The 56328-nt window shown below is 67.7% G+C and carries 54 protein-coding genes and 1 riboswitch (2 of these 55 cut by a window edge); of the genes, 24 read left to right on the top strand and 30 right to left on the bottom strand.

What is annotated here, in order from left to right:
- The 10 genes from ROZ00_15345 to ROZ00_15300 form a co-directional block, all read right to left on the bottom strand.
- On the bottom strand, positions 1-519 hold the 5' end (the start) of the coding sequence (locus ROZ00_15345) for a TolC family outer membrane protein (GenBank protein ID MDT3737603.1). The gene continues 813 nt to the left of window position 1, outside the view; 519 of the gene's 1332 nt are visible here — the first part of the coding sequence; the start codon lies at positions 517-519; its stop codon lies beyond the left edge, outside the window.
- 20 nt (positions 520-539) lie between these two features.
- Complete coding sequence (locus ROZ00_15340; GenBank protein MDT3737602.1) at positions 540-857, bottom strand: rhodanese-like domain-containing protein; 318 nt, start codon at positions 855-857, stop codon at positions 540-542.
- 10 nt (positions 858-867) lie between these two features.
- Complete coding sequence (locus tag ROZ00_15335; protein MDT3737601.1) at positions 868-1521, bottom strand: protein-L-isoaspartate O-methyltransferase; 654 nt, start codon at positions 1519-1521, stop codon at positions 868-870.
- Between the two features lie 72 nt (positions 1522-1593).
- Entirely contained in the window at positions 1594-4656 is a 3063-nt protein-coding gene (locus ROZ00_15330; GenBank protein ID MDT3737600.1) for an efflux RND transporter permease subunit, read from the bottom strand.
- Positions 4653-5675, bottom strand: coding sequence for an efflux RND transporter periplasmic adaptor subunit (locus ROZ00_15325; protein ID MDT3737599.1), 1023 nt, complete (start codon positions 5673-5675; stop codon positions 4653-4655). The genes ROZ00_15330 and ROZ00_15325 overlap by 4 nt, the downstream gene beginning before the upstream one ends.
- Positions 5672-8800 (bottom strand): efflux RND transporter permease subunit, encoded by a 3129-nt coding sequence (locus ROZ00_15320; protein ID MDT3737598.1) that lies wholly within the window; start codon positions 8798-8800, stop codon positions 5672-5674. The genes ROZ00_15325 and ROZ00_15320 overlap by 4 nt, the downstream gene beginning before the upstream one ends.
- Positions 8797-9804: an efflux RND transporter periplasmic adaptor subunit gene (locus ROZ00_15315; protein MDT3737597.1), complete on the bottom strand. Its 1008-nt coding sequence runs from the start codon at positions 9802-9804 to the stop codon at positions 8797-8799. The genes ROZ00_15320 and ROZ00_15315 overlap by 4 nt, the downstream gene beginning before the upstream one ends.
- An 18-nt stretch (positions 9805-9822) precedes the next feature.
- Positions 9823-10455 carry a TetR/AcrR family transcriptional regulator gene (locus tag ROZ00_15310; GenBank protein MDT3737596.1) on the bottom strand — a complete coding sequence of 211 codons (633 nt, stop codon included), beginning with the start codon at positions 10453-10455 and terminating at the stop codon, positions 9823-9825.
- Between the two features lie 67 nt (positions 10456-10522).
- Positions 10523-12445 (bottom strand): DUF2207 domain-containing protein, encoded by a 1923-nt coding sequence (locus tag ROZ00_15305; protein ID MDT3737595.1) that lies wholly within the window; start codon positions 12443-12445, stop codon positions 10523-10525.
- On the bottom strand, positions 12442-12987 hold the full coding sequence (locus ROZ00_15300; protein MDT3737594.1) for a LemA family protein: 546 nt from the start codon (positions 12985-12987) through the stop codon (positions 12442-12444). The genes ROZ00_15305 and ROZ00_15300 overlap by 4 nt, the downstream gene beginning before the upstream one ends.
- A gap of 80 nt (positions 12988-13067) precedes the next feature.
- Positions 13068-13165, top strand: a riboswitch (TPP riboswitch).
- A 27-nt stretch (positions 13166-13192) separates the two neighbouring features.
- On the opposite strand from ROZ00_15300, the gene thiC reads away from it, so the two are divergent.
- Positions 13193-15064 carry a phosphomethylpyrimidine synthase ThiC gene (thiC, locus tag ROZ00_15295; protein MDT3737593.1) on the top strand — a complete coding sequence of 624 codons (1872 nt, stop codon included), beginning with the start codon at positions 13193-13195 and terminating at the stop codon, positions 15062-15064.
- Here thiC and ROZ00_15290 read toward each other — a convergent pair.
- Positions 15061-16188, bottom strand: a complete 1128-nt coding sequence (locus tag ROZ00_15290; protein MDT3737592.1) for a zinc-dependent alcohol dehydrogenase family protein — start codon at positions 16186-16188, stop codon at positions 15061-15063. The genes thiC and ROZ00_15290 overlap by 4 nt on opposite strands.
- Positions 16185-17648, bottom strand: coding sequence for an NADP-dependent succinate-semialdehyde dehydrogenase (gene gabD, locus ROZ00_15285; GenBank protein ID MDT3737591.1), 1464 nt, complete (start codon positions 17646-17648; stop codon positions 16185-16187). The genes ROZ00_15290 and gabD overlap by 4 nt, the downstream gene beginning before the upstream one ends.
- A 139-nt stretch (positions 17649-17787) precedes the next feature.
- Here gabD and ROZ00_15280 point away from each other — a divergent pair, with 139 nt between their 5' ends.
- Genes ROZ00_15280 through ROZ00_15270 form a run of 3 tightly spaced genes read left to right on the top strand, consistent with a single transcriptional unit; the run spans position 17788 to position 20103 of the window.
- Positions 17788-19011, top strand: a complete 1224-nt coding sequence (locus tag ROZ00_15280; protein MDT3737590.1) for an MFS transporter — start codon at positions 17788-17790, stop codon at positions 19009-19011.
- The gene (locus ROZ00_15275) at positions 19008-19142 is read left to right on the top strand and encodes a hypothetical protein (GenBank protein MDT3737589.1); all 135 of its coding nucleotides are present in this window, start codon (positions 19008-19010) and stop codon (positions 19140-19142) included. Before ROZ00_15280 ends, ROZ00_15275 begins: the two co-directional genes overlap by 4 nt.
- A 31-nt stretch (positions 19143-19173) precedes the next feature.
- Complete coding sequence (locus ROZ00_15270) at positions 19174-20103, top strand: nitronate monooxygenase (protein MDT3737588.1); 930 nt, start codon at positions 19174-19176, stop codon at positions 20101-20103.
- Here the strand turns inward: ROZ00_15270 and ROZ00_15265 are convergent.
- From ROZ00_15265 to ROZ00_15240, 6 genes are read right to left on the bottom strand one after another with little or no spacing between them, the layout of a single operon-like run.
- On the bottom strand, positions 20100-20444 hold the full coding sequence (locus ROZ00_15265; protein ID MDT3737587.1) for a hypothetical protein: 345 nt from the start codon (positions 20442-20444) through the stop codon (positions 20100-20102). The genes ROZ00_15270 and ROZ00_15265 overlap by 4 nt on opposite strands.
- A complete protein-coding gene (locus ROZ00_15260) occupies positions 20444-21064 on the bottom strand; it encodes a TetR/AcrR family transcriptional regulator (protein MDT3737586.1) in 621 nt (206 codons plus the stop codon). Before ROZ00_15260 ends, ROZ00_15265 begins: the two co-directional genes overlap by 1 nt.
- Complete coding sequence (locus ROZ00_15255; GenBank protein MDT3737585.1) at positions 21051-21815, bottom strand: crotonase/enoyl-CoA hydratase family protein; 765 nt, start codon at positions 21813-21815, stop codon at positions 21051-21053. Before ROZ00_15255 ends, ROZ00_15260 begins: the two co-directional genes overlap by 14 nt.
- On the bottom strand, positions 21812-22123 hold the full coding sequence (locus tag ROZ00_15250) for a hypothetical protein (GenBank protein MDT3737584.1): 312 nt from the start codon (positions 22121-22123) through the stop codon (positions 21812-21814). The genes ROZ00_15255 and ROZ00_15250 overlap by 4 nt, the downstream gene beginning before the upstream one ends.
- Complete coding sequence (locus tag ROZ00_15245; protein ID MDT3737583.1) at positions 22120-23502, bottom strand: acyclic terpene utilization AtuA family protein; 1383 nt, start codon at positions 23500-23502, stop codon at positions 22120-22122. Before ROZ00_15245 ends, ROZ00_15250 begins: the two co-directional genes overlap by 4 nt.
- Positions 23503-23507: 5 nt before the next feature.
- Positions 23508-25157: an isovaleryl-CoA dehydrogenase gene (locus tag ROZ00_15240; protein ID MDT3737582.1), complete on the bottom strand. Its 1650-nt coding sequence runs from the start codon at positions 25155-25157 to the stop codon at positions 23508-23510.
- Between the two features lie 94 nt (positions 25158-25251).
- Between ROZ00_15240 and ROZ00_15235 the strand changes: the two genes are divergently transcribed.
- The 9 genes from ROZ00_15235 to ROZ00_15195 all read left to right on the top strand — a co-directional run bounded on the left by ROZ00_15235 (position 25252) and on the right by ROZ00_15195 (position 36491).
- Positions 25252-26388, top strand: a complete 1137-nt coding sequence (locus tag ROZ00_15235) for an acyl-CoA dehydrogenase family protein (GenBank protein MDT3737581.1) — start codon at positions 25252-25254, stop codon at positions 26386-26388.
- 2 nt (positions 26389-26390) lie between these two features.
- Positions 26391-27599, top strand: coding sequence for an acetyl-CoA C-acetyltransferase (locus ROZ00_15230; protein ID MDT3737580.1), 1209 nt, complete (start codon positions 26391-26393; stop codon positions 27597-27599).
- 5 nt (positions 27600-27604) lie between these two features.
- Positions 27605-29767 carry a 3-hydroxyacyl-CoA dehydrogenase NAD-binding domain-containing protein gene (locus tag ROZ00_15225; protein ID MDT3737579.1) on the top strand — a complete coding sequence of 721 codons (2163 nt, stop codon included), beginning with the start codon at positions 27605-27607 and terminating at the stop codon, positions 29765-29767.
- An 89-nt stretch (positions 29768-29856) separates the two neighbouring features.
- Complete coding sequence (locus tag ROZ00_15220; protein ID MDT3737578.1) at positions 29857-30753, top strand: branched-chain amino acid ABC transporter permease; 897 nt, start codon at positions 29857-29859, stop codon at positions 30751-30753.
- A complete protein-coding gene (locus ROZ00_15215; protein MDT3737577.1) occupies positions 30753-31829 on the top strand; it encodes a branched-chain amino acid ABC transporter permease in 1077 nt (358 codons plus the stop codon). The genes ROZ00_15220 and ROZ00_15215 overlap by 1 nt, the downstream gene beginning before the upstream one ends.
- The gene (locus tag ROZ00_15210; GenBank protein ID MDT3737576.1) at positions 31826-32629 is read left to right on the top strand and encodes an ABC transporter ATP-binding protein; all 804 of its coding nucleotides are present in this window, start codon (positions 31826-31828) and stop codon (positions 32627-32629) included. Before ROZ00_15215 ends, ROZ00_15210 begins: the two co-directional genes overlap by 4 nt.
- A gap of 1 nt (position 32630) precedes the next feature.
- Positions 32631-33410 carry an ABC transporter ATP-binding protein gene (locus ROZ00_15205; protein ID MDT3737575.1) on the top strand — a complete coding sequence of 260 codons (780 nt, stop codon included), beginning with the start codon at positions 32631-32633 and terminating at the stop codon, positions 33408-33410.
- Positions 33411-33423: 13 nt separating this feature from the next.
- Positions 33424-35292, top strand: a complete 1869-nt coding sequence (locus ROZ00_15200; protein ID MDT3737574.1) for a long-chain fatty acid--CoA ligase — start codon at positions 33424-33426, stop codon at positions 35290-35292.
- A 29-nt stretch (positions 35293-35321) separates the two neighbouring features.
- Complete coding sequence (locus ROZ00_15195; protein MDT3737573.1) at positions 35322-36491, top strand: ABC transporter substrate-binding protein; 1170 nt, start codon at positions 35322-35324, stop codon at positions 36489-36491.
- A 51-nt stretch (positions 36492-36542) separates the two neighbouring features.
- Here the strand turns inward: ROZ00_15195 and ROZ00_15190 are convergent, their stop codons facing one another.
- The gene (locus ROZ00_15190) at positions 36543-36857 is read right to left on the bottom strand and encodes a monooxygenase (protein ID MDT3737572.1); all 315 of its coding nucleotides are present in this window, start codon (positions 36855-36857) and stop codon (positions 36543-36545) included.
- Positions 36858-36976: 119 nt separating this feature from the next.
- Here ROZ00_15190 and ROZ00_15185 point away from each other — a divergent pair, with 119 nt between their 5' ends.
- The 6 genes from ROZ00_15185 (at position 36977) to ROZ00_15160 (ending at position 41456) form a co-directional block, all read left to right on the top strand.
- Positions 36977-37891: a LysR family transcriptional regulator gene (locus ROZ00_15185; GenBank protein MDT3737571.1), complete on the top strand. Its 915-nt coding sequence runs from the start codon at positions 36977-36979 to the stop codon at positions 37889-37891.
- A gap of 40 nt (positions 37892-37931) precedes the next feature.
- The gene (locus tag ROZ00_15180; GenBank protein MDT3737570.1) at positions 37932-38534 is read left to right on the top strand and encodes a TetR/AcrR family transcriptional regulator; all 603 of its coding nucleotides are present in this window, start codon (positions 37932-37934) and stop codon (positions 38532-38534) included.
- Between the two features lie 98 nt (positions 38535-38632).
- A complete protein-coding gene (locus tag ROZ00_15175; GenBank protein MDT3737569.1) occupies positions 38633-39433 on the top strand; it encodes an alpha/beta fold hydrolase in 801 nt (266 codons plus the stop codon).
- Between the two features lie 140 nt (positions 39434-39573).
- Entirely contained in the window at positions 39574-39783 is a 210-nt protein-coding gene (locus ROZ00_15170; GenBank protein ID MDT3737568.1) for a DUF3460 family protein, read from the top strand.
- Between the two features lie 18 nt (positions 39784-39801).
- Complete coding sequence (gene fumC / locus ROZ00_15165; GenBank protein ID MDT3737567.1) at positions 39802-41184, top strand: class II fumarate hydratase; 1383 nt, start codon at positions 39802-39804, stop codon at positions 41182-41184.
- 29 nt (positions 41185-41213) lie between these two features.
- Complete coding sequence (locus ROZ00_15160) at positions 41214-41456, top strand: DUF2789 domain-containing protein (protein MDT3737566.1); 243 nt, start codon at positions 41214-41216, stop codon at positions 41454-41456.
- Between the two features lie 73 nt (positions 41457-41529).
- On the opposite strand, the gene ROZ00_15155 is transcribed toward ROZ00_15160, so the two are convergent.
- From ROZ00_15155 to ROZ00_15145, 3 genes are all read right to left on the bottom strand, one after another.
- A complete protein-coding gene (locus tag ROZ00_15155) occupies positions 41530-43065 on the bottom strand; it encodes a PAS domain S-box protein (protein MDT3737565.1) in 1536 nt (511 codons plus the stop codon).
- Between the two features lie 86 nt (positions 43066-43151).
- Complete coding sequence (locus tag ROZ00_15150; protein MDT3737564.1) at positions 43152-44525, bottom strand: ATP-binding protein; 1374 nt, start codon at positions 44523-44525, stop codon at positions 43152-43154.
- Positions 44522-45241, bottom strand: a complete 720-nt coding sequence (locus tag ROZ00_15145) for a response regulator (GenBank protein MDT3737563.1) — start codon at positions 45239-45241, stop codon at positions 44522-44524. The genes ROZ00_15150 and ROZ00_15145 overlap by 4 nt, the downstream gene beginning before the upstream one ends.
- A gap of 157 nt (positions 45242-45398) precedes the next feature.
- On the opposite strand from ROZ00_15145, the gene ROZ00_15140 reads away from it, so the two are divergent.
- Entirely contained in the window at positions 45399-45938 is a 540-nt protein-coding gene (locus ROZ00_15140; GenBank protein ID MDT3737562.1) for a Spy/CpxP family protein refolding chaperone, read from the top strand.
- A gap of 81 nt (positions 45939-46019) precedes the next feature.
- The gene (locus tag ROZ00_15135; protein MDT3737561.1) at positions 46020-46388 is read left to right on the top strand and encodes a hypothetical protein; all 369 of its coding nucleotides are present in this window, start codon (positions 46020-46022) and stop codon (positions 46386-46388) included.
- 51 nt (positions 46389-46439) lie between these two features.
- Here ROZ00_15135 and ROZ00_15130 read toward each other — a convergent pair whose 3' ends face one another.
- The 3 genes from ROZ00_15130 to ROZ00_15120 all read right to left on the bottom strand — a co-directional run bounded on the left by ROZ00_15130 (position 46440) and on the right by ROZ00_15120 (position 47983).
- Positions 46440-46772 (bottom strand): putative addiction module antidote protein, encoded by a 333-nt coding sequence (locus ROZ00_15130; protein ID MDT3737560.1) that lies wholly within the window; start codon positions 46770-46772, stop codon positions 46440-46442.
- Positions 46769-46966, bottom strand: coding sequence for a type II toxin-antitoxin system RelE/ParE family toxin (locus ROZ00_15125; protein MDT3737559.1), 198 nt, complete (start codon positions 46964-46966; stop codon positions 46769-46771). Before ROZ00_15125 ends, ROZ00_15130 begins: the two co-directional genes overlap by 4 nt.
- A gap of 168 nt (positions 46967-47134) precedes the next feature.
- A complete protein-coding gene (locus tag ROZ00_15120; protein ID MDT3737558.1) occupies positions 47135-47983 on the bottom strand; it encodes a DMT family transporter in 849 nt (282 codons plus the stop codon).
- 182 nt (positions 47984-48165) lie between these two features.
- On the opposite strand from ROZ00_15120, the gene ROZ00_15115 reads away from it, so the two are divergent.
- From ROZ00_15115 to ROZ00_15105, 3 genes are all read left to right on the top strand, one after another.
- Entirely contained in the window at positions 48166-48777 is a 612-nt protein-coding gene (locus tag ROZ00_15115) for a hypothetical protein (protein ID MDT3737557.1), read from the top strand.
- A protein-coding gene (locus ROZ00_15110) for an IS3 family transposase (GenBank protein ID MDT3737556.1) occupies positions 48680-49800 on the top strand; the annotation gives its coding sequence in 2 pieces (ribosomal slippage) (positions 48680-48938 and positions 48938-49800; 1122 coding nt in all). Before ROZ00_15115 ends, ROZ00_15110 begins: the two co-directional genes overlap by 98 nt.
- Positions 49801-49861: 61 nt before the next feature.
- Positions 49862-51250: a hypothetical protein gene (locus ROZ00_15105; GenBank protein MDT3737555.1), complete on the top strand. Its 1389-nt coding sequence runs from the start codon at positions 49862-49864 to the stop codon at positions 51248-51250.
- 407 nt (positions 51251-51657) lie between these two features.
- Here the strand turns inward: ROZ00_15105 and ROZ00_15100 are convergent, their stop codons facing one another.
- From ROZ00_15100 to ROZ00_15080, 5 genes are all read right to left on the bottom strand, one after another.
- On the bottom strand, positions 51658-51963 hold the full coding sequence (locus tag ROZ00_15100; protein MDT3737554.1) for a type II toxin-antitoxin system RelE/ParE family toxin: 306 nt from the start codon (positions 51961-51963) through the stop codon (positions 51658-51660).
- Positions 51951-52235 (bottom strand): hypothetical protein, encoded by a 285-nt coding sequence (locus ROZ00_15095; GenBank protein MDT3737553.1) that lies wholly within the window; start codon positions 52233-52235, stop codon positions 51951-51953. The genes ROZ00_15100 and ROZ00_15095 overlap by 13 nt, the downstream gene beginning before the upstream one ends.
- A 105-nt stretch (positions 52236-52340) precedes the next feature.
- On the bottom strand, positions 52341-53591 hold the full coding sequence (locus tag ROZ00_15090; GenBank protein ID MDT3737552.1) for an acyl-CoA dehydrogenase family protein: 1251 nt from the start codon (positions 53589-53591) through the stop codon (positions 52341-52343).
- Positions 53592-53609: 18 nt separating this feature from the next.
- The gene (locus tag ROZ00_15085) at positions 53610-55637 is read right to left on the bottom strand and encodes an NADPH-dependent 2,4-dienoyl-CoA reductase (GenBank protein ID MDT3737551.1); all 2028 of its coding nucleotides are present in this window, start codon (positions 55635-55637) and stop codon (positions 53610-53612) included.
- Between the two features lie 11 nt (positions 55638-55648).
- Positions 55649-56328, bottom strand: the 3' portion of a protein-coding gene (locus ROZ00_15080; GenBank protein ID MDT3737550.1) for an acyl-CoA dehydrogenase family protein. 472 nt of this gene lie beyond the right edge of the window; only the last 680 of its 1152 coding nucleotides appear in the window; its start codon lies beyond the right edge, outside the window; it ends in the stop codon at positions 55649-55651.

Genomic DNA, 56328 nt, shown 5'->3' with positions numbered 1-56328 from the left:
GCCGACCTCGAAGTTGCGTTTGGCTGCCTCGAGCTGCTCGGAGATGGCCTTTTTCTGCGCCTGCGCCAGGTCCAGGCTGTCCTGGGCCAGCAGCACGTCGAAGTAGGCCTGGGAAACGCGCAGGATGAGGTCCTGCCGGGCCTGGACGAACTGTGCGTCGGCCACGGCCACGGCCAGCTTGCCCTGGCGGTACTGCTCGATGTTCTGCCAGCGGAAGATCGGCTGGGTCAGGGTAAGCTGGTAGCCGTTGCTGTTGTAGCGGGTGTCGACCGTGCCGGCGCCCGGCATGCGGCGCTGGAAGTCGATGTCGTTCCAGGTCGTGCTGGCCGAGGCCGAGATTACCGGCAGCAGGCCGGCGCGGCCTTGCGGCAGCTTTTCCTGTCCGGCGTCGCGCGCCGCCTTCGCCGAGGCGAACTGCGCGTCGTAATCGAGGGCGTCGCGATAGACCTGCAGCAGGTCGGCGCCGAAGGCGGGCGCGCCGGCGAGCGCAAGGGAAAACAGGAAAAGTGTCTTTTTCATGGGGCGGGCCTCCAGGGCCATCAGGCGGCGGCAGGTTCGACGTCGCGCGACCAGGCGATGACGCCGCCGGCCAGGTTGTAGACGCGCTCGAAGCCGTTCTGCTTGAGGAACATCCCGGCATGGTAGCTGCGCGCGCCGGAACGGCAGATCATCACGACGTCGGCGCGGCGGTCGAGTTCGTGCAGGCGCGCCGGGATGGTGCGCATCGGAATCAAGGTCGAGCCCTCGATGCGGTAGGCGGCGAACTCGTCGGGCTCGCGCACGTCGAGCAGCAGCGGATCGGGACGTCCCGCGTCCTTCAGCCACTCGCTCAGTTCGACTGCTGTGATTTGCACCATTTCCAGTTCCTCAGAAAACGAATTTTCCCCGCTCCGGCACGTTGCGCAGGCGCGGAATGCTGGTCTCGAACAGGTTCACGCCCTGGAATTTCCCCTCGGCCACGCAGGTGACCAGCCGCGCCTGCATCAGCGGCGCCTCGCCCACCACGGCCAGCAGGCGGCCGCCGACCTTGAGCTGCGCCAGCAGCGCGTCCGAAATCTCCGCCACCGAGCCGGACAGGACGATGGCGTCGTAGGGCGCCTGCGAAGGCCAGCCCTGCGCGCCGTCGCCCTCGATCACCGTGACGTTGTCGGCGCAGTGGCGCCCCAGGTTCGCGCGCGCCGCGGCCGCCAGTTCCGGCTCGATCTCGACCGTGTAGACGTGGTCGCTGCGCGCGCCCAGCAGGGCCGCCATGTAGCCGGAGCCGGTGCCGATCTCCAGCACCTTGTCCGACTTGCGCAGCTGCAGCGCCTGCAGCAGCTTCGCCTCGAGGGCGGGCGACAGCATGGCCGCGCCGTGGCCCAGCGGAATCGCCGTTTCCGCGTAGGCCAGCTTGAGGCAGGCCGGCGGCACGAAGTCTTCGCGCTTGATGGTCATCAGCAGGTCAAGCACTTCCTGGTCCAGCACCTCCCAGGTGCGGATCTGCTGCTCGACCATGTTGAAGCGGGCTTGTTCCAGATTCATGATCTTGCTCCGGATGTATATTAGCAAATTCTAATAAAGCCGTCTACGCCGGCAAACTGCCTGAATTTTAACCTATTCCACCTGTTTCACCCTGAACCACGCCGCATACAGTGCCGGCACGAACAGCACGGTCAGCACGGTGGCCACCAGCAGGCCGCCCATGATGGCAAAGGCCATCGGCCCCCACAGCACGTTGCGCGTGAGCGGGATCATCGCCAGCATGGCCGCCGCCGCCGTCAGCATGATCGGCCGGAAGCGGCGCACGGTGGCCTCGCGGATCGCCACCCAGGGCGGCTCGCCGGCCTTGATGTCCTGCTCGATCTGGTCGACCAGGATCACCGTGTTGCGCATGATCATGCCGCCCAGCGCGATGGTGCCGAGCATGGCGACGAAGCCGAAGGGCTGGCGGAACACCAGCAGCGCCAGCGCCACGCCGATCAGGCCGAGCGGCGCCGTCAGCAGCACCATGAACGTCCGCGCGAAGCTCTGCAGCTGGATCATCAGCAGCGCCAGCACCACCGCCAGCATCATCGGCATGCCGGCATTGATGGATTCCTGCGCGCGGCCGGATTCCTCGAGCGAGCCGCCGATCTCGATGCGGTAGCCGACGGGAAGCTGCGCCCGCAGGTCGGCCAGCTGCCGGTCGATGGTCATCGCCACGTCGGGCGCCTGCACGCCGTCGACGATGTCGGCACGCACCGTCAGGGTCAGCTCGCGGCTGCGCCGCCAGAGGATCGGCTCCTCGAAGGCCTCGCGCACCGTCGCCACCTGGGTCACCGGCACATAGCGCCCCGAGGCGGTCGGCACCTGCACGGCCAGCACCCGCTCCATGGCGTCGCGCTCGGCCTCCGGCGCGCGCAGCACGATGTCGATGAGGCGGTCGTTCTCGCGGAACTGCGCCAGCGTGGCGCCGCTGATGGCGCCCTGCAGGGCGCGCGAGACGCTCGCGGTCGACACGCCGAGGGCGCGCGCCTTGTCCTGGTCGACGTCGACGCGCAGCATCGGCGCGCGCTGGCCCCATTCGTGGTTGACGTCCATCGTGTGGGGCGAGGCGCGCATCGCCGCGGCCACCCGGTCGGCGATCTCCTTGATCTTCGGGATGTCGGTGCCGCTGACGCGGAACTGCACGGGATAGGACACCGGCGGGCCCAGTGCGACGCGGTTGGCGCGGGCGCGGATGCCGGGAAAGTCCTCGGCGAGGACTTTCCGCAGGCGCTCGACGATGCGCTCGCGCCCCTCCAGGTCCTTGCTCAGGATCACCGTCTGGGCGAAGTTGCTGCGGAACAATTGCTGGTCGAGCGAGAGGAAGTAGCGCGGCGAGCCGTTGCCGACATAGGTCACCCAGGAGGCGACGTCGCCGTCCTCGGCGATGACCGCCTCCAGCCGCTTGGCCTCCTTCTCGGTGGCGGCGAAGCTCGAGCCTTCCGGCAGCCACAGCTCGACCAGCACCTCGGGGCGGTTCGAGTTGGGGAAAAACTGCTTCTCGGTGAGGCCCATGCCGGCGACGCCGAGCACGAACAGGCCGAGCGTGGCGAGCATGGTCAGCTTGCGGTTCGCCAGGCACCAGTCGAGCACGCCGCGCAGCCGCGCGTAGAAGGGGGTGTCGAAGACGTCGTGGCCGGCGATGGCGTGCTCGTGCTGCGGGCCTTTGAGGATCCAGTTGCCGAGGAAGGGCGTGACGGTGACGGCGGCCACCCAGGAGACCAGCAGCGCCAGCGTCACCACGGCGAAGATGGCGAAGGTGTACTCGCCGGTGGCGGACTTCGCCGTGCCGATCGGCAGGAAGCCGGCCGCCGTGATCAGCGTGCCGGTGAGCATCGGGAAGGCGGTGCTGCGCCAGGCGAAGGCGGCGGCGGCGAGCTTGCCGAGGCCCTGCTCGATCTTTCTCGACATCATCTCCACCGCGATCATGGCGTCGTCGACCAGCAGGCCGAGCGCGATGATCAGCGCGCCGGTCGAGATGCGGTGCAGGTCGATGCCGAAGTAGCGCATGCCGAGGAAGGTCGCCGCCACCACCCAGGGGATGGTGATCGCCACCACCAGGCCGGTGCGCAGGCCGAGGCTGAGAAAGGACACCAGCAGCACGATGCCGAGCGCCTCGAGGAAGACACGCATGAAATCGCCCACCGCGGTCTTGACGATGCGCGGCTGGTCCGACACCTGGGCGAACTCGACGCCGATCGGCAGGTCGGCGCGGATGCGTTCCATCTCGGCGGACAGGTCCTCGCCCAGCTTGAGCACGTCGCCGTCCTTGGTCATCGACACGGCCAGGCCGATGGCCTGCTGGCCGCGGTAGTACATCTTCGAGATCGGCGGATCGACGTAGTCGCGATAAACCCGCGCGATGTCGCCGATGCGGATGCTGCGCCCGGCCGCCGCCACACGGGTATCGGCGACGGCGGCCACCGAGTTCAGTTCGCCGGTGACGCGCAGCGGGATGGTGTGCGTCGCCGAGTTCACCGCGCCGGCCGGCACCACGGCGTTCTGCGCGGCGATGGCCTGGGCGATCTGCTGCGCATCCAGCCCGAGCGCCGCCAGCTTCTGCGTCGACAGCTCGATGAAGATGCGGTCGTCCTGGACGCCGACGAGGTCGATCTTGGCGACGTTCTTCAGCTTCAGCAGGCGCTGGCGCGCCGCCTCGACGTAATCGCGCAGCTCGGAATGGCTGAAACCGTCGGCGGTGAAGGCATAGATCGAGCCGAAGACGTCGCCGAACTCGTCGTTGTAGAACGGGCCGGCGACGCCCTCCGGCAGGGTGTGGCGGATGTCTCCGATCTTCTTGCGCACCTGGTACCAGGCGTCGGCCACCGCCGGCCCGCGCGCCGTGTCGTGCAGCTCGAGGATGATGAGCGACTCGCCCGGCTTGGAGTAGCTGCGCGTGTGGCGGAAGAAGGGGATCTCCTGCAGCTTCTTCTCGATGCGGTCGGTGACCTGCTTGTCCACCTGCTCGGCCGTGGCGCCCGGCCACATGGTGCGGATCACCATGGCGCGGAAGGTGAAATCCGGGTCCTCGCGCTGGCCCAGCTTGAAATAGGAAGCGAAGCCGGAGATGGCGATGACCAGGATGAAGAACAACGTCAGCTCGCGGTGGCGCAACGCCGCCGCGGTGAGGTTGAAGCGGCCTTCGGGATTCACGGCAGGCGCACCTTCTGGCCCGGCTCGAGCAGGCTGGCGCCGGCGGTGACCACCAGCTGGCCCGGCTGCAGGCCTGCCTTGACGCGCATCTCGTTGCCGGCGACGCCGTCGGTCTCCACCCTGGTCAGCGCCACCGTCTGCGTGGCGGGATCGACGACCCAGACGTTGGCCTGGTCGTTGCGCGTGAAGAAGGCGGATAGCGGCAGCCTGAGCGCCGTGTCGCCGCGACTGACTTTTGCCTCGACGCGGGCGCTCATGCCGAGGCGCACCGACTCGTCGGCCGCCGCCACGGCGATGCGCGCCGTGAAGGTGCGCGTGGCGGGATCGGCGGAGGGCGAGAGCTCTCGCAGCCGCCCCTGCCAGCTGCGGCCGGGCAGGCTGTTGAGGACGACGGCGAAGCCCTCGGCGCCACGCACCTTCTCGACGTCGCCCTCCGGCACGGCGATGACGACTTCCTTCTCGTTCCCTTCGGCGACGCGCAGCACCGTCTGGCCGGCAGCCACCACCTGGCCGGCCTCGGCCTCGACCGTCGTGACGACGCCGTCGCGGTCGGCCGCCAGCGTGGTGTAGCCGGCCTGGTTGCGGGCGACGCCGGCCTGCGCCGCGGCCGTCTTCAGCGCCGTCTCCTTGGCGTCGAGCACGGCCTGGCTGACGAAATTCTTCGCGCGCAGGTCGCGGTAGCGCTTCGCCTCGGCTTCCGCCAGTGCGCGCGCCGCCTCGGCCTGCGCCGCATTGAGCGAGGCGTCCTGCGCATCAAGTCGCGCCAGGACCTGGCCGCGCCTGACCGCGGCGCCGACGTCGACGCGCCGCTCGACGAGCTTGCCGCCGAGGCGGAAGCCGAGCCGGCTCTCGTAGCGGGCGCGCACCTCGCCGGGAAAAGTCAGGCTGCCCGATGCGGCGGCGCCGTCCACCTTCATCACGCGCACCGTGCGCAGGGGCTGTTCCGGCGCCTCCTTCTTCGCGCAGCCGGCGGCGAACAGGGCGGCGAGGAGGGCCGCGCCCAGAAACACATTTCTCATGATTGCCTTCCGAGGGAGAAGCGCCGCAGCAGGCCGCCCTGCCGCGGGGCGCGCGGACGCATGGACAGCCAGTAGAGCAGCGGAATGACGAACAGCGTCAGCACGGTGGCGAAGCCGAGGCCCCAGACGATGGCGCTGGCCACCGGCCCCCACAGCAGGGACTTGCCGCCGAGGCCGAAGGCCAGCGAGAAGAGGCCGCCGACGGTGGTGACGCTGGTGATGATGATCGGCACGACGCGGCGGCGCGCGGCGTAGACGGCGGCGTGCAGCACGCCCATGCCGTCGCGCAGGCGGTCGTTGGCGGCGGCGATCAGCACGATGGCCGAATTCACGGCGATGCCGGTCAGGGCGATGACGCCGTACATGGTGTACAGCGACAGGGGATCGCGCGAAATGATCAGCCCGAGCGCCACGCCGGTGAAGGCCAGCGGCACGGTGACGAGGATCAGCAGCGGCTGCCAGTAGCTGCGGAACTGGGCGGCCAGGATCATGTAGATGAGGCCGACGCCGACGAGGAACAGCACCGCCATGGCATCGAGGCTCTCCTGGATGTCGTCCAGCTCGCCGGAGAAGTCGAGGGACACGCCCGGATGGTTCGCCCGCACCTTTTCCCACTCCTGGTTGATGATGCGGTTGGCCTTGACCGTGTCGGTCTGCGTCTTGTCGAGATCGGCCTCGACGGTGATGGCGCGCTTCAGGTTGTAGTGCTTGACGATGCCGGGGCCGGTGCGCGTCTCCTCGCGCACCAGGGCGCCGAGCGTGGTGCTGCCGCCGCCGGGCAGGGCCACCGGATCGGACAGGATGGCGGCGATGTCGGTCGTCCCCTCGCGCTTGGCCCGCACCCGCACCTCGACCTTCTCGCCCTTGTCGCGCGCCAGCGCGACGATCTCGCCGTCGACGTGCAGGCGCACGATGCGCGCCACCTGCGCCGGGTTGAGGCCGGCGTTGCGCACCGCCTCGCGATCGAGCGCCAGCACCATCTCGGGCCGGCCCGGCACCTCGTCGTCGGCGACGTCCTTGGCGCCGGGGATGGCGCGCACGATGGCGAGCAGCGCGTCGGCCGCCGCGCGCAGCGCCTGCTGGTCGTCGCCGCGCGCGCGCACGCGCACCGGCTTGGTCAGCGGCGGGCCGCCGGAGAGGATGGTGAAGGTCACCTTGCCGGGACCCGGCGTCGCCTCCACCTCGGTGCGCATGGCCTCGATCAGCTCGGGCACGCTGCGCGAATCCGGCGTGCGCGGATTGAGGGAGACGAAGACCTGTCCGTAGGCGTCGCCGTAGAGCGGCTCGGTGTCGGTGAACTTGATGCCGGCCACCGAGGCCAGCTCGCGCGCCTCGCCGTCCTTGAGGTGCCGGCGCACGCCCGCCTCGACCGCCTGCACCTTGGCCAGCGTGGCATCCACCGGCGCGCCGGCCGGCATGTCCACGTTCACGTAGAAAATGCGCAGCGGGTCGAGGGCGAAGAACTGCACGCGGATGACGCCCGTCGCCAGCGCGGCGACGGCGACCAGCAGCATGGCAACGGCAGCCGTCAGCCACAACCGCGGCCGCCGCATGACGCGGATCAGCAGGCGGGCGTACTTCACGCGCAGGGTGTGCGTGAAGCGGGCGCGCCAGCGCTGCATGCGCGAGGGGTTGTCGAGGTTCAGGCGCAGCACGGAGATGTGGGCCGGCAGCATCCAGTAGGCCTCGATCAGGCTGATGGCCAGCGCCAGCGTGACGACGAAGGGGATGATGAACATGAACTTGCCGACGATGCCGGGCAGCAGCATCAGCGGCAGGAAGGCCGAAATGGTCGTCGCCACCGATGAGGTCACCGGCGCGATCACCTCGCGCAGGGCATCGACCGCCGCGTTGAAGTAATCCTGCCCGCGCTGGATGCGGTAGTAGATGGCCTCGACCACCACCACCGCGTCGTCCACCAGCATGCCCAGCGCGATGACGATGCCGAGCAGCACCGAGATGTTGAGGGTGTAGCCCATGGCGTGCAGCACGCCGAAGGTGCCGGCGAGCGAGAAAGGGATGCCCAGCCCGACCAGCAGCGAGACGCGCGTGCCGAGGAACAGCCAGCAGATGCCGATCACCACCAGCAGGCCGATGACGGCATTCGACTCCATGACATTGATGGCCTCGCGCGTGGCCACCGTCTGGTCGTCCATCAGCATCGCCGAGACGCCGGTTTTTGCCAGCACCGGGTTCTGCTCGGCGATGTGGCGGTTGATCCTCTCGACCAGCTCGACGGTGTTGACGCGGCTCTTCTTGGTTACCGACAGCACCACTGCCGGGCGGCCGGAGGAGGCGGCCAGGCGGTCCGGCTTGATGCGCGTGCGCGCCGCCGTCGCCAGCGCGTCGAGCGGCACCTTCTCGCGCGGATTCAGGGCCGGCGCCACCGTCAGCCGCGCCAGGTAGGCCGGATCGACCTCCTGCCCGACCAGGCGCACCAGCCATTCGTCCTCGCCGACGCGCGCCTTGCCGGCGAAAGTGTCGCGGAACCAGGCGCCGACGCCGTCGGCGATGTCGGCGGCGGTGACGCCGCGCGCCTGCGCCGCCTGCGGCAGGAATTCCACGCGCAGCTCCGGGTCGTTGAGGCCGTTGGCGTAGACGCGGTCGACGCCGGGCATGCGCTCGATGTCGTCGCGCAGGCCCTTGGCGGCCAGGCGGAGGTACTCGTCGTCGGCGTTGCCCGTCACCAGCACCATCGCCGTCGGGAAGCCGTTCGAGGTGGTGATCTCGATGATGCGCGGCTCCTTGGCCTCGGCCGGCAGCTCGATGTTGGCGCGGTTCTGGATCTCGCGGCGCAGATCGTTCACGCGCTTGTCGAAGACGCGCTCGCTGATGTCGCTGAAGCGGATCAGCATCGAGGCGATGCCCTCGCGGCTGTTCGAGGCGACGAACTTGATGTCCGAGACGCCCTTGATGGCGTCCTCGAGCGGCTGCGTGACGCGCTTCTCGACGTCCTCGGCGGAGGCGCCGGGCAGCGCCGTCGTGACGATAACCCAGTTGAAGTTGATCTCCGGATCGCGCTCGCGCGGCATCGCCGCATAGGCGACGAAGCCCAGCACCAGCACCAGGGCGAAGGTGATGTTCGCCAGCGGGTGGTTGCGGATCAGGCTTTCGAACAGCTTCATTTTTGCATGCGCACCGTCTGGCCGTCGGCGAGGCCGTGGCGGCCGTCGGCGACGATGCGCTTGTCGGCCAGCATCGGCGCCGCCACCGGGCGGCCTTCCTGCGCACCGGGCAGCGGAATGAAGCGCGCCACGCTGTTCTCCACCACGAAGACGCCGAAGGCGGCGCCGCGCTTCGACACCAGCTCGGCCGGCAGATGGGGAACGGGATCGTTCCAGAGGATGCGGCCGTCGGCGCCCGGCGCCGCCGGCTGGTCGGCAAAGGCGAGACGGACGTCCACCACCCTCGCCTCGCGGCTGATGGCGGGCGAGACGCGCAGCAGCTTCACCTTGAACTCGCCGCCCGAGCCGGCGAAACGAACTTCAGCCGCGCCCTTGAGCGACGCGATGTCGCGCGGCGGCACCTGCGCGGCGACCTCGACGCGCGTCGCCTCCGACAGGGTCATCAGGGGTGCGCCGGGCGCGGCCAGTTCGCCGACCTGGGCCTGTCGGCTGCGCACGATGGCCTGGAAAGGTGCGCGCAGGGTGCACTTCTCGACGTTGCGCCGCGCCTGGGCGGCCTGCGCCTGGTCGAGCTTGACCTGGGCCTGGTGCACCGCCAGTTCGGTTTCCTTCTGCGAGAGCGCCTCGGCGGAGTAGAAGTTCTGCTTCGCCAGTTCGCGCGCGCGGTTGAGTTGCTGCTCGGCCAGCCGCGCGCGGGCGCGCGAGGAATCCAGCGCCGCCTGGGCCTTGGCCAGCGCCAGTTCGTGGTCACGCGCGTCGAGCCGGATCAGCACGGCACCCTTCGGCGCCACCTGGCCGACGTCGAACGCCACCTCCTTCACCGTGGCGGATACCTCGGCCGAGAGGCGGCTTTCGTTGAGGCTCACCGCCGATGCCGGCGCCTCGCGCGCCGGATGCTGGGCGACGTCCTTGAAGGCCTTCGTCGTGACGGCGGCCGGCTGCGGCGGCTGCTGGGCCAGTGCCGGCAAGGCGGCCAGGGCGAGGAGGGCGAGGAAGCGGGGCACGGTTTTTCTCCTTGTTGTTCAGGCCGGATCGCTGCGCAGGCCGCGCAGCGTCAGTTCGAGGTATTCCCGGAGGTAGGCGTCGATCGGCACGTTGGTGACGCCGCAGCAGTCGAGCGAGTGCTTCCAGACCTGGCGCAGGATCAGCGGGGCGAAGACGATATGCACGATGATCTCGGGATCGAAGGGCCGGAATTCGCCGCTCTCGATGCCGCGGCTCAGGGCGGCCGCCATGAGGCGCTTGCCGCGCTCGATCACCTCCTCGGCGTAGAAGCGCGCGATCTCGGGGAAATTGCGCGCCTCGGCGAAGATCAGCTTTGGAATGCCGCCGATCGGGCTGTCGCCGACCGCCTCCCACCAGCGCGCGACGATCGCCCGGAACAGTTCCTCGGCAGGGGCGCTCGACTGCGCGACCAGCGTCTCGCCTTCTTCGATCAGCGGCACCAGGCCCTCGCGCACGACGGCCTTGAACAACGCCTCCTTGCTGTCGAAGTAAAGATACAGCGTGCCCTTCGACACGCCGGCCCGCGCCGCCACTTCCTCCAGGCGCGTGGCGGCAAAGCCCTTCTCGACGAAGAGTTCGAGGGCGGCGGCAGTGAGTTCCTGCGGACGCGCTTCCTTGCGGCGTTTCCAGCGGGTCTTGGGAGCAGGCATCAGGCGTTATATATAACTGACCGGTCAGTAATATAAATTCACGGCCCCCTGCTGTCAATCCCTCCGCTTACCAGCCTCCTCCTCCGCCGCCGCCACCACCACCGCCCGACGAGCCGCCGCCACCACCGCCTCCTGACCCGCTGCCCGGCGGATTCGAGGCGGATGCGATGGCGCCGGAAAGCCCGCCGGCCAGCGCGCCGGCGAAGCCGCTGCCCGGCGCATCCCATGAAGAACCGCTGTACCAGCGCGGCACAGCGTCGGCGCCGCCCTCCGCCCTGGCCTTGGCCAGGATGTCGGAGAACTGCTCGGCCCAAGCATTCTCGACGCCGAGGGCCAGCGCATAGGGCAGGTATTTCTCGAACAGTTGGAGGGTCCGGTCCGGCCCGCGCCGCACGCGCAGCTCGTCCTTTTCCGCCACGGCGAGATACATGCGGAAGCCGGCGATTTCGTCGAGCAGCCGGCGGCCGGCCAGCGTCGGCGCCTGCAGCAGGCGATAGAAGACGAAGTTGACCCCGACCAGCAGGAGCAGCAGCACGGCCAGCACGGGCGTGCCCTGGGTGAACAGGACATAGAGTCCGACCAGTTCCCCGCCGATGAAAGGGATCGAGAAGGCCGTGATGAACAGCGCCGGCACGATCATCAGCCACTTGCCCGACAAGCACTGGCGCCAGATGCTCGCCGCCTGCATCACGATCATATAGACGCCGAAGGTCCAGCCGGTGAGCCAGAACAGCATGAACAGCGCCAGCGCATCGGGGCGGCTCGACTGGAAGGTGGCGACGACGAGCACAACGAAGCTGGCGATCAGGCCCGGGATCAGGTACGCGCCGTTGGTGACGAAATGCTGCTTGAGGTGCTCCTTCTTCAGCGCGTCCTTGAGCGCCTTGTGCGCGGCCTGCAGGGTCGCGGCGTGCTCGTTGCGAAGGGGCAGCGCGCCGCCCGGCGCGAGCCTGAGGGCGTCCAGCAGCGCCTTCTCGTCGTTGGCGAGCGGCTCGGCGGCTGCGTCGCGCGGCCGCTCCAGGGTGTAATCGCGGTCGTCGTCCTCGCTGAGGCGCAGATGGCCCTTGACCGCCAGCGCCACCACGGCGGCGGTAAACACGCGGTCGTCGTAGCCGCGCCGCTCGAGGAAGCGCGCATCGGCGGCGGAGACGTCCTTCGGCGGGGCAAAGCGCGGGATCACGGTGCTCCCGGCCGGATCGCGGCCGTAGCGGTGCCAGACGACGAGGTAATAGGCGAGCAGCAGGACGAGGCCGGCGAGGCCGGCGCGCCACTCCGGGTTGTCGCGCGTCCAGCGCGCCAGATGCTGCTCGCGCGTCGGCTCGGCGACGAGGCCCTTGGGCCAGCCGACGACGATGGTCAGGCCCTGGTTCGGCATCAGCGGCGCGGTGGTCATGAACCGGGCCCGGCCCTCGGCGTCTACTCGAGAGCGCCAGTCGCGCCCCTTTTCGCCGGCATGCCCGGTGTAGGCTTCCAGCGCCAGCGAGGACTCGGGCAGCGCCTTGGGCAGGACGACCGCGGCCGTGGCACGCTCGATGATGAACGACCAGCCGTTGCCGGTGACGTTCCAGTACAGCTCGTCGCGATCCGCGAAGAAGCCGAGCTGCCAGTCGGTGCGATAGCGGATCTCGTAGCGGTGCAGGCCGTGCGGGACGTTGCGGTCGGCGCGGCCGATGTAGAGGCGGACGCCGTTTGACTGCTCCTTCATGTGCCAGGGTTCCTCCACGCCGTTGCGCCTCACCGAGCGCACCTCGAAGGGCACCACGGCGCGGCCGTGCCAGGCGCGGTAGATCGTCGGGAAGTCGCGGTAGATGCCGCGCTTGATCTGGCGGCCCTCGGCGTAGACCAGGATCGTCTCGGTGACCTCCAGCGCGCCGTCCGCCCGCACCTCGATCCGCGCGTCGAACTCGCGGATGGTCTCGCCGCCGAACTCCGATGCCGCTGCAGTAAAAGTCAGTCCCCACAGGACGGCGAGGAAGAGCAGCCGCATCATTTGAAAGGCAGCTCCGGGCTGAGGCGCTGGGTCGCCAGCTCGATCTCGAAGTAGTCCATGTGCGCGAAGCCGAACAGCCGCGCGACGATATTGCTGGGAAAGGAGTCGACCAGGATGTTCAGCTCGCGCACCGTGCCGTTGTAGTAGCGGCGGGCGTACTGGATCTGCTCCTCGGCCTCGGAGATCTGCGCCTGCAGGTCGAGGTAGCTGCGGCTGGCCTTGAGGTCGGGATAGGCCTCGACCACGGCGAGCAGCTCGCGCAGGCGGCCGGTGAGCGCGTTCTCGGCGGCGGCGCGCTGCGGCGAGGGCGCCCCGCTGCGCGCCTCGACGCTCTCGCGCAGGACTTCGCGCTCGTAGCCGGCGTAGGCCTTCACCGCCTCGACCAGCTTGGGCAGCAGGTCGTGCCGGCGCTTGAGCTGCACGTCGATGCCGCTCCAGGCCTCCCGCGCGTGGTTGCGCCGCGCCACCAGCCGGTTGTAGAGGACGATGCCCCATAGCAGCATTGCCGCCGCCAGTACCGCCAGGATCCAGCCGAACGTCATGGACCTCTCCTCGCCTGGGCGTTCCGGCAAACTGCCGCAAGGCGCCCGCGCCTTGCATCCTGCCCCGCTTTGCAGTAGTTTGCGGCTACTGGGGGTGCCGGACGGATTGCCCGGCTGAGATCATACCCTTTGAACCTGTACGGGTAATGCCGTCGTAGGGAAGCCGCAAGACTTCCTTCCCGCATTCCCTCTGGAAGGAAACACCATGAACGCCAAGGAGCAATTCGTCGCCGCGTCCGCCCATGTGGACGCGGCGGCCGTCAAGCCGCTGCCGCAGTCGCGCAAGATCTACGTCATGGGCAGCCGGCCCGACATCCGCGTGCCGATGCGCGAGATCAGCCAGTCCGACACGCCGGCCGCGATGGGTGCGGAGAAGAATCCGTCCATCTGCGTCTACGACTGTTCGGGGCCCTACACCGACCCGCAGGCGAAGATCGACATCCGCAAGGGCCTGCCCGCCCTGCGCCAGCAGTGGATCGAGGAGCGCGGCGACAGCGAGGAACTGCCGGCGCTCAGCTCCGCCTACGGCCGCAGCCGCGAGGCCGATCCGGCGCTCGCCGCGATGCGCTTCGACCTCAAGCGCAAGCCGCGCCGCGCGAAAGCCGGCATGAATGTCTCGCAGATGCACTACGCCCGCCGCGGCATCGTCACGCCGGAGATGGAGTTCATCGCCATCCGCGAGAACCAGAAGCGCGAGGGGCTCTCGGAACTGCTGCTGCGCCAGCATCCCGGCGAGACCTTCGGCGCGTCCATCCCGAAAATCATCACGCCGGAATTCGTCCGCGACGAGGTGGCGCGCGGCCGCGCCGTGATCCCGGCCAACATCAACCACCCGGAAGCCGAGCCGATGATCATCGGCCGCAACTTCCTCGTCAAGATCAACGCCAACATCGGCAACTCGGCGCTCGGCTCCAGCATCCAGGAGGAAGTCGAGAAGATGACCTGGGCCATCCGCTGGGGCGGCGACACGGTGATGGACTTGTCCACCGGCAAGAACATCCACGAGACGCGCGAGTGGATCGTGCGCAACTCGCCGGTGCCGATCGGCACCGTGCCGATCTACCAGGCGCTCGAAAAGGTGAACGGCAAGGCCGAGGAGCTGACCTGGGAGATCTTCCGCGACACCCTGATCGAGCAGGCGGAGCAGGGCGTCGACTACTTCACCATCCACGCCGGCGTGCTGCTGCGCTACATCCCGATGACGGCGAAGCGCATGACCGGCATCGTCTCGCGCGGCGGCTCGATCCTCGCCAAGTGGTGCCTSGCGCACCACMRGGAGAACTTCCTCTACACGCACTTCGAGGACATCTGCGAGATCATGAAGGCCTACGACGTCAGCTTCAGCCTCGGCGACGGCCTGCGSCCCGGCTCGGTGCACGACGCCAACGACGMGGCGCAGCTKGGCGAGCTGGCGACGCTGGGCGAGCTCACCGACATCGCCTGGAAGCACGAGGTGCAGACCATCATCGARGGCCCCGGCCACGTGCCSATGCACCTCATCAAGGAGAACATGGACCTGCAGCTGAAGCACTGCAAGGAGGCGCCCTTCTACACCCTCGGSCCGCTGGTCACCGACATCGCSCCCGGCTACGACCACATCACCAGCGCCATCGGCGCGGCGATGATCGGCTGGTTCGGCACCGCCATGCTCTGCTACGTCACGCCGAAGGAGCACCTCGGCCTGCCCGACAAGGACGACGTCAAGGACGGCATCATCGCCTACAAGATCGCCGCCCACGCCGCCGACCTCGCCAAGGGCCATCCCGGCGCGCAGATCCGCGACAACGCGCTGTCGAAGGCGCGCTTCGAGTTCCGCTGGGACGACCAGTTCAACCTCGGCCTCGATCCGGACAAGGCGCGCGAGTTCCACGACGAGACGCTGCCGCAGGAAGGCGCCAAGCTGGCGCACTTCTGCTCGATGTGCGGGCCGCACTTCTGCTCGATGAAGATCACCCAGGACGTGCGCGACTTCGCCGCCGCGCAGGGCGTCTCGGAGGAAGAGGCTCTGAAGAAGGGCCTGGAACAGAAGGCGGTGGAGTTCGTCGGCTCCGGCGCCGAGGTCTACCGCAAGGCTTAGAAGACGATCACCTGGCGCACCGCCTCGCCCGCCGCGAGGCGGTCGAAGCCGGCGTTGATGTCGTCGAGTGGAATCCGCGCGGTGATCAGCTTGTCCACCGGCAGCTTGCCGGCGTGGTAGAGCGCGATGTAGTGCGGGATGTCGCGCGCCGGCACGGCGGAACCCAGATAGCTGCCCTTCAGCGTGCGCTCCTCCGCCACCAGGTTAACCGCCTGCAAATTGAAGCGGTGGTCGGGATGCGGCAGGCTGCAGGTCACCGTGGTGCCGCCGCGCCGCGTGATCCTGTAGGCCACCTCCAGCGCATCCACCGAGCTCGCCGCCTCGATGGCGTACTCGACGCCGCCGTGCGTCGCCGCCCTCACCTGCGCCACCAGATCCGGATCGTCGGCGTTGAAGACGTGCGTCGCGCCGAGCGCATAGGCGCGCTCGAGCTTGTCGTCGAGCCGGTCGATGGCGACGATCTGGCGCGCGCCGGCGGCATGCGCGCCGAGCAGCGCGGCGAGGCCGACGCCGCCGAGGCCGACGATGGCCACCGTGGCGCCGAGGGGAATGCGCGCCGAATTGATGACGGCGCCGACGCCCGTCAGCACGGCGCAGCCGAACACCGCGGCGACGTCCGCCGGCAGCTCCGGATCGACCTTCACCAGCGTGCCGCGCGAGACCACGGCGTACTCGGCGAAGCAGGAGACGCCGACCTGGTGGTTCAGCAACGAACCGTCGGCGCGATGCACGCGGCGCCCGCCGCCGAGCAGCGTGCCGGCGCCATTGGCGGCCGCGCCCGGCTCGCACAGGGCGGGACGGCCCTCCATGCAGGGCACGCAGTGGCCGCAGCTCGGCACGAACACCAGCGCGACCGAGTCGCCGCGCTTCAGGTCGGTGACGCCGGGGCCGCATTCCTCGACGACGCCCGCCGCCTCGTGGCCGAGCACCATCGGCATGACGCGCGGCCGGTCGCCGTTGATGATGGAGAGATCGGAGTGGCAGAGGCCGGCGGCGGTGATCTTCACCAGCACCTCGCCCGGCCCCGGGGAATCCAGCTCGATGGTCTCGATGGCGACGGGGCGCGTCTGCGCATAGGGGCCGGGGCGGCCCATCTCGTCGAGAATGGCGGCGCGGATCTTCATGCAATGCCTCCGAAGCAGAGATATTTGATTTCGAGATATTCCTCGATGCCGTACTTCGAGCCCTCGCGGCCGATGCCGGACTGCTTGACGCCGCCGAAGGGCGCCACCTCGTTCGACATGATGCCGGTGTTCACGCCGACCATGCCGTACTCGAGCGCCTCGCCGACGCGGAAGCAGCGCGCCACGTCGCGCGAGAAGAAGTAGGCGGCCAGGCCGAACTCGGTGTCGTTGGCCATGGCGATCGCCTCGGCCTCGGTCTTGAACCTGAACAGCGGCGCCACCGGGCCGAAGGTCTCCTCGCGGGCGCACTTCATGTCCGGCGTGACGTCGGCGATCACCGTCGGCTCGTAGAAGGTGCCGCCCAGGGCATGGCGCCTGCCGCCGGTGAGGACTTTCGCGCCCTTGGCCAGCGCGTCGGCGATGTGCTCCTCGACCTTGGCCAGCGCCTGTTCGTCGATGAGCGGGCCCTGCACGACGCCCTCTTCCAGTCCGCTGCCGACGCGCAGCTCCTTCGCGCGCACCGCCAGCTTGACGGCGAAGGCGTCGTAGATGCCGTCCTGCACCAGCAGGCGGTTGGCGCAGACGCAGGTCTGGCCGGTGTTGCGGTACTTCGAGGCGAGCGCGCCTTCCACCGCGGCGTCGAGGTCGGCATCGTCGAAGACGATGAAAGGCGCATTGCCGCCGAGCTCGAGCGAGACTTTCTTGACGCTCGGCGCGCACTGCGCCATGAGCAGGCGGCCCACTTCGGTCGAGCCGGTGAAGGAGAGCTTGCGCACGACCGGGTTGCCGGTCAGCTCGCCGCCGATCTTCGGCGCCGACGCCGCGCTGCCGGTGACGACGTTGAAGACGCCGGCCGGAAAGCCGGCGCGATGCGCGAGCTCGGCCAGCGCCAGCGCGGTGAGCGGCGTCTGCTCGGCCGGCTTCACCACCACGGTGCAGCCGGCGGCGAGGGCGGGGGCCACTTTCCGCGTGATCATCGCCGCCGGGAAGTTCCACGGCGTGATGGCGGCACAGACGCCGATCGGCTGCTTGACGACGATGAGCCGCTTGTCGGCCTGGGTGGCGGGAATGGTGTCGCCGTAGGCGCGCTTGGCCTCCTCGGCGAACCACTCGACGAAGCTCGCCGCGTACACCACCTCGCCCATCGCCTCGGCATAGGGCTTGCCCTGTTCGGAGGTCATCAGGCGCGCGATGTCGGCGGCGTTGGCCAGCATCAGCTCGTACCACTTGCGCAGGATCGCCGAGCGCTCCTTGGCGGTCCTGTTCCGCCAGCCGGGCCAGGCGCGGTCGGCGGCGGCGATGGCGCGGCGCGTCTCGGCGGCGCCCATGTCGGGGACGGCGGCGATCGGTTCGCCGCTGGCGGGATCGGTGACGGGGAAGGTGGCGCCGCCCTCCGCGCCGCACCAGGCGCCGTCGATGTAGGCAAGGCTCTGCAGGAGCTGCTGGTCGTTCAGGTTCATGGTCGTCTCAAAAAACAGAGCCCCGATCGGGGCCGGTGCCGCAGTTTAACGCCTCGGCGGAAAAGCGCGCCAGCCGCAGGGGTTTTCAGGCGGAAAGATGCGTGTATAGTCAGCATTCCAGATTTAAACGAAGCATGCCGTGACATCCCCGGATTCCGACTCCCGCCGCTACGCCCTGCGGCTCATCATCTGCGGCAGCCTGGTCGTCTCGCTCGGCCTCGGCCTGCGCCACACCTTCGGCCTCTTCATGCAACCGATGACGACCTCGCTCGGCTGGAGCCGCGAGGCCTTCTCCTTCGCCATCGCGGTGCAGAACCTGGTGTGGGGCGCGGCGGCGCCCTTCGCCGGCTGGCTGGCGGACCGCTACGGCGCCGGGCGCGTGGTGTTCGGCTCCGGCCTGCTCTACGCGCTGGGCCTGGCGCTGATGGCGCATTCGCCGACCCCGGCCTTCTTCGTCTTCTCGGCCGGCATCCTGGTCGGCATGGGCCTGTCCGGCACCACCTTCTCCACCATCTACGGCGCGGTGGGCCGGGCGGTCGATCCGGCGAAGCGCGCCTCGGCGCTGGCCATCGTCGGCGCGGCCGGCTCCTTCGGCCAGTTCCTGCTGGTGCCGGTCGGCCAGAGCATGATCGGCTCGCTCGGCTGGTACGGCGCGATGATCGGCCTGGCGGTGGCCGGCGCCATGATGATTCCGCTCGCCTTCGGCAGCCGGGAAGTGCGGCCGGAACCGGCCGGCCATGCCGTTGCGCAATCCACCATGGAGGCGCTGCGCGAAGCCTTCTCGCACCGCGGTTTCTGGCTGCTGACGCTGGGCTTCTTCGTCTGCGGCTTCCAGGTGGTGTTCATCGGCGCGCACCTGCCCTCCTACGTCCTCGACAAGGGGCTGCCGGCCAACGTCGGCATGCTGGCGCTGGCGCTGATCGGCCTGTTCAATATCTTCGGCACCTACGGCTTCGGCCAGATGGGCGGCCGCTGGTCGAAGAAGAAGCTGCTGGCGGTGATCTATCTCGCGCGCAGCGTGGTCATCGTCGCCTTCCTCGCCGCGCCGCTGTCGTCGTGGTCGGTTGGCATCTTCGCGGCGGCGATGGGCTTCCTCTGGCTTGGCACGGTGCCGCTCACCAACGGCCTGGTGGCGCAGGTCTTCGGCGTGCGCTACCTCGCCATGCTGTCCGGCTTCGTCTTCTTCAGCCACCAGATCGGCAGCTTCCTCGGCGTCTGGCTGGGCGGCCTGCTGTTCGACAGGACCGGCTCCTACGACATCGTCTGGATGATCTGCATCGCGCTGGGCGTGGTGGCGGCGCTGCTCAACCTGCCGGTGGACGAGCGGCCGCTGGCGCGCCTCTCTGCACAGCCGGCCCGATGAAGGCGACGCGCCTGCTTCTGATCCTTGCGGCGGTCGCCATCGCCGCCTTCGTCTCCGGCTGGGCCTTCCGCGCCTACCTGCAGCCCGAAGCCGTGGTAGATTTCGCCAACCGCATCCTCTTCTGCAACTGACATGCCCGTTCCGACTTTATTCCGCGGCCGCATGACCGCGCCCGTCATCGCCGCGCCGATGTTCCTCGTCTCCGGCCCGCACCTCGTCATCGAAGCCTGCAAGGCCGGCATCGCCGGCACTTTCCCCACGCTGAATGCGCGCCCGATCGAGGTGCTCGACGAGTGGCTGACGCAGATCAACGCCGAGCTGGGCGCGGCGATGGCGGCGAATCCGCAGGCGCCGGTCGCGCCCTATGGCGTAAACCTCATCCTGCACCACTCCAACGCGCGGCTGGCGCAGGACTTCGATCTGGTGGTGAAGCACAAGGTGCCCTTCGTCATCACCAGCCTCGGCCACCCCGGCGAGGTGGTCAAGGCGGTGCACGGCTACGGCGGCGTGGTGTTCAGCGACGTCATCCACGCCTATCACGCGAAGAAGGCCATCGCCGCCGGTGTCGACGGCATCGTCTGCGTCGCCGGCGGCGCAGGCGGCCATGCCGGCACGCAGAGTCCTTTCTCGCTGGTGCGCGAAATCCGCGAATTCTGGGACGGCGCGCTGGTGCTGGGCGGGGCGATTTCCGACGGCGCCTCGGTGCGCGCGGCGGAAGTGATGGGCGCCGACTTCGCCTACCTGGGCACGCGCTTCATCGCCACGCGGGAATCGATGGCCACCGACGACTACAAGCAGATGATCCTCGATTGCACGGCGAAGGACATCGTCTACACGCCGGCCATCACCGGCACGCACGCCAACTTCCTCTGGCCGAGCCTGGAGAAGGCCGGCTACAGGAAAGAGATGCTGGGGAGCACCGACGCCAAGGAGGATTTCGGCTCGGGCGCCAAGGCCTGGCGCGACACCTGGAGCGCCGGCCACGGCGTGGCGACCATCCACGACGTGCCGGCAACCGCCGAACTGGCGGCACGGCTGGCGGCCGAATACCGCGCCGCCTGCGCGCTGCCGGCGAGTCCCGCGCTCGGTTAGAAACGGGTCTTCGAGAGGTCCTGCGAGATCTCCAGCGGCTTCGCCGGCTCGCGCGCGCCGAAGATCAGCCGGCGGATGCCGCCGGCGATGGCCAGCCAGAGCGGCACCACCGCCATCACGTAATAGGCCGTCACCACCGGCCACATGCCGTGGTCGGCCGATGCCGCCATGCTTCCCCGCACGTACCAGGCGATGCCGCCGGCCAGCAGCAGGGCCAGCACGCTGACGGCAATGTTGTACGCCCGCATGGAGGCCGGATCGGGCCGCGGCGGCGACAGGCGCCAGAACACCCAGATGGCCAGCACCAGCAGGGGAATCATCAGGGAAACGGCGAAGAGCATCAGCGTTTGTCGGTTTTACCGCAAAGAAACAGTTCAATGGCGCGCTCGGCGATCTGCTCGATGCCGGAGCCGCCGCCGGGCCGGTACCACTGCACCACCCAGTTCAGCGCGCCGAAGAGCAGCAGGCGCGCCACCTTGCCGTCGTCGGCAATGCGGCCGGCCTTCTTCAGCTCGCGCAGCACAGGTTGCCACACCGCCTCGTAGCGGTCCTTGACGGCGATCACCTCGGCGCGAGATTCGTCCGACAGGGCACGCCACTCGTAGAGCAGCACCGGGAACTCGGTGTGGTCCTCGAGGATGATGCGCAGGTGGCTCTGCACCAGGGCGCGGAACTTCGCCTCCGGGTCCTTCAGTCCGGCCACCGCCGCCTGCTGCGCCTCGAGCGCCGCCGTCAGGCCCTCGATCATCACCGCCTTGAGCATGTCCTGCTTGCTCTTGAAGTGGTAGAAGGGGCTGCCCGAGCGCATGCCGACGGCGTCGGCGATGTCGCGGATGGTGGTGGCATCGAAACCCTTGTCGACGAACAGCCGGCCCGCCGCGCGGATCAGCTCCGCGCGGCGGTTGCCCTCGTCGGCGGCCGCGGCCTTGCGCGCGGCCGGTTTTTTCTCAGAACGCGCCATGCTTTCCTTCCCCTTTTCCGAAGCGGGCGGCGCCTTGCAGCCACTCGCCGCTTTCCAGCGTTTTCAGTCCGTGCGTGAATTCGTTCGCCATCGCCTGCGATGGCGGCAGGCCCCATTGCTCGAGGCTCGACAGCCGGTCGTGGCGCAGGCAGCTCTGCGGATGTTTCGCCAATTCCGCCGCCAGCGCCTCGGCCGCCGCGCGCGCCGTGCCGTCGGCGACGACGCGGTTGGCCAGCCCCATCGCCAGCGCCTCCGCGGCGCCGACCGGCCGGCCGGTGAGGATCAGGTCGAGCGCGCGCGACTGGCCGATCAGCCGCGGCAGCCGCACGGTGCCGCCGTCGATGAGCGGCACGCCGAAGCGGCGGCAGAAGACGCCGAAGGTCGCGCTCTCCTCCGCCACGCGCAGGTCGCACCAGCAGGCCAGCTCCAGCCCGCCGGCGACGCAGTAGCCAGAAACGGCGGCGATCACCGGCTTGGTGAGCAGCATGCGCGTCGGTCCCATCGGCCCGTCGCCCTCCGGCGAAAGCGCATTGCGTGTCGCCTCGCCGGCAAAGCCCTTCAGGTCGGCGCCGGCGCAGAAGTGCCCGCCGGCGCCCCACAGCACGGCGACGTCCGATTCCGCATCGGCCTCGAAGGCACGGAAGGCCGCCGCCAGCGCCGTGGCCGTCGGCCGGTCGACGGCGTTGCGCTTCTCCGGGCGGTCGAGGATGACCGTGGTGACGCGGCCCTTCTTTTCGATGCGGACGTTCAAGTGTCGATCTCCATGCGCAGCAATGCGGCGGCGGCGCATTTTCCCAGATTGTCGCTGCGCAGGGAACGCGCCGCGCCGCCGGAGAGCGCGCCGTTGAGCACGATCTTCAGCGCCAGCAGATTGTCGAGCGGATACAGCTCGACCGGCCCCGAGGCCATGCCGGCGAAGTGGCGCGCGAGGCGCTCCGGCGTGACCTCGCGCTTGAGCAAGGCGTAGGTCGCCGCGTCGGGCGCGAAGAGGCCGAGGTCGCAGCGGTCGCCCTTGTCGCCGCTGCGGGCGTGGGCGATGTCCACCAATCGCCGCTTCATGCCGCCGTCTCCTGCAGACTGACTTTTATCTCGGGCTCGACGAGATCGCGCCGCACCAGCGTCGGCCACAGGCCGAGCAGCTGCCGTGCCGGCTCGATGCCGGAGAAGCCGCTCGCCGTCGGCGGGCCGGACAAGGCCAGCCAGGGAAACTGGCGCGGGAAGGCCTCGGCCAGGCGCCGGTCCTTCGCGCGCACCGACATCTTCAGGTACACCTCGTTGAGTTCCTCGATGCGCGAATCGTCGGCGAGCGCGCCGAGCAGCGAGTCGTAGCCGAGGAACTCGGTGTGGATCTCGTCGTACTGCAGTTTCAGCTCGGCGAGTTGCTGCCGGACGATGGCCTCGGTGGCGCGCGCCTTCTTCATGGCGCCGGGCCAGGAGTAGCCGATGGTGGCGGTGCCGGCCCAGCCGTCATCAAAACCGGCGACGATCTTCAGTTTCTCCGGGCGCGGCCGCCCGGTGGCACCGCTCACTTTCACGCGGTCGCCGCCAAGGTCCTCGAGCTTCAGCGTGCCCATGTCGAGCACGACGTCGGGCGAGAAGTAGGCGTGCGGGTTGTGCACTTCATAGAGCAGCTGCTGGCGCACGGTGTCGAAGTCGACGCGGCCGCCGGTGCCCGGCGCCTTGGTGATGATCGCCGTGCCGTCGGCGCTGACTTCCGCGATCGGGTAGCCGATGTGGCCGAGGTCGGGCACCAACTCCCAGCCGTTTTCCAGATACGAATTGAAGTTGCCGCCGCTGCCCTGGCCAGAGCATTCGAGCAGGTGGCCGACGGTGAGGCCCTGGGCGAGGCGGTCCCAGTCGTCCATGGCCCAGTCGAACTCGTGGACCAGCGGCGCCAGGAACAGCGCGGCGTCGGCGACGCGGCCGGTCAGCACGATGTCGGCACCGGCTTTCAGCGCGCGCACCAGCGGCTGGGCGCCGAGGTAGGCGTTGGCGAAGAGCAGGCGCGCGCGCACCGTGTCGATCGCGGCACCGGTGTCGAGGTGGTCGAGCGGCTCGCCGGCCGCGCGCAGCGCGTCGATGCGGTCGAGCACGGCATCGCCGGTGACGGTGGCGATCTTCGCCTTCCAGCCGCGCTTGGCGAATTCCGCCACCAGCGTTTCGCGTGCGCCCTCGGGGTTGAGGCCGCCGGCATTCAGCAGGAACTTCACGCCGCGCGGCTGCGCCAGCGGCCACAGCGTGGTCAGCATCGGCACGAGGTCGCGCGTGTAGCCCGCCGCCGGGTCCTTCATGCGGTCCTTCTGCAGGATCGCCAGGGTCAGCTCGGCGAGGTGGTCCGAGCCGATGTACTGCACCCCGCCACGCGCGATGCTGGCGGCGACCGGCTTCCACGAATCGCCGTAGAAACCGAGGCCGGCGCCGACGCGGACGGTCTTCATCGGGCTTACTGCGCCGGCCAGGCGCGCTCGAGGATGGATTCGAAGTTGCTGTTCTTCGGCAGGGTGCCGAAGGCGTAGCCCCAGTCGCCGGCCAGCCGCGTCGCGCAGAAGGCCTGCGCCACGTAGTCCGGCGCGAAGCGCAGCAGCAGCGCGCCCTGCAGCGCCAGCGCCATGTCCTGCACGAGGCGGCGGGCGCGATTCTCCATGGCGTCGGCATCCTGCAGTTCGTCCTTCAGCCAGGACACCCAGCGGTCGAACACCGCGCTCCTGCCGAAGGCCGGCTCGATCTCGGCCATGAGGAATTCGACGCTGCGCGGATGCTTCGCCATGGCGCGCAGCACGTCGAGGCACATGACGTTGCCGGAGCCTTCCCAGATGGAGTTCAAGGGGCTCTGCCGGAACAGGCGCGGCATCGGCCCCTCCTCGACGAAGCCGTTGCCGCCGTGCACCTCCATCGCCTCGGCGACCAGCGTCGGGCAGCGCTTGCAGATCCAGTACTTGGCCAGCGGCGTGAGGATGCGCCGCAACTGGGTCTCGGCTTCGTCCTCCTGGGCGTCGAAGGCGCGCGCCAGGCGCAGCGACAGCGCGGTGGCGGCCTCGACCTCGAGCGCCATGTCGGCCAGCACGTTCTGCATCAGCGGCTGGTTGCGCAGCAGCTTGCCGAAGGCGGCGCGCAGCGAAGTGTGGTGCATGGCCTGGGAGAGCGCGGCGCGCATGATGCCCGTGCTGCCGATGGCGCAGTCGAGGCGGGTGTATACGCCCATCTCCAGCACGGTGGGGATGCCGCGCCCCTCTTCGCCGACCAGCCAGCCCGTCGAGCCCCAGAACTCGGCCTCGGTGCCGGCGTTGGAGCGGTCGCCCATCTTGTCCTTGAAGCGCTGGATGCGGATCTCGTTCAGCCGCCCGTCCGGCGTCCAGCGCGGCACGAAGAAGCACGACAGGCCCTTCGGCGACTGTGCCGTGACGAGGAAGGCGTCGCACATCGGCGCCGACAGGAACCACTTGTGGCCGACGATGCGCCAGGTGCCGTCGCCGAGGGGTTCGGCGCGGGTCGTATTCGCGCGCACGTCGGAGCCGCCCTGCTTCTCGGTGAGGCCCATGCCGATCAGCACGCCCTTCTTCTGCGCGGCGGGGATGAAGCGCCTGTCGTACTCGCGCGAGAGCAGCAGCGGCATCCAGTCGCGGGCGATCTCCGGCACCTGCTTCAGCACCGGCACGGCGCCGTAGGTCATGGTGGTCGGGCAGAGCGAGCCGTCCTCGATCTCGGCGAACATGACGTAGGCGGCGGCGCGGGCGACGTGGGCGCCCGGCTTCGGCTCGGCCCATGGCCCGGTGTCGCAGCCATTGCGCTTCAGCCAGGACAGGCACTCGTGCCAGGACGGATGGAACTCCACCTCGTCGCGACGGTTGCCGTAGCGGTCGAACAGCTTGAGTTGCGGCGTATTGACGTTCGCGAGGCGGCCGTGCTCGATCCACTCGGCGCTGCCGACCTCGGCGCCGCGCGCCGTCAGCCAGTCGTGCGCCCAGCCGGCGCCCTCGCGCGCGGCGGCTTCCTGCAGGGGCAGGTTGCGGGTGTAGGCGTTGTAGTTCTCCAGCGCATGGGCCTGGTTGATGACCTCGTGCGTCGCCATCAGCGGCGGGTGTTTGGCGTCCATATAAAGGCCTCCGGAATGGCACAAAGCAATTGCTTGCTTGACAGAGTTTTTGCACTTTACTACCCTTGCCCGTCCATTGCAATCGGAGAGGGCTATGATCGAGCGAACCTTGTTCACGGAGGAACACGCGCTGTTCCGCGACGCCGCGCGGCGCTTCATGGAAACCCAGGTGCAGCCGCACCGCGAGCGCTGGGAGGAACAGGGCTACGTCGACCGCGAGGTGTGGCTGAAGGCCGGCGAAGCCGGCTTCCTCTGCCCCTCCATGCCCGAGCAGTACGGCGGCGCCGGCGCCGACAAGCTCTACAGCTCGGTGCTGATCGAGGAGCAGTACCGCATCGGCGACTCCGGCCTCGGCTTCAGCCTGCACTCGGAGATCGTCGCTCCCTACCTGCTGCACTACGGCAACGAGCACATCAAGCAGACCTACCTGCCGAAGATGGCGACCGGCGAGATGATCGGCGCCATCGCCATGACCGAGCCGGCCGCCGGCAGCGACCTGCAGGGCATCAAGACCACGGCGGTGAAGAGCGGCGACCACTGGCTGCTGAACGGCTCGAAGACCTTCATCACCAACGGCTGGCACGCCGACCTCGTCATCGTCGTCGCCAAGACCGACGCAAGCAAGGGCTACAAGGGCATCAGCCTGTTCGTCGTCGATACCTCGATGCCCGGCTTCTCCAAGGGCAAGCGCCTGAAGAAGATCGGCATGAAGGCGCAGGACACGGCCGAGCTGTTCTTCGACAACGTCAAGGTGCCGGCCTCGAATCTCCTCGGCGACGAGGGCGCCGGCTTCGTGTACCTGATGCAGGAGCTGCCCTGGGAGCGCATGCAGATCGCCCTCGGCGCGGTTTCGGCGGCCGAGGCGGCGCTGGCGTGGACCGTCGCCTACTGCCACGAGCGCAAGGCCTTCGGCAAGGAGGTGATGGACTTCCAGCACACCCGCTTCACCCTGGCCGAGCTGAAGACCGAGGTGCAGATCGCCCGCGTCTTCGTCGACCGCTGCATGGAGCTGCTCCTGCAGGACAAGCTCGACGCCGTCGACGCCTCGATGGCCAAATACTGGACCACCGACCTGCAGTGCAAGGTGATCGACGCCTGCCTGCAGCTGCACGGCGGCTACGGCTACATGTGGGAATACCCGATCGCGCGCGCCTACGCCGACGCCCGCGTGCAGCGCATCTACGGCGGCACCAACGAAATCATGAAAGAAATCATCTCGAGGACCCTGTAACCATGGCCGAAGCCTACATCTACGACGCCGTGCGCACGCCGCGCGGCAAGGGCCGCAAGGACGGCGCGCTGCACGGCGTCACGCCGATCGAGCTGGCCGCCACGGCGCTGCGCGCGGTGCGCGACCGCAACGCCCTCGACACTTCGCTGGTGGACGACGTCGTCCTCGGCTGCGTCGAGCCGGTCGCCGAACAGGGCGCCGACATCGCCCGCGTCGCCGCGCTCTATGCCGACTACGCCCTGACCGCCTCCGGCGTCACCGTCAGCCGCTTCTGCGCCTCCGGCCTGGAGGCCTGCAACCAGGCGGCGGCGCAGGTCATGTCCGGCCAGTCCGACCTCGTCGTCGGCGGCGGCGTCGAGTCGATGTCGCGCGTGCCGATGTTCTCCTCGGGCGGCGCCTGGCCGACCGACCCGCAGGTGGCGGCGAAGACCTATTTCGTGCCGCAGGGCATCTCGGCCGACACCATCGCCACCAAGTGGGGCTACTCGCGCCGCGAGCTCGACGCCTACGCCGCCGAGTCGCAACGCCGCGCCAAGCAGGCCTGGGACGAGGGCCGCTTCAAAAAGTCCATCGTGCCGGTGAAGGACGTGAACGGCCTGACCATCCTCGACCGCGACGAGTACATGCGCCCGGAGACGACGCTGGAATCGCTGGCCACGCTCAAGCCGGCCTTCGCCGAACAGGGCGAGCAGTACGGTTTCGATTCCGTGATCCTGCAGCGCTACCCCGAACTCGAGCGCATCGAGCACGTGCACCACGCCGGCAACAGCTCCGGCATCGTCGACGGCGCCGCCGCCGTGCTGATCGGCAGCAAGGCGATGGGCGAGAAGCTCGGCCTCAAGCCGCGCGCCCGCATCCGCGCCTTCGCCTCCATCGGCTCGGAGCCCTCCATCATGCTGACCGGCCCGGCGCCCGCCACGGAGAAAGCCTTGAAGCGCGCCGGCATGTCGGTGAAGGACATCGACCTCTATGAACTCAACGAGGCCTTCGCCGCTGTGGTGGTGCACTACATGCGCCTGCTCGACATCCCGCACGACCGGATGAACGTGAACGGCGGCTCGATCGCCATGGGCCATCCGCTCGGCGCCACCGGCGCCATGATCCTCGGCACGCTGCTCGACGAGCTCGAGCGGCGCAACCTGTCCACCGGCCTCGCCACGCTGTGCGTCGGCGCCGGCATGGGCACCGCGACGATTATCGAAAGGGTGTAAGCAAGATGATCAACTACAACGTCGACGCCGATGGCATCGCCACCCTCGAGTGGGACCTGCCGGGCCGCTCGCAGAACGTCCTCAACGAACAGACCATGGCGGCCTTCGCCGCGTGCGTGCAGAAGGCGCACGCCGACCCCGCCGTGAAGGGCCTCCTCGTCGCCTCGGCCAAGGCCGACTTCATCGCCGGCGGCGACCTCGAGATGCTGCTCAAGGCCGGCGACGCGCAGGCCATGAGCGATAACCTGAAGCAGTGGCACAAGCTGTTCCGCACGCTCGAGACCAGCGGCAAGCCGGTGGCGGCGGCGCTGAACGGCACCACCCTCGGCGGCGGACTGGAGCTTGCGCTGGCCTGCCACTACCGCGTCGCCGCCGACAACCCGAAGGCGCGCTTCGGCTTCCCCGAAGTCACGCTGGGCCTGCTGCCCGGCGCCGGCGGCACGCAGCGCGCGCCGCGCCTGATGGGCATCCAGCCGGCGTTGCTGCTGCTCACCGAGGGCAAGCGCATCAAGGCCGCCGATGCGCAGAAGCAGGGCCTGATCCACGCCGTCGTTCCCGCCGGAAAGGAGCGCGAGGCCGCGCGCGCCTGGCTGCTGGAGCAGGCGGCGAAGAACGCCGTGCCCGGCCGCGACGGCAAGCCGGGCAAGACCCTGCAGCCCTGGGACCAGAAGGGTTTCAGGATTCCCGGCGGCGGCGTCATGACGCCCGCCGGCATGCAGACCTTCATGGCCGGCAACGCCATGCTGCGCGAGAAGACCCACGACAACTATCCGGCGCCCAAGCACATCCTCTCCTGCGTCTTCGAGGGCATGCAGACCGACATCGACACCGGGCTGGCCATCGAGACGCGCTACTTCGTGAACCTGGTGACCGGCCCGGTGGCGAAGAACATGATCCGCAGCCTGTTCTTCGCCATGCAGGACGCCAACAAGCTGACGCGCCGGCCGAAGGACGTGCCGGCGCAGAAGTTCGCGAAGATCGGCATGCTCGGCGCCGGCATGATGGGTGCCGGCATCGCCCACGCCGCGGCGACGGCCGGCCTCGAGGTGGTGCTGCTCGACAGCACGCAGGAAAACGCCGAGAAGGGCAAGGCCTACTCCGCGAAACTGCTGGAGAAGCGCGTCGCCAAAAGTCAGCTCTCGCAGGACGGCGCCGCGGCCGTGCTGGCGCGCATCCATCCCACCGCCGACTACCGTGATCTCGCCGGCTGCGAGCTGGTGGTCGAGGCGGTGTTCGAGGACCGCGCCCTGAAGGCCGACGTGACGAAGAAGACCGAGGCGGCGATTGCCGCCGACGCCATCTTCGCCTCCAACACCTCGACCCTGCCCATCACCGGGCTGGCCGAGGCGAGCGCGCGCCCCGCCAACTTCATCGGCCTGCACTTCTTCTCGCCGGCCGAGAAGATGCCGCTGGTCGAGATCATCGTCGGACAAAAGACCTCGCCGGCGACGCTGGCGCGTTCGATGGACTTCGTGCGCGCCATCGGCAAGACGCCGATCGTGGTGAACGACGCGCGCGGCTTCTACACCAGCCGCGTCTTCGGCACCTATCTCTCCGAGGGCATGGCCCTGCTGCAGGAAGGCGTCGCCCCGGCGCTGATCGACAACGCCGGCCGCCTCGCCGGCATGCCGGTGGGGCCGCTGGCGCTGGCCGACGAGGTCTCCATCGAGCTGGTGCACAAGATCGCCAGCCAGACGAAGAAGGATCTCGGCGACAAATACGTTCCGCGCGCCGCCGACCAGGTCGCCGCGCTGATGGTGGACAAGCTCGGCCGCCTCGGCAAGAAGAGCGGCCATGGCTTCTACGAATATCCGGCCGACGCGAAGAAGCACCTGTGGGCCGGCCTCGCCGAGCATTTCCCGGCACGTACGGGACAGCCCTCACTCGAACAGGTGATCGAACGGCTGATGCTGATCCAGTCGATCGAGACGGTGCGCTGCCTGGACGAGGGCGTGCTCACCTCGCCGCAGGACGCCGACGTCGGCGCCATTCTCGGCTGGGGCTACCCGCCCTTCCGCGGCGGCCCGATCGGCCTGATCCACACCATGGGCATCGGCAATTTCGTCGCCGCCTGCGACCGCCTGGCGGAACAATGCGGCGAGCGTTTTCGCCCGAGCGAAAGTCTGCGCAAAAAAATTGCAGAGGGTTCACAATTCTTCCTGATTTAAGTCATAATCGCCGCACACCGAATTAGCGAAAGACCGTTTTGCACTGCGGAACGGCCTGAACAACAAAGAAGGCAGTCGGAGGAGAGGGCTTGCTGCAATTCTTGCAACTCGTCGCGAGCGGCATCGCGCAAGGCTGCATTTACGGCCTGATCGCGCTCGGCTTCGTGCTCATCTACAAGGCCACCGAGACCATCAACTTCGCCCAGGGCGACCTGATGATGCTCGGCGGCTTTCTCGGCCTCACCGGCACGCTGGCGATGGGCCTGCCCTTCTGGGCGGCGTTCGCCGCCGCCCTGGTCGTCATGCTGTTCTTCGGCATGGCGCTCGAGCGCGTCGTGCTGCGGCCGCTGCTCGGCCAGCCGGCCTTCACCGTGGTGATGGTCACCATCGGCGTCGGCTACCTCGCGCGCGGCCTCGTCACCATGATTCCGGAGTGGGGCACCGACACCCACGTCCTGCCGGTGCCCTACAAGGACCAGATCGTCAGCATCGGCGGCAACGGCACGGAGGGCGGCCTCATCATGTCGATGGAGCACGTCGTCGTCATCGCCGTCACGGCGCTGCTGATCGTGGCGCTGTACCTGCTCTTCAAGCACACCAAGATCGGCATCGCCATGCAGGCCACCTCGCAGAACCAGCTGGCGGCCTTCTACATGGGCATCCCGGTGCGGCGCATCAACATGCTGGTGTGGGGCATTTCCGCCGCCGTCTCCGCCTGCGCGGGACTCCTGCTGGCGCCGATCACCTTCGTGCACGCCAACATGGGCTTCATCGGCCTGAAGGCCTTCCCGGCCGCGGTGGTCGGCGGCTTCGGCAGCATCCCCGGCGCGCTGGTCGGCGGCCTCATCATCGGCGTCGTCGAGACGCTGGCCGGCTTCTACCTGCCGGAAGGCTTCAAGGACATCGCCGCCTACATCGTCGTGCTCATCATGCTGGCGGTGAAGCCGAACGGCCTGTTCGGCGAAAATCTCAGGAAGAAGGTCTGATGAGGTTTCTCTTCAAGACGCACTACAACCAGGACGTCCGCCTGTTCAAGCACGGCGGCCAGGTGTTCTGGTACGGCGCGCTGATGCTCGCGCTCATCGCCGCGCCCTGGCTGCTGCCCGACTACTGGGTCTCGCAGCTGGTCTTCATCTGGATCTACTCGATCGCCGGCATCGGCCTGATGATCCTGGTCGGCTTCACCGGCCAGGTGTCGCTCGGCCACGCCGCCTTCCTCGCCATGGGCGCGTACACCGAGGCCTACCTGCAGCAGCTCGGCTGGCCCTTCGCCATTTCGCTCGCGTTCTCGGCGCTGGTGGCCGGCATCACCGGCATCATCGTCGGCCTGCCGGCGCTGCGCGTGAAGGGCATGTACCTGGCCATCGCCACGCTGGCCTTCGGCTTCATCGTCGAGGAGGGCATCGCCCGCGCCGAGCACATCACCGGCGGCAACGCCGGCAAGATGCTCGGCAGCCTCGAGGTCTTCGGCCTGCCCATCGACAGCGACCAGCGCTTCTACTACCTGGTGCTGGTCATCCTGGTGCTGGTCGTGCTCGGCGTCATGAACCTGCTGCGCAGCCCGACCGGCCGCGCCTTCGTCGCCATCCGCGATTCCGAGATCTCGGCTCAGAGCATGGGCATCAACCTGGCGCGCTACAAGACCACCGCCTTCGCGCTGTCCGCCGCCATCGCCGGCATCGCCGGCGCGCTCTACGCCCACAAGCTGCGCTACCTGTCGCCCGACCAGTTCACCTTCCTGCAGTCGATCGAGCTGCTGATCATCCTGGTGATCGGCGGCGTCGGCTCGATCTACGGCGCCATCTTCGGCGCCGCCTTCTGGATCGTCGTGCAGCAGCTCATCGTGCTGGCCAAGGACTGGCTGCCCCCGGCGATCGGCCAGCAGACCGGCCTGCAGCCGACCATCTTCGGACTGATCCTCGTCACCTTCGTGCTGTTCGAGCCGATGGGCCTGTACGGCCGCTGGCTGAAGATCCGCACCTTCTTCCAGCTCTTCCCCTTCTACCGCAAGGGCATGTTCCGTCGGCAGAAGAGCTACATGAAGTCGGAGCGCATGAAATGACCGCTCCGCTGCTCGAGGCGAAAAACCTGTCGGTGCAGTTCGGCGGCCTGAAGGCCGTGAACGACGTCTCCTTCGAGGTGTGGCCGAACGAGGTGTTCTCGCTGATCGGCCCCAACGGCGCCGGCAAGACCACCATCTTCAACCTCATCAGCGGGCTGTACCGGCCCACCGCCGGCTTCGTCACCTTCGAGGGCGAGAAGATCTCCCATCTCGCCCCCTACGAGATCGCCCGCCTCGGCATCGCGCGCACCTTCCAGAACATCGAGCTGTTCGAGCACGCCACCGTGCTGCAGAACCTGCTGGTCGGCCGCCACTGCCACCGCCACACCAGCTGGTGGCAGGACCTGCTGTTCACGCCCCTGGTCCGGCGCACCGAGCTGCAGTTCCGCCGCACCGTCGAGGAGGTCATCGAGTTCCTCGAGCTGCAGCACTACCGCGACAGCATGGTCGCCGGCCTGCCCTACGGCGTGCGCAAGGTGGTCGAACTGGGCCGCGCGCTGGCGATGCGACCCAAGCTGCTGCTGCTCGACGAGCCGTCCTCCGGCCTCAACGTCGAGGAGACCGAGGACATGGGCTTCTGGATCGAGGACATCAAGCACGACCTCGGCATCACGGTGATCATGGTCGAGCACGACATGGGCCTCGTCTCGCGCGTCTCCGACCGCGTCTTCGCGCTCAACCAGGGCGAGGAGCTGGCCGTCGGCACCGCCGCCGAGGTGCAGTCGCACCCCGCCGTGATCGAGGCCTACCTGGGCGGCGCCGACGACGAGCCGGCGCCGGCTGCCGGCGCCGGAGCCTGACATGAGCGAAGTCATCCTCCAACTCAACAACGTCGAGTCGTCCTACGGGCCGGTGAAGGCCATCCGCGGCGTCTCGCTCAAGGTCGCGCAGGGCAGCATCGTCACCGTGCTCGGCGCCAACGGCGCCGGCAAGTCGACCATCCTGAAGACCATCTCCGGCATCATCGATCCGCAGAAGGGCAGCGTGGTCTACCGCGGCCAGCCGATCCAGAAGAAGGACCCGGCCTGGATCGTGCGCGAGGGCATCGCCCACGTGCCGGAAGGCCGCGAGATCTTCCCCCTGCTGACGGTGCGCGAGAACCTCATCATGGGCGCGTACACGCGTTCCATCGGCGAGCGCGCCGCCGTCGAACAGGAAATCGAGCAGGTGTACGGCTACTTCCCCATCCTCAAGGAGCGGGCGAACCAGCCCGCCGGCCAGCTCTCCGGCGGCCAGCAGCAGATGCTCGCCATCAGCCGCGCCCTGCTGGCGAAGCCGACGATCATGCTGCTCGACGAGCCGAGCCTGGGCCTGTCGCCGAAGCTGACCCAGGAGATCTTCGAGATCATCCAGCGCATCAACCGCGAGCGCGGCGTCACCATCCTGGTGGTCGAGCAGAATGCCCGCGTCGCCCTCAAGTACGCCGACTACGGCTACGTGCTCGAGGTGGGCCGCATCGTCATGGAAGATCCCTGCGCCGTGCTGCGCGAGAAGGAGGACATCAAGGAGTTCTACCTCGGCATCAAGGAGACCGGCGTTCGCGGCACGCGGCGCTGGAAGAAGAAGAAGACCTGGCGCTAGGGGATCGCAAACCATGTGGTGGAACGCCGACAACAAGAATCACTGGTCAACCCGGGACATCGTCGTCCCCGGCGACACCATTCCGCGCCTGTTCTGGAACGCCGCGGAAAAGCGCGCCGACCAGGTCATCTTCCGCCAGAAATCCTTCGGCCTCTGGCAGACCCTGACCTGGCGCGAACTGGCCGGCATCGTGCGCGAGATCGGCATGGGCCTGGTCGAACTCGGCTTCGAGCCGGGCGAGACGGTCTCCATCCTCGGCAACACCCGGCAGGAATGGCTGTTCTGCGACCTCGGCGCCCTGTGTGCCGGCGGCGTCAGCTCCGGCATCTACCCGACCGACTCGGCGACGCAGGTGCAGTACCTGACCGAGGACTCGCGCTCGGCCTACCTCTTCGTCGAGGACGAGGAGCAGCTCGACAAGGCGCTCGAGGCGCGCGAGCAGCTGCCGCAGCTGCGCAAGATCGTCGTCTGGGACATGGAGGGCCTGCGCGGCCTCGACGACCCGCAGGTGATCAGCCTGGAGCGCCTGCGCGAGATCGGCCGCGAGCGCATCGCCAGCCTCGGCGCCGCCGCGGACGCCGAATGGCGCGCGCGCATCGACAGCCGCCAGCCCGGCGACCTCGCCATCCTCATCTACACCTCGGGCACCACCGGCAAGCCCAAGGGCGCGATGCTCTCGCACCACAACGTGGTCTACTCGATCCACGGCTTCAACCTGATCATCGCGCAGAACGAGTCCGACGAGCACATGTGCTTCCTGCCGCTGTGCCACGTCGCCGAGCGCATGGCCGGCGCCTACTTCTCGCTGTACACCGGCGCCGTGCTCAACTTCGTCGAGAACCCGGAGACGATCCCCGAGAACGTGCGCGAGATCCAGCCGACGGTGTTCCTCGCCGTGCCGCGCATCTGGGAGAAGTTCTATTCCGGCGTCACCATCGGCCTGGCCGAGGCCACCCGCCTGGAAAAGCTCGCCTACAAGTGGGCCATCGGCGTCGGCATGAAGATGGTCGCCCTGTATGAAGCCGGCCAGCCGATCGGCGCCGGCCTCAGGGCGCTGCACTGGCTGGGCCGCTTCCTGGTGCTCAACAACGTGCGCAAGCTGATCGGCATCCACCGCTGCCGCTTCCTCATCACCGGCGCGGCGCCGATCTCGCCCGACCTGGTGCGCTGGTACATGGCGCTCGGCATACCCATGCTGGAAGTGTGGGGCATGACCGAGACCGGCGGCGGCGCCACCTGCACGCCGGTGTCGCGCATCAAGCCCGGCATGATCGGCGTCGCCAACGCCTACTGCGAAGTGAAGGTCGCCGACAGCGGCGAGCTGCTGGTGCGAGGCGACAACATCTTCATGGGCTACCTCAACCAGCCGGAGAAGACCGCCGAGACCATCGACGCCGAAGGCTGGCTGCACACCGGCGACGTCGGCTACGTGGACGCCGACGGCTTCTTCAAGATCTCCGACCGCCTCAAGGACATCATCATCACCGCCGGCGGCAAGAACATCACGCCCTCGGAGATCGAGAACCAGCTGAAGTTCTCGCCCTACATCACCGACGCGGTGGTGATCGGCGACAAGCGGCCCTACCTCGTCTGCCTGATCATGATCGACCAGGAGAACGTCGAGAAATTCGCCCAGGACCACGACATCCCCTTCTCCAACTACGCCAGCCTGTGCCGCGCGCCGGAAATCCTCAGGCTGATCGAGGGCGAGCTGGCACGGGTGAACAAGGAGTTCGCCCGGGTCGAGCAGGTGAAGAAATTCCGCCTGATAGAACAAAAGCTGGGCGCCGAGGACGAGGAGCTCACCCCGACCATGAAGCTGAAGCGGAAATTCGTGAACCAAAAGTATGCAGAACTTATAGAATCCATGTACCGTTCCTAGTTGCAAACCAGAGGAGAGGAGACTTGAAAATGAAAAACATCGTCAGCAAGGTGGCCATCCTGGCCGCCGCCACGACCCTGGCCTGGTCCGCCCAGGCCCAGCAGCAGGGTGTCACCAAGGACCAGATCGTCCTCGGCTCGATCCAGGACCTGTCCGGCCCGCTGGCCGGCTTCAGCAAGCCGGCACGCAACGGCATGCAGATGCGGGTCGACGAGATCAACGCCGCCGGCGGCGTGCACGGCCGCAAGATCAAGCTGGTCGTCGAGGACAGCGGCTACGATCCGAAGAAGGGCCTGCTCGCCGCGCAGAAGATGGTGCAGCAGGACAAGATCTTCGCCATGGCCGGCACCATCGGCACGGCGGTGGCCATGGCCAGCATGCCGATCCTTTTCGAGAAGAACATCCCGCACGTCTTCCCGCTCACCGGCGCGCGCGAGATGTACGAGCCGCTGCACAAGCTGAAGTTCTCCTTCGCCGCCCCCTACTACGACCAGATCCGCATCGGCGTGAAGTGGATGGCCAGCGAGCGCGGCTCGAAGAGCTACTGCATCATCTACCAGGACGACGAATTCGGCCTGGAAGTGCTGCGCGGTTCCGAAGACGGCCTCAAGGACATCGGCAAGTCCTTCACCGAGAAGACCTCCTTCAAGCGCGGCGCCACCGACTTCTCCGCGCAGGTGGCGAAGATGAAGGCCTCCAACTGCGACACCGTGGTGATGGGCACCATCATCCGCGAGACGCTGGGCACCATCGGCACCGCCCGCAAGATGGGCTGGAACCCGAACTTCATCGGCACCTCGGCCTCCTACACCGACCTGATCCACAAGCTGGGCGGCCCGGCCATGAACGGCTTCTACTCGATGCACCAGGTGGCCGTGCCCTACCCGGACGACGCCTCCAAGAACGTGCGCGACTGGGCGGCCGCCTACAAGGCGCAGTTCAAGGAGGATCCCGGCCTGTTCTCCGCCTACGGCTACGTCATCGCCGACCTGTTCTACCAGACCGCCAAGCGCGCCGGCCCCAACCTGACCGCCGACAGCTTCGTCAAGGCACTGGAGAAGGAGGCCTTCCCGCGCGACATGTTCGGCAGCCCGGAATACAAGTTCACCGCGACGCAGCATCTGGGCAACCAGAAGTCGCGCGTCAGCCAGATCCAGAACGGCAAGTGGGTGACCGTCACCGACTACCTGTCGAACTGAGTCTTCAACACCTTCGGCAAGAAGGGGCGCTTCGGCGCCCCTTTCTTTTGCCTATGCCACCACGGCGCGGGTGATCGCCGACAGCCGCGGGTTCGCCTCGAAGCGCTGCACGGCGATGTCCTCGATGCCGAAGGACTTCAGCCGCGCCGTGTGCTTGGCAAGGTAGGCTTCCCGCGCATTCTCGTCGGCAAAGAGGTATACGCCGCCGGCGCGGCCCGCCTCCCGGTTTTCCGTCCACACCTTCCACAGCAGGCCGGACTCCGCAGCGATGTCGCGCGCCAGCCCGGCGAAGGCCGCGCTCATCTCGCCGCCCCACGGGCCGGAATAGGGAAAGTCGATCGACAGCAGTTGCGGATTGCCGCTCATTTTTCATCTCCTTTTTGAATGGTGCAGAATGGCACCGGCGAACAGAAGCATATAAAAACCGGCCTGCCGGATCAGCCGGGCGGGCGTGAATGGATCGTTTCCGGAACGGGAGGAATCGGATGGACACACTCGAGAGCATGCGGGTCTTCGTGCGCATCGCCGAGAGCGGCAGCTTCGCCGCCGCCGCGCGCAAGCTCGACATCTCCGCAGCGGCGGCCACCAAGCACATCGGCCACCTCGAACGTCGCCTCGGCGCCCGCCTGCTCAACCGCAGCACGCGCAGCCTCAGCCTGACCGAGGCCGGCCGCGCCTATTACGAGCGCTGCGTCGAACTGCTGCAGGGCATCGCCGAGGCCGAGGGCCTCGCCACCGCCGCCACCGCCACGCCGGCCGGCACCCTGCGCATGACGGCGCCCATCGAGTTCGGCAACCTGCACCTCGCGCCGCTCATCCCGGTTTACCTGCAGCGCCATCCCGCCGCCGGCGTTACGCTCGACCTCGCCAACCGCGTCGTCGACCTCGTCGAGGAAGAGATGGACCTCGCCGTGCGCATCGCCCAGACCATGGACTCGCGCCTGGTGGCGCGGCGGCTCGCCAGCTCCGCCCTGCGCGTGGTGGCGGCGCCGGCTTACCTCGCGCAGCGCGGACGTCCGGCGAAACCGGCCGACCTGGAGGGCCACGACTGCCTGGTCTTCGCCTACCCGACGCCGTGGGACCGCTGGCCCTTCGCGCGCAAGCGGGAAAGGCTCGAAGTACCGGTGCGGCCGCGCCTGATGTCGACCAGTTCGGAGACCCTGCGCCAGTCGGCGCTGGCCGGCGGCGGACTTTCGCTGCTGCCGAGCTTCCTTGTCGGCGCGGACCTCCGCGCCGGCCGCCTGGTCGACGTCTTCCCCGGCTGGGACATCGCCACGCTCGGCATCAATGTCGTCTATCCCAGCCGCAGGCAGCTCGCCGCCAAGGTGCGCACCATGATCGACCTGCTTTTCGAGCGACTCGGCCGGAACCCGGAAGGCGACCAGTGGCTGCCGGAATGAGGGCTTGACAAAAAACGAACGGTCGTGCTATAAAGCCGTCATGGGAAAAGGTGACGAAACCCGGCAGGCGATCCTCGACGAGGCCCTGGCGCTGTGCAGCCAGATCGGCGTCAGCGGCCTGAGCATCGGCGCGCTGGCCGACAAGGCCGGCATGTCGAAAAGCGGCGTGTTTGCGCATTTCGGCTCGAAGGAGGAGCTGCAGATCGCCGTCATGCGCGAAAGCCAGCAACGTTTCGTCGACATCGTCGTGCGCCCCGCCCTGAAGGCGCCACGCGGCATCGCCCGCCTGCGCGCCATCTTCACCAACTGGCTCGACTGGACCGAACGCGCGCGCCTGCCCGGCGGCTGCCCGATGAACGCCGCCGCCAACGAGTTCGACGACCAGCCCGGCCCGGTGCGCGACGCCGTCGAGGCCGGCCTCGCCGACGGCCACCGCCTGCTCGCCAACGCCGTGCGCATGGCCATCGAGGCCGGCGAGCTGCGGCCCGATACCGACATCGACCAGTTCGTCTTCGAATTCACCGGCCTCACCCTGGCCAACATGCAGAGCAAGCGCCTGTTCAAGGACCGGGATGCCAACCGCCGCGCCCTCGACGCCTTCGAGCGCCTGGTGCGCGATTACTCACCGCAAGGAAAGGAGTAGCGATCATGGAAATGCATCTGCCGCTTTTTTTTGGCCCAAAATTAAGCACGACCGTTCGTTTCTTTATTGGCCTCACCCGCCACCGCCTCGCCTTCCGTGTGCTCGCACCCCTTGCGCCGCGCAAGGCCGGCGACCGCGCCCGCCGCCTGTTCCTCACGCCGCCGCGCCACGGCTTCCGCCGCGCCGAGCTCGAGGCACTGGAGGAAGCCTCGCTGCTCACCGTGCCGATGCCGACCGGCCGCCTCGTCGGCTGGCGCTGGGGCCGCAAGGAAGATCCCGCCGTGGTGCTGGTGCACGGCTGGGGCGGGCGCGCGGCGCAGCTGCGCAGCTTCGTCGCGCCGCTGCTGGAACGCGGCTACTCGGTGGTGGCCTTCGACGCGCCCGGCCACGGCATGACCGGCGGGCACGAATCCTCGCTGGTGCACATGGCCGCCGCGCTCGACGCCATGCTGCGCCACCTCGGCCCGGTCGAGGCGATCATCGGCCACTCGCTCGGCGGCGCGGTGACCGGCTACGTGATGGCGCAGGGGGCCCAGGTAAGGAAGGCCGTGCTGCTGGCGCCGCCGGCGAGCCTCACAGAGTACTCGCACCGCTTCGCCAAGCTGTTGCGCCTTCCCGAGGGCGTGCGCGCGCTGATGCAGGCGCAGATCGAACGGCGCTTCGGCATCCGCTGGAGCGACTTCGAGGTGGAGGCGACCGCGCCGAAGCTCTCGCAGCCGGCGCTGGTCGTGCACGACGTCGACGACCGCGACAATCCCTTCCGCGACGGCGAGCGCTACGCCCGCCACTGGCCCGGCGCGCGCCTCGTCGCCACGCAGGGCCTCGGCCACCGCGGCGCGCTCTACGACGCGGCGGTGATCCATGAAGTGGCGTGCTTTCTCGGCAACGCGAAAGGGTAGCGCGGCGCGACGACGCCGCGGACGGCAAAAGTCAGTCGCCCCGGTACGGCGTCATCGCCCGCGCGCCCGAACTCCTCGCGGGCCGGCGGGTCGAACGCTCATGCAGTGCATTCCGGACATCCGGGAAAGCGAGGCGACGCATGGACAGGCACTACGTTTCCGAATTCACGCACTTCATCGATGGTTATCTGGCCGAGCATCCGGAGGTCGTCAGGGACCAGAAGCTCGGCTGGAACATCTACTGGGATCACCGGGTGGATTTCCAGGCGCTCGAGGAAGCCCGAAAGGATTCCGTCCCCGACGACGGCTACGGGTTCCATAATGTCGCCATTCGGAAGGATCATCACTGACCGGAATGGCGACATCCCATGAGCCGACGCGAACACGACAGCATGGGCAGCATCGAGGTGGCGGACGAACGGCGCTGGGGTGCGCAGACCCAGCGCGCGCTGCAGCACTTCCGCATCTCCAGCGAACGCATGCCCGTGGAGCTGATCCTCGCGCTGGCCGAGGTGAAGCGGGCCTGCGCCAGGGTGAATGCCGGCCTCGGCCGCCTGCCGCCCGACGTGGGGCAGGCCATCGCGCAGGCCGCTGACGAGGTGCTGGCCGGCCGGCATCCGGACGAGTTCCCCCTCGCCGTCTGGCAGACCGGCTCGGGCACGCAGACCAACATGAACATGAACGAGGTGCTCGCCAGCCTGGCGACGGAACGCCTCGGCGGCGCCGGGCGGCGCGTCCATCCCAACGACGAAGTCAATCTCGGCCAGTCCTCGAACGACGTCATCCCGACCGCCATGCACGTCGCCGCAGTGCTGGGCATCGGCCAGCGCCTGTTGTCCGGCTTGCGCCAGCTGCGCGGCGCCCTGGCCGGCAAGGCCGATGCCTTCGCCGACATCGTCAAGACGGGGCGCACGCATCTGCAGGATGCCGTGCCCCTGACCCTCGGCCAGGAATTCTCCGGCTACGTGGCGCAACTCGATCACGCCGAGGGGGCCATTACGGCGAGCCTGCCCGCGCTGCTGCAACTGGCCATCGGCGGCACCGCGGTGGGCACCGGCCTCAACACGCACCCCGAGTTCGGCGCCCGCGTCGCGGCGGAACTCTCCGAACGCCTCGGCCCGCGCTTCGCGAGCGCCGGCAACAAGTTCGCCGCCATCGCCGCGCACGATGCCCTGGTGTCGGCCCATGGCGCCCTGAAGACCCTGGCGACTGCGCTCATGAAAATCGCCAACGACATCCGCTGGCTCGCCTCCGGCCCGCGCTGCGGGCTCGGCGAGATCGCCCTTCCCGAAAACGAGCCGGGCAGCTCGATCATGCCCGGCAAGGTGAATCCGACCCAGAGCGAGGCCCTCTACATGGCCTGCTGCCAGGTCATCGGCAACGACGCCGCCATCACCCTCGGCGGCGCTTCGGGAAACTTCGAGCTCAATGCCTGCAAGCCGCTCATCGCCCACAACTTCCTGCAAAGCGTGCGCCTGCTGGCGGACGGCATGGCCAGCTTCGCGGTCCACTGCGTGGCCGGCATCGAGCCGCACCGGGACCGCATCGCCGCAGGGCTGGAGCGGAGCCTCATGCTGGTGACGGCCCTGACCCCGCATATCGGCTACGAGCGGGCAACCGAGGTCGCCCAGCTGGCCCAACGCAAAGGCTGCTCGCTGAAGGAAGCCGCCCTCGCCCTGGGCTATGCCGGACCGGAAAATCTCGATCGCTGGCTGCGGCCGGAGCACATGCTTGGCGCAGGCGGCGAATAACCAAGGCAAACGGTAACGGGAGACAGCCTATGCATACCCAGACGCACGACATCGCCTGCCTGTTCGCCCAACTCGGCCTCCCCGCCAATCGTTCGGGCATCGACGGCTTCGTCGCGGCCCACGGCCCGCTGCCCGCCGACATGCCACTGCACGAAGCGCCCTTCTGGAATCGCGGCCAGGCGGCCTTCCTGCGCGAAGGGATGCTCGAGGATTCCGACTGGGCAGCGATCATCGATGCCCTGAACGTAATGCTGCACGAGCGTCCGCAGTGAACGGCACGGCGGGGAATCGGCGCGCCGCCTTGCCGTGAATGGAAAAGTCAGCCGCCGCGACGCGGCGGCCCGCTCACGCCTGATCGGGCAGCGTGAAGAAAAAGGTCGCGCCCGCGCCCTTCGCGGCCTCCGCCCAGACGCGGCCGCCGTGGCGCGCCACGGTGCGGGCGACGGAGGCCAGCCCCACGCCCGTGCCGGCGAACTCGTCGGCGGCGTGCAGGCGCTGGAACGGCGCGAACAGCTTGCCCGCTTCGGCCATGTCGAAGCCGTCGCCGTTGTCGCGCACGAAAAAGGCGGTCCCGCCCTCCGGGAACCGCTGCAGGCCGAACTCGATGCGCGCCCGCTCCTTGCGTGAGGAGTATTTCCAGGCATTGCCGAGCAGGTTCTCCAGCAGCGCGCGCAGCAGCACGGGGTCGCCGACGGCGCGCAGCCGGCGCTCGATGACGAAATCCGCCGCCCGCCCGGGCTGCGCCGTCTGCAGGGCGATAGCGACTTCCCGCGCCATCCCGCTCAGGTTCACCGGGATGCGCTCCATGGGCGACTGGGAGATGCGCGACAGCTTCAGCAGGTTCTCGATCAGGCGGTCGAGCCGCCGGCTGGCGGCGCTGATGCGCAGGAGGTGGCCGCGGCCCGTCTCGTCGAGGCGTTCGCCGTAGTCGTCGATGAGGATCCGGCTGAAGCCGTCCAGGCTGCGCAGCGGCGCGCGCAGGTCGTGGGCGACCGAATAGGAAAACGACTCCAGCTCGGCGAGGGCCGCCTCCAGTTCGGCGGTGCGTTCCTGCACGCGCCGTTCCAGCGTGGCGTTGAGCTCGCGGATCTCGCGCTCGCGCAAGTAGCGTTCGGTGACGTCCCAGACGACGCCGAAGACGCGGCAGACGCCGTCCGTCTCGTTGCAATGCGGCCGGGCGCGCGCGACCAGGTGCCGCTCGCCGCCGTCCGGCAGGATGACCTCGAACTCGGCGCGGAAAGCCTGTTGCAGGCGCGCCGGGCGCAGGAAGGCATCCATGACGCGCGGGCGTTCATACGGCGGCAGGCGGGCGAGCAGCGCATCGAAGCTGCGCGGGGGTTCGCGCCCCGGTTCCGCGACGAGCTCGCCGGCGCGCGCATCGCATTCCAGCCGGCCGCTGCCCGGCTCCCAGATCCAGGTGCCGACGCCGCCGGCGTCGAGGGCGAGGTCGAGCCGCTCGCGCATCTCGCGCATGGCGCGCTCCTGCGCCAGCCGCTCGCTCAGGTCGGTGAAGACGCCGATGTAGTTGGTGATCCCGCCGTCGGCGCCGCGCACGGCGCTGATCGACAGCAGTTCCGGATACAGGTCGCCCGACTTGCGCCGGTTGACGATCTCGCCGCGCCAGCGGCCGGTCGCTCCGAGGGTGCGCCACATCTCCTCGTAGAACCCGCGCTCCTGGACGCCGGACTGGAGAAGGCGGGGATTGCGCCCGACCGCCTCGTCGGCGGCGTAGCCGGTGATGCGCGTGAAGCCGGCATTGACCGCAAGGATCTTGCCGCCGGCGTCGGTGAAGACGACGCCTTCGGAGAGGTTGTCAAAGACCAGGAGGGCGATTTGCTGCTGCAGCGAAAGCCTGTCCTGGCGGGTACCCGAATCGCTCAAGGGAACACACGGCAAGAGGGGACGATAGTGGATTCTAGCCCCGATGGTGCTCGAAAGTGACCACTATTTGCGCAGGGCCTTTGCCTTCATCGGCGCGGCAGCGTGACGACGGCCGACGTGCCGCCGCCCTCGCGCGCCTCCAGGCGCACCTCGCCGCCGTGGGCGCGGGCGACGGCGCGGGCGATGGCGAGGCCGAGGCCGGTGCCGCCGGTGTGGCGCGCGCGCGAGGCCTCCAGCCGCACGTAGGGCTCAAAGACGCGCTCGCGCTCCGCAGCCGGGATGCCGGGGCCGCGGTCCTCGATGCGGATCTCGACGGACCCGGCGGCGTCGCGAAGCCGCACCTCGATCTCGTCGCCGCCGTAGCGGCGCGCGTTGTCGATGAGGTTCGCCAGGCAGCGGCGCAGCGCCTGCGGCCTGGCGGCGAGCGGCGCCGCCGTGCCGTGCAGACTGACTTTTGCGCCGGCCGCCTCGGCATCCTCGGCGAGGCCCTCGAGCAGCGCGACGAGGTTGAGCTTCACCGCCTGCTCGGTGTCGTTGCCGGCACGCAGGAAATCGAGCGTGCCGCCCACCATGGCATCCATCTCCTCGAGGTCGCGCTGCATGGCCGCGCGCGACGCCCCCTCGGGCAGCTGTTCCAGCCGCAGGCGCAGCCGCGTCAGCGGCAGGCGCAGGTCGTGCGAGACGCCGGCCAGCGCCTGGGCGCGCGTCTCGAGATACGACTTCAGCGAACGCTGCATGGCATTGAAGGAGCGCGCCGCGCGCGCCACCTCCTGCGGCCCGCGCTCGGGCAGCGGCGGCTGGTCGAGGTCGCGCGCGAGGCCGTCGGCGGCATCGGCCAGCGCCGCCAGCGGCCGCGTCAGGCGGCGCACCGCCCAGCCGGCGAGCAGCGCCACCACGGCCGCCAGCAGCGCCAGCAGGCCGAGCGCGCGCAGCGGCCAGTCGCGCGCCGGCTCCGGCAGGGCGTGTCGGAAGGTGACCACCGCGCCGTCGCGCAGGCGCGCCTGCGCCACCGCCATCAGCAGCGGCCGGCCGCGCTCGGCGAAGCGCTCCGCATGCGGCGGCATGGGATGGGCCTCGGCGCGGCCCCGCAACGGCATGCGCCGGATCGACAGCACCTGCAACTCGATCGGCCGCTCCAGCGCGCGCGCGACGCGACGCAGGAAAGCCTCCGCATCCGGACCCGCCTCGCTCCCGCCCGCCTGCCAGGGCTCGTCGAGGGACAGGCGCGTCGGCGGCACGCTGAGGGCGCGCACCAGGCGCGGGCGTTCCTCGGCGGAGGCGCCGTCGAGCACCGAGACGATGCCGGCGATGCGCTGGGCTGCGTTCTCGCCGCGCAGGCGCTCGCCGTAGCGCGAGCGGTCGTCGAGCAGCAGCCAGGTGCCGGCGAGCTGCGCCACCACGATGCCGACGACCAGCGCCAGCACGATCTGGCCGAACAGGCTCCTCGGCAGCAGCCTCACGACTTCTTCTCCACGTCCGCCGCCAGCATGTAGCCCTCGCTGCGCACCGTCTTGATCAGCTGCGGCTCGCGCGCGTCGTCGTCGAGGCGCCGGCGCAGGCGGTGCACCATGACGTCCACGCTGCGGTCGAAGGGGCCGGCCTCGCGACCGGCCAGCACGTCCATCAATTGGTCCCGCGACAGCACGCGGAAGGGGTTCTCGGCGAAGGCGCGCAGCAGCTTGAACTCGCCGTTGGAGACCGGCACGACGACGCCGTCCGCGCCGACCAGGTGGCGCGCGCCGAGGTCGAGCGTCCAGCCGGCGAAGGCCAGCGCGCGCGCCGGCGCCTCGCGCGCGGCGTTCTCGCCGGCGCGGCGCAGGATGCTGCGGATGCGCGCCAGAAGCTCGCGCGGATTGAAGGGCTTCGGCAGGTAGTCGTCGGCGCCCATCTCCAGGCCGACGATGCGGTCGGTGTCCTCGCCGCGCGCGGTGAGCATCAGGATCGGCAGCGCAGAAGTGGCGGAGGCGGCGCGCAGCGCGCGGCACAGCGCCAGCCCGTCCTCGCCCGGCAGCATCAGGTCGAGGATCACCAGGTCCGGCGCCGCGGCGGCGATGCGGCTGCGCATGGCGGCGCCGTCCGCGGCGACGTCCACCTCGAAACCGTTGCCGCCGAGATAGCCGCGCAGCAGCTCGCGCAGCTCGGGGTCGTCGTCGACTACCAGAATCCGCTTGTTCATGGCCGCTAGTGTAGTGCGCCGCGGCCGCGGCGGCGCAAATGTGAGCGGCCTTCGACAAAGCGTTACAAACCGTTAACAAAACCGCCGGCGGATGAAAAATGCCGGTTACACGCGGCGGGTTAAATGGCAACCGTACCTCAACCACACGGAGATCCACATGAAAACGAATACCCGCAGCAAGCTCACCACCGCCCTCGTTGCCGCCGGCCTCGCCCTTGCCGCCGCCGTGCCTGTCGCCTCGGCCGCTCCCGGCCCCGGCATGCGCGAAATGACCCCGGAGATGCAGGAGCGCATGCAATCCCGCATGCAGGCCCGCCTCGACCGGATGGCCAACCGTCTGGAAATCAAGGCCTCGCAGCAGGACGCCTGGCAGGCCTACGCCAAGGTGCACAAGGACATGTTCGATGCCCGCCCGACGCCGCCGGCGAAGGACGCCGACGCCGCCACGCTGGCGCGCCACCGCGCCGACATGGCCGCGAAGATGGCGACGAAGCTCGCCACCCTCGCCGACGCCACGGCGAAACTGCAAAGCGCACTGACGCCCGAGCAGGCCAAGACCCTCGCCGACATGACGCGCCACCCGATGGGCGGCCGCCACGGCGGAAAAGGTGGATTTGGCGGCCGCGGCGAACACGGCCAGCGCGGCATGATGGGCGGCATGGGTGGTGGCATGGGCGGAATGGGCGGCATGCGCTGAGCCAGCACCCGTCATTCCCGCGAACGCGGGAATCCACAAAGACGACCGGATTCCGGGTCGCCCCAGCCGGGGCAACCCGGAATGCCCATTTTCGATCGCGCCCCGGCGGCGCAGCCGCTGCCGTTCCAGCTGATCGATCCCGCCGCGAAGGTCCACCGCGGTACGCTGTTTCCGCAGACCGGGCGCATCGAGGTGGCGGTCGACGGGCTGAAGTACGGCGGCTTCTACATCGTCGCCACCGGCGTCGGCATTTCCCATCCCATGATGATCGGGCCGTACTTCGCGCCCGACACCGTCACCACCTACACCTCCAACCAGGCGCGCGCCCACCTCACCGCCGAAGGCGGCCCGCCGCTCAACTGCGAATTCCTCTTCGACGGCCCGCGCGCCGTCGGCGAATGCCGCACGCCCGCCGGCGCCGCGTACCAGTTCGTGGCGGAAGGAAAGTAGGCCGGCGCGGCCAAGGCAAAAGTCAGTCCCGGCGGGACGGCGGGAAATGAATCAGGCCGCCAGGCGCTCGTCGGGTTCGACCGAGAGTCGCATGCCGACGGCCTTAAGGACGGCGAGGATCGTTTTCAGGGTTGGGTTGCCCTTGGCGGAGAGGGCACGGTAGAGCGATTCGCGGCTGATCCCCGCCTCGGCCGCGACCGCACCGAGCCCGCCGTAAGCCTCGGCAACGGTGCGCAAGGCGAGCAACCCCGCCGCGCGATCGTCCGGATCGTCGAGGGATTCCATCGCAGCCTTGAGATACTCCACCGCCAGCTCGCGGTCCGCGCGCAGCTCCGCGACCTCGCGCGCATGGTGGGCGACTGCCGCCTTCACTTTCCTGCTCATGTCCGCCTCCTTTTCCAGTCGGCCCAATACTGCCTGGCCGTCTTGATGTCCGATTGCTGGGTCTTCTTGCTGCCGCCGCACAGCAGGATCACGATGGCCTTGCCGTGCCGGCCGAAATACACCCGGTATCCCGCGCCCAGATGCTCGCGCAATTCGAGTACGCCGTCGCCGACCGGCTCGCAATCGCCGAACATGCCGGCCTCCAGGCGTTTCAGGCGAACGCGAATCTTGGCCTGCGCTGCTTGTCCTTCAGCGACTGAAGCCACTCCGTCACCGGCTCGCGTCCCGACTCGGTTACGTAGCGGAATACTTCGATCATGAGTCATTGTAGCTTTTAGGCTACATACCGGCAAGGGGAAAAGTCAGTCCCGGCGGGACGGCGGGTTGAGGATCACCAGCGCGATGCCGCCGAGCACCGCTGCAGAAGCCAGCACGAAGCGCAGCGTCACCGCCTCGCCGAGGAAGACGATGCCGCCCAGCGCGGCGATCACCGGCACGCTGAGCTGCACGGTCGCGCCGCTCGTCGCCTTGAGGTGCGGCAGCACGGTGTACCAGATGGCGTAGCCGAGGCCAGAGGTGATCGCGCCGGAGGCCAGCGCGTAGGCGACGCCCGCCGCATCCAGCCGCGCGTCGGCGAGCGGCAGCAGGCTCAGCACCACGGCGAAGGGCACCGCGCGCAGGAAGTTGCCCGCCGTCACGCGCGTGGCGTCGCCCGCCCCCTTGCCGCGGATCGAATACACGCCCCACGCCGCGCCCGCCATCAGCATCAGCGCCGCGCCGGCGAGCGGCGGCGCCGACAGCCCCGGCAGCAGCAGCCCGACCAGACCGCCGACCGCCAGCGCGAGGCCGGCGAGCTGCCGCGCGCCGAAGCGCTCGCCGCGCCACAGTCCCCAGCAAATCATCGTCGCCTGCACCGCGCCAAAGAGCAGCAGCGCGCCCGTCGCCGTGGTCAGGCTCAGATACGCGAAGGAAAAGCCGGCGGCGTAGGCGAACAGCATCAGCGCCGACATCCAGCTGCCGCCGCCAACCTGCGCGTGGCGAAAGAAGCGCACGATCAGCCACAGCACCACCGCCCCCGACGCGAGGCGAATGGTGGTGAAGCTCGCCGCGTCGATGCCCGTCTCCCGCAGCGCAATGCGGCACAACACCGAGTTGCCGGCGAAGGCGAGCATGGTGAGGGTGGTTAATGCAATGGTTCGGGGGATAGGCATTGAGGAAATCAGGCAATACTCAAAATGTTATATCGACATGTCAGTTTGTTATGAGAACGAAACAGTATTGGCATCCTACCCAGAAATACATTCGAACATAAATGGTCTTATCACCGGCTTGAAATTAAAAACATTACAGGTGCATACTAAGGCACGAAAGTATTCATCATGGTGAAATCTAAATGATTACCTTGATTCCTCCACGGACGAAAAAGTGGGCAGTCTTCCCCGAACGAGAACGCGTTTTGCTTTTTGCGCATGCTCTTGAAGAAAAACTCTTCGATTACACGGTTGATTCATACAAAGCCCGTGCACTTAATGTGCACACTTGCGTGTTTGAGGTTGGCGCCTTGGCCAACCAAGTTCTTCGTAAGCGAGTTAATCCTGGCGCACTGATTCCGACGATCGAGGAACTAATTTCTCAAATGAGATCTGATCCCGTTCTCACAAAGAGCGAGCAAGAACGATTTACCGCATACACAGACAGGCTCGTGGCAGAGCGTGCAAACCCGGAGGCTGCTATTGCAATTACCGGCGCAATGCACATAGAACTGGATGGTTTTTACTGGACACGCCTTCTCCGTACCATTTCTGAGCAAGTTCGAAAAGACAATAACAGCAGATCTATTGACCTGCTCCCCATTTTCAGTACCAGCCTGAAGTTAGTAAAGTCCGCTTTTGAAGGGAGAAGCGGGCATGAAGAAGCGGTTCACGGAAGAGCAGATCATCGGGTACCTCAAGCAGGCGGAAGCCGGGGTGGCGATCAAGGATCTGTGCAGGAAGCATGGCTTTAGCGATGCGGCCTTCTACACCTGGCGGCGCAAGTTCGGCGGCATGGACGTGGCGGATGCCAAGCGGCTGCGCGAGCTGGAGGCGGAGAACGCCAAGCTGAAGAAGCTGCTGGCCGAATCGATGCTCGACATCGAGGCGCTCAAGGTTGTTGTCAAGGGAAAGCGCTGACCCCGCAGGCCAAGCGCCAGGCGGTTGCCGTGATGCAGGAGAAGACGTCCATCTCCCAGCGTCGCGCCTGCCGGCTTGTGGGGGTATCGCGCACGGTGTTGAACTACGAAGCCAAGACCGACCCGGCCAACCAGGCGCTGGCCGGGCGGATGGTCGAACTGGCCGCCGAGCGGCGCCGCTTCGGCTACAGGCGTCTGCATGTGCTGTTGCGGCGGGAAGGCCATCAGGCGAACCACAAGCGGGTGTTTCGCCTGTACCAGGGCGCGGGGCTGGCGGTGCCCAAGCGCAAGCGGCGCAAGGGGGTGGCGATGGAGCGCCAGCCGCTGACCTTGCCCGAGGCGCCGAACCAGGTCTGGTCGATGGATTTCGTGATGGATGCGCTGTCCTCGGGGCGGCGCCTGAAGTGCCTGAACATCGTGGATGACTGCACCAAGGAATCCGTGGATATCGTGCTCGACCACAGCATCAGCGGGCAGTATGTGACGCGCGTGCTGGATCAGGCGGCGCGCTTCCGCGGCTTGCCGGCGGCGATCCGCACCGACCAGGGGCCGGAGTTCACCAGCAAGGCGCTCGACCAGTGGGCTTATCGGAACGGTGTCGAGTTGAAGCTCATCCAGCCGGGCAAGCCGACGCAGAACGCCTACATCGAGTCGTTCAACGGCAAGTTCCGCGATGAGTGCCTGAACGAGCATTGGTTCACGAGCTTGGCCGAAGCGCGGGTGCGGGTGGCGGCCTGGCGGCGCGACTACAACGAGTGCCGGCCGCATAGCGCACTGGGGTATCTCACGCCGGCGGAGTTCGCGGCGCGCTGTCGGGCAAGCTTGCCCGACAGCGCAACAGAACTGGAAATCGGATAGATTTATGTTTCGGATTTTACTAACCACGACCTGGCACTAAAGACGGGGGCAGGTCACTATCTTGGCCTTGGCTGATTCATTCATTTCAGAAGCGGAACTCCAAGGCTTCCACCGCAGCTATGTCTTCCACACTGCACGAAAATATTTTTGGCGAAAAAGGATTCATAGTCCGCTGGATGTCGACGATTTCCTTACTCTATTTGAACAGGAGCCTCGCGAATACCGATTTTTGTTTAAGGTTGCCAATTCGTTACTAACTGTTCGGGAATTCGCGAAACATTTAGGATTAGATGTTATGGAGTCAGCGCCAGAGATAAAAACATCTCACCCACACGCCGTCGACTTTCTTCAAAAAAGCGAGCAATTCCCCTCATTCCTACTAACAACATCAATTAAAGCTCGAGATTCAGTAAGCGCTCGAATACGTGCTGAAAGGTATTTGCTGGCCTTATCGAGCGTCTATGCGTTCCACGTGCATCATGAACATTGCTATTGGCAACCAGTCGCACTATGTCTTGGAGCTAATGGAACTTATGATGGCTTGTTGAAGCCGCCAGTCACAGCCATGAAACGTTGCCTTCAGTCTTCAGTAGATGACTGCCGAGAACATATCAACCAGACCATTGATGTGCTAGCTGGCATTCATTTCCATAAGAGTGATTCGGCCGTGTTTGTGAAAGCTCTCGACTACCACCGTGCAGCAACCGAAACCTCAACAGCCGAGAATCAACTTGTTGACCTTTGGGCTGCGTTAGAGGGCTTCTTACCACCACCAGAAGTTGATTCAGCTCGTATCACACATTATGTCGGAGTGCTGCTTCCCTGCTTAACACTTACCTACGCTGAAAAACTCTTCCGTTATGTCGCAGCAGCGCTTGAAGAATGTGATTCTACGATCACGAATCTTATCGAGAGCATTTCGTCCACGGATTCATTCTTTGAAAATACAGTTCGTGTTCTAGTAACCGACGAATGTGCCAGTGTCAGGTCTCAGCTATTCACTGAGTTAGGAGGAAATCCGCTCTTGCGTTTCCGCTGCTTTAATCTATTTGACGAATTTAAGAGTTCCGAACGAACACATGAAACACTGAAAGCGCATCGTGTTCGACTAGGTTGGCATGTACAGCGAATTTATTCCACTCGTAACCAGATAGTCCACAGCGCGGAGGCACTGCCGTATCTTGATACCCTTGTAGAGAATTTGCATACCTACATAGACACACTGATTCGCTCAATAGCACGCGTCGGTGTCCAAGCATATAGCCCGACTTCAATTGCTAGCGCTATTAAGCTCCTGTCGATCTCCGAACAGTCATACCTTAGAGAGCTTAAGAGTAGCAAGGATCTATGTTCCGCTGACAACTACCGGAATATAGTATTTGGCGCTTCTAATCCGCTAAGCCCATTCCATGATCACTTCTGTATTGCATCCAGCGGTAACGTCACTTAGTGAAACTTGTTGAGTGGCGTTATCGCATTTTATTATTGCCGCGCCGTATTCCAGCGACTGACAATTCCCGGAGCGGCTGCACCACTACTCATAAATAATCTCATCCGCCGCATCCGCCTCCGCCGCATCCCGCGCGTAGTCGCGTGCGAGTTTCGCGGCCTTGTGCTTGCCGTGCTCGCGATACCACTCGTGGGCGACGATCATGGCTATCACTTCGTTGATGCCGGTCCATATTGAAGCGAGGCGGATGCCGCGGTAGATGCGCTAGCGGCAGGACGTTGGTGTAGCCGATGCCGCCCACCACCTGCATGGCGGGCCAGCCGTAGCCCCTCTCCCCAACCCTCTCCCCGCTCGCGGGGAGAGGGAGTAGAAGGCGTGCCGTCGTGACTCATACGAAAACCGGATATTCAACCCTCTGCTTCGCCAGCGTAGCCTGCTTCACGCTGGTGACGAATTGCGTGGATCAGGACGGCGTCGTGCATTTCCTCGAAACTGTAAAGGGCCACGTAGCCCGTCCTGCCGCGGGATATCAACAACTCCCGCAGTTCGTGCTCAACGGGGCGGCCGATCAGTGGATGACGACGCAGCAATGCGACGGCTTCCTCGATCAGGCCGAGCGTATCCGCTGCGGCGACCGGGTCGCTCCCGGCCAGAAAGTCGGTAAGTCTTTCGAGGTCGGCAAGCGCCCGTGCCGAATAGATCAGCTTCGCCAAGACTTGGCTTTCGGCTTGGCGGATTTTCTGCCTGCGATGCGCGCCTTCAGATAGGCATGGACCTCGTCGGCATCGTAGCCCTTGCCGGTGCGCAGCATCTGTTGCCGCGCCGCTTGCGCGTCGGCGACGAAGGCGGCGCGCCGCTCGGCCGAGGCGGCTGCCTGCTCGATCGCCTGAACCATGAAGGCGTGCGGCGACACGCCCTGCTTCTCCGCTGCGGCAACGGCGCGCTGCTTGAGTTCGTCGGAAAGTTTCAGTGATGTGGTGGACATGCCGCCTCCTTCGGTGCAGTGGTGACACTATGGTAACACCCCTGCCCCGACGGCCGCAAAAACTTTTCTTTCAAGGCGCCGGAGCAGCGCGCCTCGACTGTCCCGCTACTCGTAAATAATCTCATCCGCCGCATCCGCCTCGGCGGCATCGCGCGCGTAATCGCGCGCGAGCTTCGCGGCTTTGTGCTTGCCGTGCTCTCGGTACCACTCGTGGGCGACGATCATGGCCATCACTTCATTGGTGCCGGTCCAGATGGAGGCGAGGCGGATGTCGCGGTAGATGCGCTCCAGCGGCAGGACGTTGGTGTAGCCGATGCCGCCCACCACCTGCATGGCGTTGTGCACCACCTTCTGGCAGGACTCGGTGACGAACTTCTTGGTCTCGGAAATCAGCCGGCGCACGTGGTCCATGTCGGCGACCTCGTCGGCGGCGCGCGAGGTGGCGTACACCATGGCGCGGCTGGCATCGAGCAGGGTGGCCGCCTCGGCGACCTGGAAGCTGACGCCCTGGAAGCGGTTGATGACCTGGCCGAAGGCCTTGCGGCGCGAGGAGTACTGGGTGGCGACGTCGAGGGCCGGGCGGGCGGCGCCGATTGTCATCGCCGCCGTGCCGAGGCGCTCGGGGATCATCATGGTGTTGAACACCGGGTAGGCGCCGTGCACTTCGCCGACAACGTTCTCGCGCGGCACCTTGACGTCGCGGAACACCAGGCGGCCGGTGCCGCCGCCGCGGCAGCCCATCAGGCCGTAGAGGTACTTGGTCTCGACGCCCGGGCCGCGGTCGACGATGAAGCAGGTGATGCTCTGCTGCGGCGGCGCCTTGGGGTCGGGATTGGTGCGGGCGTACACCAGGAAGTAGTCCGCACCCTCGGCGCCGACGATGAAGCGCTTCTGGCCGTTGAGCAGGAAGTGGTCGCCGCAATCCTTCGCCGTCGTCGTGGCGCCGAAGAAATCGGAGCCGCCGCGCGGCTCGGTGAGGCATTCGGCGGCGAAGATCTCGCCCGCCAGCAGCGGCTTGACGTAGCGCTCGCGCTGGGCGTCGGTGCCGTGGCGGATGATGGCGTCGCAGACCAGGTCGGCGCCGACGCCGAAGACGCAGGCCAGCTCGTAGCTCAGGCTGCCGATCTCCTCGCAGACAGCGCTGGCGGTCACCCAGTCCATGCCGCGGCCGCCCCACTGCTTCGGATGACGCACGCCGAGGAGCTTGCGCTTGGCCGCCTCGCGCAGCCAGTCCTTCGGGAAGCGCACGGTCTCGGCGTCCATGTCGAGGATGAGCTGGCGCGGCGTGTCGCGGACGAAGGCGCGGGCGTCTTCGACGACCTGTTTCTGTTCGAGGGTGAGGAGGTGGGCGATCATGGCGGGGCTCCTGATTCGTCAGAGCGCCGCGGCGGCGCGGGTGCCCTGGTCGATGGCGCGCTTGGCGTCGAGTTCGGCGGCGACGTCGGCGCCGCCGATCAGGCTCACCGCGACGCCGGCTTTCTTCAGGTCGTCGAGCAGCTCGCGGCGCGGCTCCTGGCCGGCGCACAGTACGATGGTGTCGACGTCGAGCACCTGCCCCTCGTGATCTCCGTCGCCCAGGCGCACGTGCAGGCCGGCGTCGTCGATCTTCTCGTAGCTCACGCCCGCCAGCATCTTGACGTTGCGCCGCTTGAGCAGCGTCCGGCGGATCCAGCCGGTGGTTTTCGCGAGGCCGTCGCCGACCTTGCTGGTCTTCCTCTGCAGCAGCCAGATCTGGCGCGGCGGCGGTTCGTCCGACGGCTTCTTCAGGCCGCCGCGCACGGCGTACGTGCTGTCGATGCCCCACTCGTTGCGGAAGTGGTCGAGGTCGTTGGGCTTGTCGCCGCCGTGGCTGAGCAATTCGGCGACGTCGAAGCCGATGCCGCCGGCGCCGACGATGGCGACCTTGCGGCCCGCCTCGCGGCGGCCTTCTATCACATCGATATACCGCGCCACCTTCGGATGCTCGACGCCGGGAATGTCCGGCGTGCGCGGCAGGATGCCGGTGGCGAGGGCAACGTGGTCGAAACCGCCCGCGGCGAGCTCGGCCGCCGTGGCGCGGTGACTGACTTTCACTTTCACGCCCGTTGCGTCGAGGCGGCGGCGGAAGTAGCGCAGCGTTTCGGCGAACTCCTCCTTGCCGGGGATGCGTTTGGCCAGGTTGAACTGGCCGCCGATGGCGTCGGACGCTTCGAACAGCGTGACGTCATGGCCGCGCTCGGCGGCGGTGGTGGCGAAGGCGAGGCCGGCCGGGCCGGCGCCGACGACGGCGACCTTCTTCTTCGCGGCGGCGGGGCGGATGACCAGCTCGGTCTCGTTGCAGGCGCGCGGGTTGACCAGACACGAGCAGGTCTGGCGCTGGAAGATATGGTCGAGGCAGGCCTGGTTGCAGGCGATGCAGGTGTTGATCTCGTCGGCGCGTCCGGCGGCGGCCTTGTTCACGAACTCGGCGTCGGCGAGGAAGGGCCGCGCCATCGACACCATGTCGGCGTCGCCGCGCGCCAGCACTTCTTCCGCCACGTCGGGCGCGTTGATGCGGTTGGTGGTGACCAGCGGGATCTTCACCTCGCCCTTCATGCGCCGCGTCACCCAGGTGAAGGCCGCGCGCGGCACCATGGTGGCGATGGTCGGGATGCGCGCCTCGTGCCAGCCGATGCCGGTGTTGATGATCGTCGCGCCCGCCGCCTCGATGGCCTTGGCCAGCTGCACGACTTCCTCCCAGCTGCTGCCGTCCTCGACGAGGTCGAGCATCGACAGGCGGAAGACGATGATGAAGTTGGGGCCGACCTTCTCGCGCGTGCGGCGCACGATCTCCACCGCGAAGCGGATGCGGTTCTCGAAGGGGCCGCCCCATTCGTCCGCGCGATGGTTGGTCTTCGGCGCGATGAACTGGTTGATGAGGTAGCCCTCGGAGCCCATGATCTCGACGCCGTCGTAGCCGGCCTTCTGCGCGAGGCGCGCGCAGCGGGCGTAGTCGGCGATGGTCTTGCGCACGCCCCAGCCGCTCAACGCGCGCGGCGCGAAGGGGCTGATCGGCGACTTCAGCTTCGAGGCCGACACCGCCAGCGGATGGTAGGCGTAGCGGCCGGTGTGCAGGATCTGCAGGCAGATCTTGCCGCCGGCGGCGTGCACGGCGTCGGTGACGATGCGGTGCTTGCCGACCTGCCAGGGGAAGGAGAGCTGCGAAGCCTTGGGCGAGCCGCGCCCGGCGAGGTTGGGCGCGAAGCCGCCGGTGACGATGAGGCCGGCGCCGCCCTTGGCGCGCTCGGCGAAGAAAGCCGCCATGCGCTCGAAACCGTTGGGCTCTTCCTCGAGGCCGGTGTGCATGGAGCCCATCAGCGTGCGGTTGCGCAGGGTGGTGAAGCCGAGGTCGAGGGGGGCGAGGAGGTGGGGGTATTGGCTCATTTTTCTTCCTGTCAAAAACCGAGTTGGCGGGCGGCGAGGTCCTTCAGGATTTCTTCTGCGCCGCCGCCGATCATCATCACTTTCACTTCGCGGTAGATGCGCTCGACGCGCACGCCGCGCATGTAGCCGGAGCCGCCGAGGATCTGCACGGCGGCGTCGGCGCAGAACTGCATGGTGCGGGCGGCGTAGTTCTTCGCCATCGCGGTCTGCGCGACCGGTTGTTCTCCTGCATCCAGCCGCGCCGCCAGATCATCGAGCAGCGCGCGCGTTGCCTCGATGCGCTCGACCATGTCGACCAGCTTGTGGCGGATCACCTGGTGGCCGATCAGCGGCTGGCCGAAGGTCTTGCGCTCGCGCGCCCAGGCGACGGCGTCCTCGAGGCAGGCTTGTGCCGCACCGCAGGCCGAGGCCGCCAGCGTCAGGCGCTCGCCGTTGAAGTTGCGCATGATAAGCGGAAAGGCCTGGCCTTCGGCGCCGATGAGATTGGCCGCCGGCACGCGGCAGTCGTCGAAATGCAGCTCGGCGGTGTCGGAGGCCCACCAGCCCATCTTCTTGAGTTCCGTGCGCGTGAAGCCGGGGGTGTCGCGTTCGATTTCGAGCAGCGAAACGCCGGACGCGCCGGGGCCGCCGGTGCGCACGGCCACCGTGTACCAATCCGCGCGCAGGCCGGAGGTGATGAACATCTTGGCTC

It is taken from the genome of Denitratisoma sp. (genome assembly GCA_032027165.1).
Lineage (GTDB): Bacteria > Pseudomonadota > Gammaproteobacteria > Burkholderiales > Rhodocyclaceae > Desulfobacillus.
This window is presented reverse-complemented; position numbering and strand designations above follow the sequence as displayed.

Excerpts from the sequence above, each read along its gene's own strand:
- ROZ00_15340 (MDT3737602.1), bottom strand. The coding sequence starts at position 857 with ATGGTGCAAATCACAGCAGTCGAACTGAGCGAGTGGCTGAAGGACGCG.
- ROZ00_15335 (MDT3737601.1), bottom strand. The coding sequence starts at position 1,521 with ATGAATCTGGAACAAGCCCGCTTCAACATGGTCGAGCAGCAGATCCGC.
- ROZ00_15325 (MDT3737599.1), bottom strand. The coding sequence starts at position 5,675 with ATGAGAAATGTGTTTCTGGGCGCGGCCCTCCTCGCCGCCCTGTTCGCC.
- ROZ00_15320 (MDT3737598.1), bottom strand. The coding sequence starts at position 8,800 with ATGAAGCTGTTCGAAAGCCTGATCCGCAACCACCCGCTGGCGAACATC.
- ROZ00_15310 (MDT3737596.1), bottom strand. The coding sequence starts at position 10,455 with ATGCCTGCTCCCAAGACCCGCTGGAAACGCCGCAAGGAAGCGCGTCCG.
- ROZ00_15305 (MDT3737595.1), bottom strand. The coding sequence starts at position 12,445 with ATGATGCGGCTGCTCTTCCTCGCCGTCCTGTGGGGACTGACTTTTACT.
- ROZ00_15300 (MDT3737594.1), bottom strand. The coding sequence starts at position 12,987 with ATGACGTTCGGCTGGATCCTGGCGGTACTGGCGGCGGCAATGCTGCTA.
- ROZ00_15290 (MDT3737592.1), bottom strand. The coding sequence starts at position 16,188 with ATGAAGATCCGCGCCGCCATTCTCGACGAGATGGGCCGCCCCGGCCCC.
- gabD (MDT3737591.1), bottom strand. The coding sequence starts at position 17,648 with ATGAACCTGAACGACCAGCAGCTCCTGCAGAGCCTTGCCTACATCGAC.
- ROZ00_15275 (MDT3737589.1), top strand. The coding sequence starts at position 19,008 with ATGAAGGCGACGCGCCTGCTTCTGATCCTTGCGGCGGTCGCCATCGCC.
- ROZ00_15270 (MDT3737588.1), top strand. The coding sequence starts at position 19,174 with ATGACCGCGCCCGTCATCGCCGCGCCGATGTTCCTCGTCTCCGGCCCG.
- ROZ00_15265 (MDT3737587.1), bottom strand. The coding sequence starts at position 20,444 with ATGCTCTTCGCCGTTTCCCTGATGATTCCCCTGCTGGTGCTGGCCATC.
- ROZ00_15260 (MDT3737586.1), bottom strand. The coding sequence starts at position 21,064 with ATGGCGCGTTCTGAGAAAAAACCGGCCGCGCGCAAGGCCGCGGCCGCC.
- ROZ00_15250 (MDT3737584.1), bottom strand. The coding sequence starts at position 22,123 with ATGAAGCGGCGATTGGTGGACATCGCCCACGCCCGCAGCGGCGACAAG.
- ROZ00_15245 (MDT3737583.1), bottom strand. The coding sequence starts at position 23,502 with ATGAAGACCGTCCGCGTCGGCGCCGGCCTCGGTTTCTACGGCGATTCG.
- ROZ00_15240 (MDT3737582.1), bottom strand. The coding sequence starts at position 25,157 with ATGGACGCCAAACACCCGCCGCTGATGGCGACGCACGAGGTCATCAAC.
- ROZ00_15235 (MDT3737581.1), top strand. The coding sequence starts at position 25,252 with ATGATCGAGCGAACCTTGTTCACGGAGGAACACGCGCTGTTCCGCGAC.
- ROZ00_15230 (MDT3737580.1), top strand. The coding sequence starts at position 26,391 with ATGGCCGAAGCCTACATCTACGACGCCGTGCGCACGCCGCGCGGCAAG.
- ROZ00_15225 (MDT3737579.1), top strand. The coding sequence starts at position 27,605 with ATGATCAACTACAACGTCGACGCCGATGGCATCGCCACCCTCGAGTGG.
- ROZ00_15215 (MDT3737577.1), top strand. The coding sequence starts at position 30,753 with ATGAGGTTTCTCTTCAAGACGCACTACAACCAGGACGTCCGCCTGTTC.
- ROZ00_15210 (MDT3737576.1), top strand. The coding sequence starts at position 31,826 with ATGACCGCTCCGCTGCTCGAGGCGAAAAACCTGTCGGTGCAGTTCGGC.
- ROZ00_15205 (MDT3737575.1), top strand. The coding sequence starts at position 32,631 with ATGAGCGAAGTCATCCTCCAACTCAACAACGTCGAGTCGTCCTACGGG.
- ROZ00_15200 (MDT3737574.1), top strand. The coding sequence starts at position 33,424 with ATGTGGTGGAACGCCGACAACAAGAATCACTGGTCAACCCGGGACATC.
- ROZ00_15195 (MDT3737573.1), top strand. The coding sequence starts at position 35,322 with ATGAAAAACATCGTCAGCAAGGTGGCCATCCTGGCCGCCGCCACGACC.
- ROZ00_15190 (MDT3737572.1), bottom strand. The coding sequence starts at position 36,857 with ATGAGCGGCAATCCGCAACTGCTGTCGATCGACTTTCCCTATTCCGGC.
- ROZ00_15185 (MDT3737571.1), top strand. The coding sequence starts at position 36,977 with ATGGACACACTCGAGAGCATGCGGGTCTTCGTGCGCATCGCCGAGAGC.
- ROZ00_15180 (MDT3737570.1), top strand. The coding sequence starts at position 37,932 with ATGGGAAAAGGTGACGAAACCCGGCAGGCGATCCTCGACGAGGCCCTG.
- ROZ00_15170 (MDT3737568.1), top strand. The coding sequence starts at position 39,574 with ATGGACAGGCACTACGTTTCCGAATTCACGCACTTCATCGATGGTTAT.
- fumC (MDT3737567.1), top strand. The coding sequence starts at position 39,802 with ATGAGCCGACGCGAACACGACAGCATGGGCAGCATCGAGGTGGCGGAC.
- ROZ00_15160 (MDT3737566.1), top strand. The coding sequence starts at position 41,214 with ATGCATACCCAGACGCACGACATCGCCTGCCTGTTCGCCCAACTCGGC.
- ROZ00_15145 (MDT3737563.1), bottom strand. The coding sequence starts at position 45,241 with ATGAACAAGCGGATTCTGGTAGTCGACGACGACCCCGAGCTGCGCGAG.
- ROZ00_15140 (MDT3737562.1), top strand. The coding sequence starts at position 45,399 with ATGAAAACGAATACCCGCAGCAAGCTCACCACCGCCCTCGTTGCCGCC.
- ROZ00_15135 (MDT3737561.1), top strand. The coding sequence starts at position 46,020 with ATGCCCATTTTCGATCGCGCCCCGGCGGCGCAGCCGCTGCCGTTCCAG.
- ROZ00_15130 (MDT3737560.1), bottom strand. The coding sequence starts at position 46,772 with ATGAGCAGGAAAGTGAAGGCGGCAGTCGCCCACCATGCGCGCGAGGTC.
- ROZ00_15125 (MDT3737559.1), bottom strand. The coding sequence starts at position 46,966 with ATGTTCGGCGATTGCGAGCCGGTCGGCGACGGCGTACTCGAATTGCGC.
- ROZ00_15120 (MDT3737558.1), bottom strand. The coding sequence starts at position 47,983 with ATGCCTATCCCCCGAACCATTGCATTAACCACCCTCACCATGCTCGCC.
- ROZ00_15115 (MDT3737557.1), top strand. The coding sequence starts at position 48,166 with ATGATTACCTTGATTCCTCCACGGACGAAAAAGTGGGCAGTCTTCCCC.
- ROZ00_15095 (MDT3737553.1), bottom strand. The coding sequence starts at position 52,235 with ATGTCCACCACATCACTGAAACTTTCCGACGAACTCAAGCAGCGCGCC.
- ROZ00_15090 (MDT3737552.1), bottom strand. The coding sequence starts at position 53,591 with ATGATCGCCCACCTCCTCACCCTCGAACAGAAACAGGTCGTCGAAGAC.
- ROZ00_15085 (MDT3737551.1), bottom strand. The coding sequence starts at position 55,637 with ATGAGCCAATACCCCCACCTCCTCGCCCCCCTCGACCTCGGCTTCACC.